At 62.8% G+C, this 55,967-nt stretch carries 52 protein-coding genes (2 of these 52 cut by a window edge); 21 read left to right on the top strand and 31 right to left on the bottom strand.

Annotated features, from left to right (window positions below):
• Positions 1-440, bottom strand: the start of a protein-coding gene (gene recQ / locus ABOC32_RS10615) for a DNA helicase RecQ (RefSeq protein WP_426810996.1). Its footprint begins 1,708 nt before the window's first position; the window shows 440 of its 2,148 coding nt (coding positions 1-440); its start codon is at positions 438-440; the stop codon falls past the left edge of the window.
• Between the two features lie 245 nt (positions 441-685).
• Between recQ and ABOC32_RS10610 the strand changes: the two genes are divergently transcribed.
• The 3 genes from ABOC32_RS10610 (at position 686) to ABOC32_RS10600 (ending at position 3,316) form a co-directional block, all read left to right on the top strand.
• Positions 686-1,273 (top strand): YecA family protein, encoded by a 588-nt coding sequence (locus ABOC32_RS10610; protein ID WP_010955200.1) that lies wholly within the window; start codon positions 686-688, stop codon positions 1,271-1,273.
• Between the two features lie 7 nt (positions 1,274-1,280).
• A complete protein-coding gene (locus ABOC32_RS10605; protein ID WP_043201640.1) occupies positions 1,281-1,646 on the top strand; it encodes a YbaN family protein in 366 nt (121 codons plus the stop codon).
• Positions 1,647-1,957: 311 nt separating this feature from the next.
• Positions 1,958-3,316: a TolC family outer membrane protein gene (locus ABOC32_RS10600; RefSeq protein ID WP_426810995.1), complete on the top strand. Its 1,359-nt coding sequence runs from the start codon at positions 1,958-1,960 to the stop codon at positions 3,314-3,316.
• A gap of 123 nt (positions 3,317-3,439) precedes the next feature.
• On the opposite strand, the gene ABOC32_RS10595 is transcribed toward ABOC32_RS10600, so the two are convergent.
• The 3 genes from ABOC32_RS10595 to ABOC32_RS10585 all read right to left on the bottom strand — a co-directional run bounded on the left by ABOC32_RS10595 (position 3,440) and on the right by ABOC32_RS10585 (position 6,785).
• On the bottom strand, positions 3,440-4,039 hold the full coding sequence (locus tag ABOC32_RS10595) for a tRNA-uridine aminocarboxypropyltransferase (protein ID WP_426810994.1): 600 nt from the start codon (positions 4,037-4,039) through the stop codon (positions 3,440-3,442).
• Between the two features lie 150 nt (positions 4,040-4,189).
• Complete coding sequence (locus ABOC32_RS10590) at positions 4,190-5,755, bottom strand: methyl-accepting chemotaxis protein (protein WP_426810993.1); 1,566 nt, start codon at positions 5,753-5,755, stop codon at positions 4,190-4,192.
• 136 nt (positions 5,756-5,891) lie between these two features.
• Positions 5,892-6,785: a LysR family transcriptional regulator gene (locus ABOC32_RS10585; protein WP_016498453.1), complete on the bottom strand. Its 894-nt coding sequence runs from the start codon at positions 6,783-6,785 to the stop codon at positions 5,892-5,894.
• 225 nt (positions 6,786-7,010) lie between these two features.
• Between ABOC32_RS10585 and speB the strand changes: the two genes are divergently transcribed.
• Together speB and ABOC32_RS10575 are read left to right on the top strand one after the other, a co-directional pair.
• Positions 7,011-7,961, top strand: a complete 951-nt coding sequence (gene speB, locus ABOC32_RS10580) for an agmatinase (RefSeq protein WP_041166556.1) — start codon at positions 7,011-7,013, stop codon at positions 7,959-7,961.
• Positions 7,962-8,093: 132 nt separating this feature from the next.
• Positions 8,094-9,473 carry a sodium:solute symporter gene (locus tag ABOC32_RS10575; protein WP_086976420.1) on the top strand — a complete coding sequence of 460 codons (1,380 nt, stop codon included), beginning with the start codon at positions 8,094-8,096 and terminating at the stop codon, positions 9,471-9,473.
• A 196-nt stretch (positions 9,474-9,669) separates the two neighbouring features.
• Here ABOC32_RS10575 and ABOC32_RS10570 read toward each other — a convergent pair whose 3' ends face one another.
• Positions 9,670-9,798: a PA1414 family protein gene (locus ABOC32_RS10570; RefSeq protein ID WP_009683677.1), complete on the bottom strand. Its 129-nt coding sequence runs from the start codon at positions 9,796-9,798 to the stop codon at positions 9,670-9,672.
• 124 nt (positions 9,799-9,922) lie between these two features.
• Positions 9,923-10,816, bottom strand: a complete 894-nt coding sequence (gene ptrR, locus ABOC32_RS10565; protein WP_426810992.1) for a putrescine utilization regulator PtrR — start codon at positions 10,814-10,816, stop codon at positions 9,923-9,925.
• Between the two features lie 106 nt (positions 10,817-10,922).
• On the opposite strand from ptrR, the gene ABOC32_RS10560 reads away from it, so the two are divergent.
• Positions 10,923-12,095, top strand: a complete 1,173-nt coding sequence (locus tag ABOC32_RS10560) for an MFS transporter (protein WP_426810991.1) — start codon at positions 10,923-10,925, stop codon at positions 12,093-12,095.
• Positions 12,096-12,221: 126 nt separating this feature from the next.
• Here ABOC32_RS10560 and ABOC32_RS10555 read toward each other — a convergent pair whose 3' ends face one another.
• Both ABOC32_RS10555 and ABOC32_RS10550 read right to left on the bottom strand, forming a co-directional pair.
• Entirely contained in the window at positions 12,222-13,148 is a 927-nt protein-coding gene (locus ABOC32_RS10555; protein WP_426810990.1) for a DMT family transporter, read from the bottom strand.
• 106 nt (positions 13,149-13,254) lie between these two features.
• Positions 13,255-13,650: a hypothetical protein gene (locus ABOC32_RS10550; protein WP_043201654.1), complete on the bottom strand. Its 396-nt coding sequence runs from the start codon at positions 13,648-13,650 to the stop codon at positions 13,255-13,257.
• 219 nt (positions 13,651-13,869) lie between these two features.
• On the opposite strand from ABOC32_RS10550, the gene ABOC32_RS10545 reads away from it, so the two are divergent.
• On the top strand, positions 13,870-14,142 hold the full coding sequence (locus ABOC32_RS10545) for a hypothetical protein (RefSeq protein ID WP_043201658.1): 273 nt from the start codon (positions 13,870-13,872) through the stop codon (positions 14,140-14,142).
• 120 nt (positions 14,143-14,262) lie between these two features.
• On the opposite strand, the gene ABOC32_RS10540 is transcribed toward ABOC32_RS10545, so the two are convergent.
• Entirely contained in the window at positions 14,263-15,624 is a 1,362-nt protein-coding gene (locus ABOC32_RS10540; protein ID WP_426810989.1) for a DEAD/DEAH box helicase, read from the bottom strand.
• A 103-nt stretch (positions 15,625-15,727) separates the two neighbouring features.
• Between ABOC32_RS10540 and ABOC32_RS10535 the strand changes: the two genes are divergently transcribed.
• A complete protein-coding gene (locus ABOC32_RS10535) occupies positions 15,728-17,029 on the top strand; it encodes a mechanosensitive ion channel family protein (RefSeq protein WP_426810988.1) in 1,302 nt (433 codons plus the stop codon).
• Positions 17,030-17,143: 114 nt separating this feature from the next.
• Here the strand turns inward: ABOC32_RS10535 and ABOC32_RS10530 are convergent, their stop codons facing one another.
• The 4 genes from ABOC32_RS10530 to ABOC32_RS10515 form a co-directional block, all read right to left on the bottom strand.
• Positions 17,144-18,079 carry an AEC family transporter gene (locus tag ABOC32_RS10530; RefSeq protein WP_426810987.1) on the bottom strand — a complete coding sequence of 312 codons (936 nt, stop codon included), beginning with the start codon at positions 18,077-18,079 and terminating at the stop codon, positions 17,144-17,146.
• A 1-nt stretch (position 18,080) separates the two neighbouring features.
• Positions 18,081-18,956 (bottom strand): carboxylate/amino acid/amine transporter, encoded by an 876-nt coding sequence (locus ABOC32_RS10525; protein ID WP_264360339.1) that lies wholly within the window; start codon positions 18,954-18,956, stop codon positions 18,081-18,083.
• A gap of 283 nt (positions 18,957-19,239) precedes the next feature.
• Positions 19,240-19,839 carry an FMN-dependent NADH-azoreductase gene (locus tag ABOC32_RS10520; protein WP_426810986.1) on the bottom strand — a complete coding sequence of 200 codons (600 nt, stop codon included), beginning with the start codon at positions 19,837-19,839 and terminating at the stop codon, positions 19,240-19,242.
• A 110-nt stretch (positions 19,840-19,949) separates the two neighbouring features.
• On the bottom strand, positions 19,950-20,264 hold the full coding sequence (locus ABOC32_RS10515) for a 3-phosphoglycerate kinase (RefSeq protein WP_426810985.1): 315 nt from the start codon (positions 20,262-20,264) through the stop codon (positions 19,950-19,952).
• 48 nt (positions 20,265-20,312) lie between these two features.
• Here ABOC32_RS10515 and ABOC32_RS10510 point away from each other — a divergent pair, with 48 nt between their 5' ends.
• The 4 genes from ABOC32_RS10510 (at position 20,313) to ABOC32_RS10495 (ending at position 24,509) form a co-directional block, all read left to right on the top strand.
• Positions 20,313-21,236 carry a LysR family transcriptional regulator gene (locus ABOC32_RS10510; RefSeq protein ID WP_086976409.1) on the top strand — a complete coding sequence of 308 codons (924 nt, stop codon included), beginning with the start codon at positions 20,313-20,315 and terminating at the stop codon, positions 21,234-21,236.
• A 13-nt stretch (positions 21,237-21,249) separates the two neighbouring features.
• Positions 21,250-22,062 carry an alpha/beta fold hydrolase gene (locus ABOC32_RS10505; protein ID WP_426810984.1) on the top strand — a complete coding sequence of 271 codons (813 nt, stop codon included), beginning with the start codon at positions 21,250-21,252 and terminating at the stop codon, positions 22,060-22,062.
• A complete protein-coding gene (locus tag ABOC32_RS10500) occupies positions 22,056-22,613 on the top strand; it encodes a peptidylprolyl isomerase (protein WP_043201669.1) in 558 nt (185 codons plus the stop codon). Before ABOC32_RS10505 ends, ABOC32_RS10500 begins: the two co-directional genes overlap by 7 nt.
• 63 nt (positions 22,614-22,676) lie before the next feature.
• Positions 22,677-24,509, top strand: coding sequence for an ABC transporter ATP-binding protein (locus ABOC32_RS10495; RefSeq protein ID WP_426810983.1), 1,833 nt, complete (start codon positions 22,677-22,679; stop codon positions 24,507-24,509).
• A 124-nt stretch (positions 24,510-24,633) separates the two neighbouring features.
• Here ABOC32_RS10495 and ABOC32_RS10490 read toward each other — a convergent pair whose 3' ends face one another.
• The gene (locus tag ABOC32_RS10490) at positions 24,634-25,761 is read right to left on the bottom strand and encodes a GNAT family N-acetyltransferase (RefSeq protein WP_426810982.1); all 1,128 of its coding nucleotides are present in this window, start codon (positions 25,759-25,761) and stop codon (positions 24,634-24,636) included.
• A 262-nt stretch (positions 25,762-26,023) separates the two neighbouring features.
• Between ABOC32_RS10490 and ABOC32_RS10485 the strand changes: the two genes are divergently transcribed.
• The gene (locus ABOC32_RS10485) at positions 26,024-27,268 is read left to right on the top strand and encodes a putative porin (protein ID WP_264360345.1); all 1,245 of its coding nucleotides are present in this window, start codon (positions 26,024-26,026) and stop codon (positions 27,266-27,268) included.
• 214 nt (positions 27,269-27,482) lie between these two features.
• Here ABOC32_RS10485 and ABOC32_RS10480 read toward each other — a convergent pair whose 3' ends face one another.
• Both ABOC32_RS10480 and hrpA read right to left on the bottom strand, forming a co-directional pair.
• Complete coding sequence (locus ABOC32_RS10480; protein ID WP_426810981.1) at positions 27,483-28,604, bottom strand: beta-ketoacyl-ACP synthase III; 1,122 nt, start codon at positions 28,602-28,604, stop codon at positions 27,483-27,485.
• A 179-nt stretch (positions 28,605-28,783) separates the two neighbouring features.
• Entirely contained in the window at positions 28,784-32,689 is a 3,906-nt protein-coding gene (hrpA, locus tag ABOC32_RS10475) for an ATP-dependent RNA helicase HrpA (protein ID WP_426810980.1), read from the bottom strand.
• A gap of 550 nt (positions 32,690-33,239) precedes the next feature.
• Between hrpA and ABOC32_RS10470 the strand changes: the two genes are divergently transcribed.
• Positions 33,240-34,604, top strand: a complete 1,365-nt coding sequence (locus ABOC32_RS10470; protein ID WP_426810979.1) for a glutamine synthetase family protein — start codon at positions 33,240-33,242, stop codon at positions 34,602-34,604.
• 24 nt (positions 34,605-34,628) lie between these two features.
• Complete coding sequence (locus ABOC32_RS10465) at positions 34,629-35,936, top strand: NAD(P)/FAD-dependent oxidoreductase (RefSeq protein WP_426810978.1); 1,308 nt, start codon at positions 34,629-34,631, stop codon at positions 35,934-35,936.
• A gap of 153 nt (positions 35,937-36,089) precedes the next feature.
• On the opposite strand, the gene fadD1 is transcribed toward ABOC32_RS10465, so the two are convergent.
• Together fadD1 and fadD2 are read right to left on the bottom strand one after the other, a co-directional pair.
• The gene (gene fadD1, locus ABOC32_RS10460; RefSeq protein ID WP_426810977.1) at positions 36,090-37,787 is read right to left on the bottom strand and encodes a long-chain-fatty-acid--CoA ligase FadD1; all 1,698 of its coding nucleotides are present in this window, start codon (positions 37,785-37,787) and stop codon (positions 36,090-36,092) included.
• A 503-nt stretch (positions 37,788-38,290) separates the two neighbouring features.
• Positions 38,291-39,979, bottom strand: coding sequence for a long-chain-fatty-acid--CoA ligase FadD2 (fadD2, locus tag ABOC32_RS10455; RefSeq protein ID WP_426810976.1), 1,689 nt, complete (start codon positions 39,977-39,979; stop codon positions 38,291-38,293).
• 218 nt (positions 39,980-40,197) lie between these two features.
• On the opposite strand from fadD2, the gene ABOC32_RS10450 reads away from it, so the two are divergent.
• Both ABOC32_RS10450 and ABOC32_RS10445 read left to right on the top strand, forming a co-directional pair.
• On the top strand, positions 40,198-41,142 hold the full coding sequence (locus tag ABOC32_RS10450) for an alpha/beta hydrolase (RefSeq protein WP_426810975.1): 945 nt from the start codon (positions 40,198-40,200) through the stop codon (positions 41,140-41,142).
• A 34-nt stretch (positions 41,143-41,176) separates the two neighbouring features.
• Positions 41,177-41,647 carry a MaoC family dehydratase gene (locus ABOC32_RS10445; RefSeq protein ID WP_016488563.1) on the top strand — a complete coding sequence of 157 codons (471 nt, stop codon included), beginning with the start codon at positions 41,177-41,179 and terminating at the stop codon, positions 41,645-41,647.
• A gap of 126 nt (positions 41,648-41,773) precedes the next feature.
• On the opposite strand, the gene ABOC32_RS10440 is transcribed toward ABOC32_RS10445, so the two are convergent.
• The 5 genes from ABOC32_RS10440 to ABOC32_RS10420 form a co-directional block, all read right to left on the bottom strand.
• Positions 41,774-43,012: an RNA polymerase sigma factor gene (locus ABOC32_RS10440; RefSeq protein ID WP_426810974.1), complete on the bottom strand. Its 1,239-nt coding sequence runs from the start codon at positions 43,010-43,012 to the stop codon at positions 41,774-41,776.
• The gene (locus tag ABOC32_RS10435; protein WP_426810973.1) at positions 43,012-43,497 is read right to left on the bottom strand and encodes an SRPBCC family protein; all 486 of its coding nucleotides are present in this window, start codon (positions 43,495-43,497) and stop codon (positions 43,012-43,014) included. Before ABOC32_RS10435 ends, ABOC32_RS10440 begins: the two co-directional genes overlap by 1 nt.
• A 20-nt stretch (positions 43,498-43,517) precedes the next feature.
• The gene (locus ABOC32_RS10430) at positions 43,518-43,862 is read right to left on the bottom strand and encodes a YciI family protein (RefSeq protein ID WP_043201688.1); all 345 of its coding nucleotides are present in this window, start codon (positions 43,860-43,862) and stop codon (positions 43,518-43,520) included.
• A 44-nt stretch (positions 43,863-43,906) separates the two neighbouring features.
• Positions 43,907-44,332: a YybH family protein gene (locus ABOC32_RS10425; protein ID WP_426810972.1), complete on the bottom strand. Its 426-nt coding sequence runs from the start codon at positions 44,330-44,332 to the stop codon at positions 43,907-43,909.
• A gap of 216 nt (positions 44,333-44,548) precedes the next feature.
• Positions 44,549-44,806, bottom strand: a complete 258-nt coding sequence (locus ABOC32_RS10420) for a DUF2790 domain-containing protein (protein ID WP_063427321.1) — start codon at positions 44,804-44,806, stop codon at positions 44,549-44,551.
• A gap of 357 nt (positions 44,807-45,163) precedes the next feature.
• Between ABOC32_RS10420 and ABOC32_RS10415 the strand changes: the two genes are divergently transcribed.
• The gene (locus ABOC32_RS10415; RefSeq protein WP_426810971.1) at positions 45,164-45,532 is read left to right on the top strand and encodes a GNAT family N-acetyltransferase; all 369 of its coding nucleotides are present in this window, start codon (positions 45,164-45,166) and stop codon (positions 45,530-45,532) included.
• On the opposite strand, the gene def is transcribed toward ABOC32_RS10415, so the two are convergent.
• The 3 genes from def to ABOC32_RS10400 form a co-directional block, all read right to left on the bottom strand.
• The gene (def, locus tag ABOC32_RS10410) at positions 45,487-46,023 is read right to left on the bottom strand and encodes a peptide deformylase (RefSeq protein ID WP_426810970.1); all 537 of its coding nucleotides are present in this window, start codon (positions 46,021-46,023) and stop codon (positions 45,487-45,489) included. The two genes, ABOC32_RS10415 and def, sit on opposite strands and share 46 nt — an antisense overlap.
• Positions 46,020-46,979 (bottom strand): YihY/virulence factor BrkB family protein, encoded by a 960-nt coding sequence (locus ABOC32_RS10405; protein WP_234228719.1) that lies wholly within the window; start codon positions 46,977-46,979, stop codon positions 46,020-46,022. Before ABOC32_RS10405 ends, def begins: the two co-directional genes overlap by 4 nt.
• A gap of 218 nt (positions 46,980-47,197) precedes the next feature.
• Positions 47,198-47,377, bottom strand: a complete 180-nt coding sequence (locus ABOC32_RS10400) for a CsbD family protein (protein ID WP_003254639.1) — start codon at positions 47,375-47,377, stop codon at positions 47,198-47,200.
• A 243-nt stretch (positions 47,378-47,620) separates the two neighbouring features.
• Between ABOC32_RS10400 and ABOC32_RS10395 the strand changes: the two genes are divergently transcribed.
• Both ABOC32_RS10395 and ABOC32_RS10390 read left to right on the top strand, forming a co-directional pair.
• Positions 47,621-49,093, top strand: a complete 1,473-nt coding sequence (locus ABOC32_RS10395; protein ID WP_426810969.1) for a right-handed parallel beta-helix repeat-containing protein — start codon at positions 47,621-47,623, stop codon at positions 49,091-49,093.
• Positions 49,094-49,282: 189 nt separating this feature from the next.
• Positions 49,283-49,663 (top strand): hypothetical protein, encoded by a 381-nt coding sequence (locus tag ABOC32_RS10390; protein WP_019471036.1) that lies wholly within the window; start codon positions 49,283-49,285, stop codon positions 49,661-49,663.
• 5 nt (positions 49,664-49,668) lie between these two features.
• Here the strand turns inward: ABOC32_RS10390 and ABOC32_RS10385 are convergent, their stop codons facing one another.
• From ABOC32_RS10385 to ABOC32_RS10370, 4 genes are all read right to left on the bottom strand, one after another.
• Positions 49,669-50,505: a CvfB family protein gene (locus ABOC32_RS10385; RefSeq protein ID WP_426810968.1), complete on the bottom strand. Its 837-nt coding sequence runs from the start codon at positions 50,503-50,505 to the stop codon at positions 49,669-49,671.
• A gap of 94 nt (positions 50,506-50,599) precedes the next feature.
• On the bottom strand, positions 50,600-53,047 hold the full coding sequence (locus ABOC32_RS10380) for a TonB-dependent siderophore receptor (protein WP_426810967.1): 2,448 nt from the start codon (positions 53,045-53,047) through the stop codon (positions 50,600-50,602).
• A gap of 231 nt (positions 53,048-53,278) precedes the next feature.
• Positions 53,279-54,220 carry a FecR domain-containing protein gene (locus tag ABOC32_RS10375; RefSeq protein ID WP_426810966.1) on the bottom strand — a complete coding sequence of 314 codons (942 nt, stop codon included), beginning with the start codon at positions 54,218-54,220 and terminating at the stop codon, positions 53,279-53,281.
• A complete protein-coding gene (locus ABOC32_RS10370) occupies positions 54,217-54,735 on the bottom strand; it encodes a sigma-70 family RNA polymerase sigma factor (protein ID WP_270094680.1) in 519 nt (172 codons plus the stop codon). Before ABOC32_RS10370 ends, ABOC32_RS10375 begins: the two co-directional genes overlap by 4 nt.
• Positions 54,736-54,882: 147 nt before the next feature.
• Here ABOC32_RS10370 and ABOC32_RS10365 point away from each other — a divergent pair, with 147 nt between their 5' ends.
• A complete protein-coding gene (locus ABOC32_RS10365) occupies positions 54,883-55,743 on the top strand; it encodes a DUF6279 family lipoprotein (RefSeq protein ID WP_426810965.1) in 861 nt (286 codons plus the stop codon).
• Positions 55,744-55,872: 129 nt separating this feature from the next.
• On the opposite strand, the gene aceK is transcribed toward ABOC32_RS10365, so the two are convergent.
• A protein-coding gene (aceK, locus tag ABOC32_RS10360; RefSeq protein ID WP_426810964.1) for a bifunctional isocitrate dehydrogenase kinase/phosphatase crosses the window boundary here: on the bottom strand, positions 55,873-55,967 show its 3' end. 1,615 nt of this gene lie beyond the right edge of the window; the window shows 95 of its 1,710 coding nt (coding positions 1,616-1,710); the start codon falls outside the window, past its right edge; its stop codon occupies positions 55,873-55,875.

The raw sequence follows: 55,967 nt of genomic DNA, 5'->3' as shown, positions 1-55,967 counted from the left end.
CCCCATTGCGACACGCAGTGCGCCTCGTCGATGGCAAACAGCGAGATGTCCAGCTCGCGCAGGAAGTCGAGCATGCGCGGCTGCACCAGGCGCTCCGGCGCCAGGTACAGCATCTTCACTTCGCCACGGCGCAGGCGCCCGGCCAGTTCACGCTGCTGCTCCGCCGTCAGGGTGGAATTCAGCGCGGCGGCCGACACACCCAGTTCGTCCAGCGTGGCGACCTGGTCGTCCATCAGCGCAATCAGCGGCGAGACCACTACCGTCAGGCCCGGGCGCAGCAGCCCCGGCACCTGGAAACACAGCGACTTGCCGCCACCGGTGGGCATCAGCACCAGGGCATCGCCGCCATTGGCCACGCATTCGATGATTGCTGCCTGGCGCCCACGGAAACTGTCGTAGCCGAAAATGTCCTTGAGAACGCGCTGAGCCTGTTCGAGCATGTGCAACTCCACAAATCGCCGTACCATCCTGGATACAGGCTGGACGAAAAACCCGCTCCGCACACGCCAAATGCGTAAGCGGTTTTTGCCAGGCGCCGAGAAATTCTGCCCCTGGATGAAAAATCGCGGAGTATACCGCAGCACTGCACCGCACAGGGCACCACGGCGATAGACGTTCCCTTTACCCCGCTGCGCTTGCAAGGTGCTAGAATTCGGTATCGTTTATTCCCCAAGGTAGCCCTGTAATGTCCTTCGCCGAGCAACTGACCCGCCTGCAAGCCTTCCTCGACGCCGACGAACTGCACGAAGAGGCGCTGGACTACGTCGCCGCCCACGGCTACCTCACCGCCCTGTCGATCAACGCCGAAGATGTGCCCGAGCGCGAATGGATCGATGCCCTGTTCGCCGAAGAGCCGCACTACGCCAGCGAGGCCCAGCGCACCGAGATCGAGGCCACCCTGGTGGCGTTGAAAGCGCACATTGCCCGCCAGCTGGCCAGCGACGAAGAATTCGACCTGCCATGCGACCTCGACCTGACCGACGAGCCGGACGATTCCGACCTGCGCGGCTGGTGCATCGGCTTCATGGAAGGCGTGTTCCTGCGTGAAGAGGCCTGGTTCGAGAACGCCGAAGAAGAAGTCAGCGAGATGCTGCTGCCGATCATGGTGGGCTCGGGCCTGTTCGACGAACAGCCAGAGTTCGCCGACATCGCCAGCAACGCCAACCTGCAGGACGACATGATCGTACAGATCCCCGAGGCACTGAGCGCACTGTTCCTGCTGCTGCACGCGCCTGACGAAAAACCAGCGCTGCTCAAGCCACGCCACCACTAAGTCGCCTGTGCGCTACCTGCTGCTGGCCATCGGCTGGCTCAGCGTTGCGTTGGGGGTGTTGGGGATTTTCCTCCCGGTATTGCCCACCACCCCGTTCCTGCTATTGGCGGCAGCCTGCTTTGCCCGCAGCTCGCCGCGCTTTCACCACTGGCTGGTCCATCACCCGAAGCTCGGGCCGTGGATCCGCGACTACCTCAGTGGTGAAGGCATCCCCCTCAAGGGCAAGGTCTACGCCATCGGCCTGATGTGGGCCAGCATCGGCCTGTCGTGCTACCTGGTGCCCCTGTTCTGGGCGCGCGCCTTCATGTTGACCAGCGCCGTGCTGGTAAGCCTGTATATCGTCAGACAGAAAACCCTGCACAAGCCGAAGTGACATTTTTTTGTCGCCAAATATCACTTTCGCCTAACTGACGTTTTCTTTATCCGAAATGGTTCTGGAACCGCACAAAAGCCTTGTATTCATTGGCTTTCGTGGCTTGACGCACGCTTGTCAGCAACCAAATCCGCCACCTTTATTAGACAATATATGTCTTACATGGCAATTTGATATGAATAAATCTTCTTATCTATCACGTTGAATGTACTTAGCTGTGTTGTTAAAAACCTGCAACACTATACGCGATAATTTATCGTCATTTTTTTGGCGAGCAGCAGGATCAATTCCAGGATCAGGGAGATGTACCCATGCGCGTTTTGAACCCCATCACCAGTGCATTACTGTTGGCCCTGGCGAGTGCCAACGTACAGGCGATGTCGATCACCGAGGCCGTCCAGAGCGCCGTGGACTACCACCCCCAGGTCAGCTCCAACCGCAACAGCAAGCTGGCGGCCGATGAAGACGTCAAGTTTGCGCGTGGTGGCTACTACCCTTCCGTGGATTTGGTCGCTGGCTATGGTCGCCAGCGTTCGGACAACGCTACCACCCGTGCCGAGGGTAACCACAACAAGGAAACCCTCAACTACACCCAGTCCGAGCTGCGCCTGCGGCAGATGATTTTCGACGGTTTCAACACCTCGAACGAAGTGGGCCGCACCGAAGCGGTGTCCACCTCCCGCGCCTACTACACCCAGGCCGTTGCCCAGGATGTTGCCCTGCGTGCGACCGAGGTGTACCTGGAAGTGCTCAAGCGCCGCGAGCTGGTGACCCTGGCCAAGAACAACCTGCAAGCCCACCTGCGCGTGAACGATCAGATCGGCCTGCGTAACGAGCGCGGCGTGGGTAGCACCGCCGACCTTGACCAGTCCCGCGCACGTCGCGCCCTGGCGGAAAACAACCTGGACACCGCCGAAGTCGACCTGGCCGATGCCGAGGCCAACTTCTTCAGCGTGGTCGGTCGTGCCCCGGACGAGCTGGAAAGCCCGGCGACCATCAAGGGCGAGGTGCCTGAGACCCTCGACGGCGCGCGCGACAGCATGCGCCAGAACAACCCTTACATCAAATCTGCCCAGGCTGACGTCAACGCCGCCGAGCAGCAGTACGAAGTCGGCAAGTCGACCTTCTACCCACGCTTCGACGCCATTCTGGCAACCGGTGCCAACAACAACACCGGCGGCGAACAAGGCCACAACAACAACGACTGGCAGGCCGGTGTAGAGATGAACTACAACCTGTTCCGTGGCGGCAGCGACAAGGCCCGCCTGCAGTCTGACGCGCACAAGATCAACCAGGCCCTGGACATCCGCAACAACGCCCTGCGTGAGCTGACCGAAAACCTGAGCCTGGCGTGGAACGCCATGAACAACGCCAGCAAGCAGCTGCCGACTGCGCGTGAATACGCCGAGACCACCAAGCGCGTGCGTGCCGCCTACCAGGATCAATTCGGTCTGGGCCAGCGTACCCTGCTGGACGTGCTGGACAGTGAGAACGAGCTGTACAACGCCGACCGTCGCTACACCGAAGTGCGTTATACCGAGGAGTTCTCGCGCTACCGCGTACTGGCGACCATGGGTGAGCTGCTGAGCAAACAGCGGATTTCGCTGCCGCCAGAGGCGCTGGCTACCACTGAAGTGCGCACCGAGGCGCGTTTGCCTGAGATGCGTTGATCGGCTTTAGATTTTGGGGCCGCTTTGCGGCCCATCGCGACACAAGGCCGCTCCTACACGGGTACGCGATCCCTGTAGGAGCAGCCTTGTGCTGCGAATGGGCTGCAAAGCAGCCCCATGCCCTCACTCAATACCATGGTTACGCTGAAACGTCTCAACCCCCATCGCCTTGATTTGCCCCTCGATCAACGCCTCGAACGGCGCCAGCAGTGCATCGAAGCAGGCAGGTTGTTCCAACGCATTCAACGCCCCCACCACCGCCTCGATCGTCGACAGCGCGCCCGCCTCCGGCGCCTTGCGCAGCCGATAACGCGAAGGTGCGACTGCCCCCAGCGTCACCCGCGGCAACCCCTCCAGTAGCGGGTTCATGTACAGCAGCTTGCGCGCCTTGCGCCAGGTGCCGTCGGGCACAATCAGCAACAACGGCGTGTCATCGACCTTGCCATAGGCCGTCAGCACCTGAGCGTCATCGCCCGGGAACAGCAGGGCCGGCCGGTAACCGGGCGTTGCCAGCCATTCAGCCAGGTCATCGAATACCTCGCCCACCCGCAGCTCGGCATTGTTCAGGCCAAGGGCAGCAAGGCGCGCGGTGTTCAGGGCATGGGTGGTTTCACTGGGGTGCTGCAGCAGGATGACGCGGGTACGGCTGTCGAGCGCGGGAATCAGTGGGCAGAGGCAATGGTCGAGCGGGCGCAGGCAGCGCTCGCAGCGGGGTCTGGGCATGGGGTTCTCCTTGGCGGGAACAGTTTGCCACAGAACCGGGGCCCGCCTTGCGGGCCATTCGCAGCACAAGGCTGCTCCTACAGGAGATCGCGATGCCTGTGTAGGAGCAGCCTTGTGCTGCGAATGGGCCGCAAGGCGGCCCCAGCGATCTCACCGGTTGAAACGCTCCGCCAGGCTGTGCAGGTACTCCGCCATGCGCTCCAGGTCCTGGCTGATTTCTGCTCCCTGCCTTGCCTGCCCGGCACTCTGGTCACACAGCTGGGCAATCCTCACGATCTGCTGGTTGATGTCCTCGGCCACATGGCTCTGCTGCTCCGACGCCGTCGCCATCTGCTGGCTCATGCCGGTGATGCGGCTGACCGCCTGGGCAATCCCGCTCAAGGCTGCCTGCACTGCCTCGACGCTGTGCACGCTGTCCCGCGAGATCTGTTCACCTCGGTTGGCGGTGCTCACCGCCCGCTCTGCCCCCGCGCGCAACGACGCAATGATGTGGTGAATCTCGTCAGTGGATGCACGTGTACGCTGGGCCAGCGAACGCACTTCATCGGCCACCACGGCAAACCCCCGCCCCTGCTCACCTGCGCGCGCCGCCTCGATGGCAGCGTTGAGCGCAAGCAGGTTGGTCTGCTCGGCAATCGAGGTAATCACATCGACCACGCTGCCGATAGACTGGGTCTGCTCGGCCAGCGCATTGACCGCCTGCCCGATGTCGTTGACGGCATCACTCATGCTGCCCATGGCTTCAAGGCTTTGCAGCGCCAGCTCGCTGCCCTGCTGGGCCAGCTGGTCGGCATCGCCCGCCGCATGTGCCGTGCTCTGCACGTTGTGGGTGACTTCCTGGATGGTCGCCGCCATCTGCGCAATGGCCGTGGCCGACTGGTCGGTCTCGCTGCGCTGGCGGTCGAGCATCTGCGCCTGGGCATCGGACAGATCGGACGACTGCGCCGCCCGCGACTTCACCCCGACCCCGGCGTCCACCAGGCGGGTCAGCGCCGTTTGCAGGCGCGCTTCCTCGCTGATGATGGCCAGGTCGAGCTGGCCCAGAAGGCCCGTGTTGTCGCTGTAGGTCAGCGCCACCAGCGGGCTGGTGAAGGCCTTGGGGTGCTCGGCCAACGTGCGGCGGATAGCCTGGTTCTGCCGGTGCTCGACCAGGTACCAGGCCAACAGCAGGCTGGCCATCAGCACCCCAAGCGCTGCATAGGCCGGCAACCACAGGTAACCGGCCGCCGACAGCAGGCCCGCGCCGATCAGCGGCCAGCCATGGCCCAACCCATGCACCAGCCGCGCGGCCCACGGCACCGCAGCACGGTCGCTACGCAGGCGCGCATACAGCGCCTCGGCGCGGCGGATCTGCTCGCGCGTAGGCACCGAGCGCACCGACTCATAGCCATTGATGCGGCCCTGCTCGTAAATCGGGGTGACATAGGCGCTGACCCAGTAGTAGTCGCCGTTCTTCGCCCGGTTCTTCACCACACCCATCCACGGCTTGCCCTGCTTGATCGTCTCCCACATATGCCCGAACACCGATGGCGGCATGTCCGGGTGGCGCACCAGGTTGTGGGTTTGACCGACCAGTTCGTCGTAGGTAAACCCGCTGATCGCCACGAAGGCTTCGTTGCAATAAGTGATGCGGCTGTTGAGGTCAGTCGTGGAAATCAGGCGTTGATCGCTGGAGAAGGTTCTTTCGTGCTCAGTGACGGGCAAATTCATGCGCATCTGGGCGATCCTTGCAGGATGAAATAAGGGAAAAATCATCAGCGCAAGTTGATATGTAGCAGAGCGCTATCAGGTTAGCGGTCAGCTTTTGCCGGATTTTAACGCCGCCCGACGGAATGCATGAATGTGTCGCGCCTCAGCCCACGTTCAGCTGGCTTTTGAGCAGGTCGCGGAAGGTCTGGATCAAGGGTTCACGGCTACGCCCACGGCGAATGATCAGCGAGAACGGTGCCTGGTAGCCAAAGGTCGACGGCGACAGCACGCGCAAGTCGCCCTTGTCGACCCAGGCCTGGGCGTAGTGCTCGGGCAGGTAGCCGATGTAGGCCCCGGAAAGGATCAGGATCAACTGCGCTTCCATACTCTCCACCGTCGCCGCGCTGTGCTTGAAGCCATGCCGGGCCAGCTCGGCCTGGCTCCAGTAGCCACGCCCGACCATGCGCTGCTGGGTCACCACCTGCTCGGGGATGCGCCGCTCGTTATACAGCGGGTGGCGGCTGCTGCAGTACAGCCAGTGCTGTTCACGGTACAACGGCTGGTAAAGCAGGCCGCTCATGCGCGAGGAGAACGCACCAATGGCCAGGTCCAGGCGGTTGTCCTGCACACCCAGTTGCAGCTCGTAAGGGCTGGACACCGACAGGTGCAGGTGCACCGCCGGGTGCTCCTGGCTGTAGGCGCCGATGGCTTCGGCCAGCGGCAAGGCCCGGTCACCGACCGTGGAGTCGATGACCCCGAGGTTGAGGGTGCCACGCAACTCGCCCTTGAGGGCAGCGGCATACTGCTCGAAGCCATCGAGTTCGGCCAGCAGCCGCAGGGTTTCCTGGTGGAACAGCTCGCCCTTGCTGGTCAGGCTGAAACCACCACGGCCGCGGTGGCACAGCACGATCCCCAGCGCGCCTTCCAACTGGCTCATGTAGGTGCTGATGGCCGAGGTCGACAGGTTCAGCTCGCGCTGCGCATTGGCGAAGCCCTGGTGGCGCGCCACGCTGATGAAGATGCGCAGCAGTTTCAGGTCGGGCAATGTCGAGGCCATGGTGCAACGGTTCCGCAAGGGTATTTACGCGCAGTCTAACCGCTCTGCCGGCCTTTAGTTCAGAAATTCCTGAACTAAGTATTTGTCGGTAGCGATTCTTCCGCGGCACTACCTTGAGCAGACTTGGCCGAAATGTCCCTGCCCGCCGGCAAAACCACACTTGAAAGGCGCGCGGCGGCACAGGTTCGAACAAACAAAACAATCGACCGACTGATGAGGCCCACCGTGGACAAGACTCTCCACCAACCACTGGGCGGCAACGAAATGCCGCGTTTCGGCGGCATCGCCACCATGCTCCGTCTCCCCCACCTGCAAAGCGCCAAAGGCCTGGATGCCGCCTTTATCGGCGTGCCCCTGGACATCGGTACCTCGCTGCGCTCCGGCACCCGCTTCGGCCCACGGCAGATCCGCGCCGAATCGGTAATGATCCGCCCGTACAACATGGCAACCGGTGCCGCCCCGTTCGACTCGCTGTCGGTGGCCGACATCGGTGACGTGGCGATCAACACCTTCAACCTGCTGGACGCCGTGCGCATCATCGAAGAAGCGTATGACGAGATCGTCGAGCACAACGTCATCCCGATGACCCTGGGCGGCGACCACACCATCACCCTGCCGATCCTGCGTGCACTGCACAAGAAGCACGGCAAGATCGGCCTGGTGCACATCGATGCCCACGCCGACGTCAACGACCACATGTTCGGCGAGAAGATCGCCCACGGCACCACCTTCCGCCGCGCCGTGGAAGAAGGCCTGCTCGATTGCGACCGCGTGGTACAGATCGGCCTGCGCGCCCAGGGCTACACAGCCGATGACTTCAACTGGAGCCGCCGCCAGGGCTTCCGCGTGGTCCAGGCCGAAGAGTGCTGGCACAAATCGCTGGAACCACTGATGGCCGAAGTGCGGGAAAAGGTCGGCGGCGGCCCTGTTTACCTGTCGTTCGACATCGACGGCATCGACCCGGCCTGGGCGCCTGGTACCGGCACTCCGGAAATCGGCGGCTTGACCACGATCCAGGCGATGGAGATCATTCGCGGCTGCCACGGCCTGGACCTGATCGGCTGTGACCTCGTCGAAGTCTCCCCGCCTTACGACACCACCGGCAACACGTCGCTGCTCGGCGCCAACCTGCTGTTCGAGATGCTCTGCGTGCTACCAGGCGTCGTGCGCCGTTAATACCGCTACACCCCGGCAGGAGCCATGAGGGAGGGCCACAGAGGCCCGCCAACAACACGACAAGACCGCCGGGCGCCGTAAGCCGCCCGCGTGGTCGATCTCGCCATAATAAAGATAATCGGGAGACCCCCAATGGCCTTGGACATCATTGTTGTAATGATCTATACCGCCGGCATGCTCGGGCTTGGCTGGTATGGCATGCGGCGCGCAAAAACCCATGAAGACTACCTGGTAGCCGGGCGCAACCTCGGCCCGGTGCTGTACATGGGCACCATGGCCACCACCGTGCTCGGTGGCGCTTCCACCGTCGGCACCGTGCGCCTGGGCTACGTCCACGGCATCTCCGGCTTCTGGCTGTGCGCAGCCCTGGGCCTGGGCATCATCGCCATCAACCTGTTCCTGGCCAAACCGTTGCTGCGCCTGCGCATCTTCACCGTGACCCAGGTGCTTGAGCAACGCTACAACCCCACCGCACGCCAGGCCAGCGCCGTGATCATGCTGGCTTACGCGCTGATGATCGGCGTTACCTCGACACTGGCCATGGCCACCGTATTGCAGGTGCTGCTGGACCTGCCGTTCTGGGCTTCGCTGCTGCTCGGCGGCGGCGTGGTGGTGCTGTACTCCACCATTGGCGGCATGTGGTCGCTGACCCTCACCGACATCGTCCAGTTCGTGATCAAGACCGTCGGCCTGATGTTCATCCTGCTGCCGGTGTGCCTTTACAAGGCCGGTGGCTGGGACACCCTGGTGGCCAAATTGCCAGCGGCCAGCTTCCAGCTGACCACCATTGGCTGGGACACCATCATCACCTACTTCCTGATCTACTTCTTCGGCATCCTCATCGGCCAGGATATCTGGCAACGGGTGTTCACCGCCCGTGATGAAAAGGTCTGCCAGCGTGCCGGTACCGTCGCCGGTGTGTACTGTGTGGTTTACGGTCTGGCCTGCGCCGCCATCGGTATGGCCGCGCATGTGCTGATGCCCGACCTGGCCAACCCGAACAACGCCTTTGCCGAGATGATCAAGAGCACCCTGCCCGATGGCATCCGTGGCCTGCTGATGGCCGCCGCCCTGGCAGCCATGATGTCCACCGCCAGTGCCGGCCTGCTGGCTGCTTCGACCACCGTGACCGAAGACCTGCTGCCCAAGCTGCGTGGCGGCAAGCAGTCGAGCCTGGGCATGAGCCGGCTGTTCACCCTGCTCACCGGCCTGGTGGTGCTGGGCATCGCGCTGATGGTTAACGATGTGATCAACGCACTGACCCTGGCCTACAACCTGCTGGTCGGCGGCATGCTGATCCCGCTGATCGGGGCGATCTTCTGGAAGCGTGCGACCACCGCTGGCGCGATTGCCAGCATGTCGCTGGGCTTTGCCACCGCGCTGCTGTTCATGTTCAAGGACGGGCTGGAAGCCAACACGCCGATCTACTACAGCCTGGCGATCGGCTTGGTGAGCTTTGTAGTGGTTAGCCTCATGTCCCGCAAACCAGTCGGTGCGGTGAACCTGGCCTGACCGTTAGCCTGAAGCGGCCCTATCGCCGGCAAGCCAGCTCCCACAGGTACTGCACAAGCCTCGGGTCCTGTGCACTCTTTGTGGGAGCTGGCTTGCCGGCGATAGGGCCGGTAGAGATGACAACAAATTCCCAGATACAAAAAGGCCGCAGCACCCACCCAGGTGCTGCGGCCTTTGTTTTGCTCTTCATTAAGGATCAGCGACGACGCGGTTGGCGTTTGCGCTGCTCTTCATCAGTCGGGATCGGCACCGGCTGCAGGGGTGGTGGAATCAGCCCCAAGGCGACCGCCAGGTCATGGAGCCAGTTGGACAGTGGTTTATTCATAATGCCCCCTTGACGGGTCAGCCTCACGGCGAATCAATCCTGGGATGTTTCATACAGATCATAGCCTGATGTCCTGTATTACGCATGCCTATGCTCTTACAGATAAGGGCCATTTTGACGCGGATCAAGCCGTAGCGGCGCATTCCGACGACTGGTTAATCGTTTCGCTTTGTTGCAGGTCGATCCATGCCTGCAAATTCGCCCCACGCATACCCTGACGCCACATCAGCCAGGTGACCGCCTGATCGAACGGCGCCTGCAGCCGGTGCACCCTTACCTGGTTGCGCCCAGGCAGGCTGTCGAGCATCGACTGGGCCATCATCGCCACGCCGGCGCCGGCGATCACGCAGGCCAGCATGCTCTGGTACGACTCGATCTCCATCACCCGGCCCATGGGCGTGTGGGCATGGGCATACCACGCCTCCAGGCGCATGCGGTACGAGCAGCCCTGGCGGAAGGTGAACACCGCCTTGCCCGCCACATCCCTGGCGGTGTGCACCGCCGGGTGCTCGGGACTGGTGATCAGCACCAACTGCTCATCGCACAGCGGCACGCCATCCAGGCCGGCCAGGCTTGGTGGGCCATCCACCAGGGCAGCATCCAGCGTGTGGCCAAGCAGGCCTTCGAGCAATTCGCCGCTGGGCGCTGCACGCACCTGCAGGTTCACCGCCGGGTAGGCCTGGTGATAACGCGCCAGCAATGGCGGCAAATGGGTTGCCGCCGTGCTGTACATGGTCCCCAGTACAAAGTCTCCAGCTGGCTGGCCGCCGCGCACGGCAGCCAGCGCCTCGTCGCGCAAGGCCGACAGGCGGTTGGCGTATTCGAGCAGCACCTTGCCGGCCGGCGACAGCTGCAAGCGCTGGCGCTCGCGCAGGAACAGCTCGACACCCAGTTGCTCCTCAAGCTGGCGCAGGCGCGTCGACAAGTTCGACGGTACTCGATGCAGGCGCTCTGCAGCACGGGTGACCGAGCCTTCCTCGGCCACGGCCTGAAAGATACGCAGCTGGCTGAATTCCACGGCATTCTCCAAAACAGAACAACTTGATCATCATTATTCAATTTTATTGAAAATGAAACCATCCTAACCTGCCAGTCATCGCTTACATCCGTGCAGGAGACCTGTCATGCCGCCACTTATTCAACTGCTGGCCAGCGCCGTGGCGCTGATGATGGCCATGGGCATCGGCCGTTTCGCCCTCACCCCGCAACTGCCGCAACTGATTGCCGAAGGCCAGTTCGACCTGACGGTCGCCGGGCTGGTGGCGGCCGCCAACTACCTGGGCTACTTCATTGGTGCGGTGGACGCCATGTTCGCCCGCTCACCCGGTCAGGTGCGCCTGCGCCTGCACGGCGGGTTGTGGCTGTGCGTGCTGCTGACACTGGCCTCATGGGCCGCCGACGGTTTCTGGGGCCACCTGCTGCTGCGCTTTGGCACCGGGGTGGCCAGTGCCTGGGTGCTGGTGATGATCACCAGCCTCAGCCAGCAGGTGGCCAACGCGCACAACCGGCAACGGCTGGGTGCCCTGGTGTTTGCAGGGCCCGGCCTGGGCATCGCCCTGACCGGCCTGTTGGCACTGGTGGCGCACTTGGCTGGGCTGGGCTCGGCAGCACTGTGGCTGATCTATGCGGTGGCCGCGCTGGTGATGCTGCTGGCCGTGCGGCCTTGGCTGCCACGGGCGCTGCAAGCTGCCCCCACCTCGTCGCCAGCGCACCCGGGCCCTACCCGCAGCGTCGGCATTGGCCGTCTGGGGCTGGTGTACGCGCTGTACGGCGTGGGCTACATCCTGCCGGCCACCTTCCTCTCGCAGATGGCCAACCAGCAGTTTCGCGGGCACTGGATGGCCGACCTGTTCTGGCCGGCGTTTGGCCTGTCGGCAGCGCTGGGGGTGATGCTGGTGGGCCTGCGCCGTGGTGGCCGCACCTCGACCTGGCTCACCGGCACCCTGTGGTTGCAGGGGCTTGGCGTGCTGGCCTGCCTGATGGGCGGGGGTATCGGGTTGGCGCTGGGTGTGGTGCTGTGTGGCGGGCCGTTCCTGGCCTGCATGCAACTGGTGATGCAGCGCTCGCGGGAGCTGGCACCGCATGCTACGCAGCGCAATGCCGGGCTGCTGACCGCATGCTTTGCCCTGGGGCAGTTGAGCGGGCCGTTGCTGGCTGCGGTCAGCAGCCATTACAGCGGCGGGCTGCAGCCGGCGTTGATGCTGGCGGCGGGTGGGTTGGTGGTGGCTGGGGGGCTGGTGCAGTTGTCTGGCCGCATGCAGGCCGACTGCGCCTGCCATGCCAATGTTACATCCTGAGTTGTGGTTGCCTATGCCGGCCTCTTCGCGGGTAAACCCGCTCCCACAGGGATATCACTGCCCTGACGGCGATACGATACCTGTGGGAGCGGGTTCACCCGCGAAGAGGCCGGCATAGGCAAAGCATCAGCCTACATACCGCCGCAATTGCTGCTTCACCCAAGGCTCGGCACTCACCAGAACCACGCCCAGCAACACCAACAGCGCGCCGATCACAAAATTGACGCTTAGCGGCTCGTCCAGCAGCAGTACCCCGAAGGTCACCCCAAACAGCGGGGTAATGAACGAAAACACCGCCAGGTTGGACGCCAGGTATTTGCGCAGCAACCAGAACCAGGTCAGGTAACTGATGAACGACACCACAATCCCCTGGAACAGCACACTGCCCATCGCCAGGGGCGTCAGCGACACAGCGCCGATCTGCCCGCTGAGCAAGGCAATCAGCAACAGGCCGGCAAAACCCACCGCCAGCTGATAGAACAAGGTCAAGGTGGCCGGTGCTTCCGACAGCCGCGAGCAGCGCACCACGACTGTGGTCGCACCCCAGGCCAGCCCGGCGATCACGCCAAAGGCGTCACCCAGCAGCATGCGGCCATCCATTTCCTCGAACGACATGCCGCCTGCAAACGCCATGGCAATGCCACCGAAGGCCAACAGAATCCCCAGCCACTGCAACAACCGCAGGCGCTCGCTGGGCAGCCGGAAATGCAGGCCCAACGCGGTGAACACCGGTGCGGTATAGAGGAACACCGACATGTGCGCCGCCGATGTCAGCTTGAGGCCCTCGGCGATGAACAGGAACTCCACGCCAAACAGACCGCCCGCGAGCAAACCGGCGCGCCAGGTAATGCCAACCTGTTCCCAGCCACCGCGCCAGCACAGCATCAGCGCCACCAGCACGGCGGCGATGCCATTGCGCAGCGCTGCCTGCATCACGGGCGCGATGTCGACAGCGGCGGTCTTGATCAGTACCTGCTGGCAACCCCAGATCAGGCACAGCCCCAGCATCACCTGAAAGGCAAAGGCGTCAGGGTTCTTGCGGACCGCACTCATAGGCGGCCCCCTGGGGCGATCGAAGGCATGGGCATCGGCTCGGCAGTATTCAGAAGCTACCGATTATCGGGTTTCCATACCCGCTCTTGCCAGCCTCAAAACGACCTCAAGCAATTTGCGCCTTCGAAGACACCTGCTCGAAGGTGGCTTCATCCAGCGCATCCGCCTGTTCGTCCAGCACCTGGCGCGGGTGCTCGAAGCCCGGGATGCTGCTGTCGATCAGGCTCATCAGGCGTAACCCGCGCTCGGTCAGCACAAAGTTTTCGCCATTGCCGCCCTCTTCTTCAGGCCGGCTTTCGATGAAACCACGCTCGAACAGCAGCTTCTCGTACTCGCAGGCATGGGTTTTCAGGTGGTCCAGGTCGCCCACCGGCTCACCTTTGGCGGCCTGGGCCGCGGCGTGCTGTTCGGCATAGGGGCGTGGCGTAAAGCTGTGACCGGCGCCGTTCTGCACCTCGTGCAGCAAGCGTTCGATCAGGTCCCAGTCGTAGGCAATGCTCATGGTGATGGGCTCCAGCTGTGGACGGAAGGGGTACACAGGTTGGGACATGCCGCAGAGGGAGGTGTTCACAAAGATGAAGGCTGGGTGGAATGGACCGGGCTGTCACGAGAGCAGCTTTACAGGTCTTTCAGCGAGCATGTCTTCCATCGGTCGTAGCCTCTGAACTTCTCGGCGCCTGCACCTCTCCACTGCGCATAACCACCGCTTGAGGTAGAAAGGATGAAACCGCTGCTGCCCATTACTTGCGCTATTGCCCTTTCCTGCGCCCTGCCCGCCTGGGCCTGCACACCGGAAGAAGCCACGCAGAAGCGTGAAGAGCTGGCCGGGTTGGTGACCCAGTTGACCGAGCAGAACCCGCAGAAGGCCAAGGAGATCAATGAGGAGCTTCAGGGGATGGACCTGGAGACGGCGAGCAAGGACTTGCCCGACAAGTGTCAGCTGATAGACCAGCGGATCAAGGAGCTGAAAACGGCGGAGAAGAAGGCTGAGTGATGGGTTATCAGCAATGGCCCTATCGCCGGCAAGCCAGCTCCCACAGGTATACCGCTGAATTCAGCGTCTGTGGAAACCCTGTGGGAGCTGGCTTGCCGGCGATAGGCCCTTGATAGCTACTTATTCAGCAGCGGGCTTGCGCTTTTTCAGCGGTGCCAGGCCGTCAGCGCTGGCCAGCGGTGCGTTGGGACGCGGTTTGGCGGTTGGCTTGCGCTTGGCGGCAGCTTTCTTGTCGCCGGTCTTCTTATCAACTTTCTTTTTCTTCGCGCCAACAGCCTTGCCCGAAGCCTTGACCTTCTTCGGCCCGCTGTAGGTGCCTTTCACTTCCTTGATGACACGGCGCTCGAACTGCTGCTTGAGGTAGCGTTCGATGCTCGACATCAGGTTCCAGTCGTTGTGGGTGATCAGCGAGATCGCCAGGCCTTGGCCACCGGCACGGCCGGTACGGCCCACGCGGTGTACGTACTCGTCACCGCTGCGAGGCATGTCGAAGTTGATCACCAGGTCCAGGCCGTCGATGTCCAGGCCGCGAGCCGCCACGTCGGTAGCCACCAGCACCTTGGAGCTGCCTTGCTTGAAGCGCTCGATGGCCAGTTTGCGGTCCTTCTGGTCCTTCTCGCCGTGCAACACGAAAGCCTTCACGTCCTTGGCCACCAGGTGACCGTAGATGCGGTCGGCCATGGCGCGGGTGTTGGTGAAGATGATCGCCTTGTCGAAGGTTTCATTGGCCAGCAGCCACTGCACGATGTGCTCTTTGTGCTGGTCGTGGTCGGCGGTGATGATCTGCTGGCGAGTGCCTTCGGCCAGCTGCGAGACGCTGTTGAGCATCAGGTGCTCAGGGTCTTTCAGCACCTTGCCGATGATGTCGCGCAGGGCAGCGCCACCGGTGGTGGCGGAGAACAGCAGGGTCTGCTCGCGGTTCTCGCACTCCTTGCACAGGCGCTCCATGTCTTCGGCAAAGCCCATGTCGAGCATGCGGTCGGCTTCGTCGAGGATCAGCACCTGCACGTGGGACAGGTCGAGGTTGCCGGCGTTGAGCTGCTCAAGCAGGCGGCCCGGGGTGCCGATCAGCACGTCCGGCACCTTGCGCAGCATGGCGGCCTGTTCCTTGAAGTCTTCGCCGCCGGTAACCAGGCCGGCCTTGATATAGGTGAACTGCGAGAACAGCTCCACCTGCTTCAAGGTTTGCTGGGCCAGCTCGCGGGTCGGCAGCAGGATCAGCGCACGGATCTCGACGCGCCCGCCTTTCAGGTCAACCAGGCGGTTGAGCAGCGGCAGCACGAAGGCCGCCGTCTTGCCACTGCCGGTCTGCGCGGTCACACGCAGGTCGCGCCCTTGCAGGGCCAGGGGGATGGCCGCGGCCTGCACCGGGGTCGGCTCGACAAATTTAAGCTCGGCCACGGCTTTAAGCAGGCGTTCATGCAGGGCGAATTGGGAGAACACGGAGGTAACCTCAGGCAAGTGCGGGAAATTCAGTTGCATAGGGTAACGTTTTCTGCCGCCTTAGCCGAATTTCTTTTGGCAACTTTGTCGCCATCCGCGCTCTAATGGCACCTCGTTTCGCAACAAGACTGTACCCAAGCCCATGGATATACAACGAATCTGGCGTGACTCCCTCGACCTGTGGGGCACCCTCGACCAACACCCGATGCTGCACGCCGCCATTGGCCTGGCGGTGCTGCTGCTGATTTCCCTGGTACTCGGCCGCCTGGCGCGCTTCCTGATGCTGCATGGCGCCCGCCTGCTGGCCCGCCAGCCTGCCCTGAAGTGGCTGGACGACCTGCGCCACAACAAGGTGTTCCACCGCCTGGCGCAAACCACGCCCTCACTGGTGCTGCAGTTCGGCCTGAAGCTGGTGCCGGAGCTGTCCGACACTGCCCAGCACTTCCTTGGCAACGTCGCCCTGGCCTTTACCCTGCTGTTCATGACCATGGCGCTGTCGTGCCTGCTGGATGCCCTGCTCGACATCTACGCCCGCACCGAACACGCCCGCACCCGCTCCATCAAGGGCTATGTGCAGCTGGCCAAGATGATGCTGTGGATCTTCGCCTCCATCGTCATCGTCGCCACCCTGATCGACCGCTCGCCGTTGTTGCTGTTGTCGGGCCTGGGTGCCATGTCGGCGGTGCTGCTGTTGGTGTACAAGGACACCCTGCTGTCGTTCGTCGCCAGTGTGCAACTCACCAGCAACGACATGCTGCATGTGGGTGACTGGATCGAAATGCCCCAGGTAGGTGCCGATGGCGACGTGGTGGACATCACCCTGCACACGGTGAAGGTGCAGAATTTCGACAAGACGATTGTTTCCATCCCCACCTGGCGCCTGATGAGCGAGTCGTTCCGCAACTACCGCGGCATGCAGCAGTCCGGTGGCCGGCGCATCAAGCGCAGCCTGTTCATCGATGCGGCCGGGGTGCGTTTCCTCACCCGCGAAGAGGAGCAGCGCCTGAGCCAGGTGCAACTGCTGGGCGACTACCTGGCCGGCAAGCGCCAGGAGCTGCAGAACTGGAACGAGGCGCTGGGGCCGGTAGCCGAGCTTTCGGCCAACCGCCGCAAGCTGACCAACATCGGCACCTTCCGCGCGTTTGCCCTGGCCTACCTGAAGAACCACCCCAACGTGCACCCGAACATGACCTGCATGGTGCGGCAGATGCAGACCACGGCCGAAGGTGTGCCGCTGGAGATCTACTGCTTCACCACCACCACGGTGTGGGCGGACTACGAGCGGATTCAGGGGGACATTTTCGACTATCTGCTGGCGGTGTTGCCGGAATTTGGGTTGAGCCTGTATCAGCAGCCGAGTGGCAATGATATGCGGGTGGGGTTGAATGGGCGTGCGGCGCAAGAGCCTGTGTCGCGTCGGCTGGAAGATATGTGCGAGGCTTGAGATGGCCGGGGCTGCCTTGCAGCCCATTCGCAGCACAAGGCTGCTCCTACAGGAGGTACGCGTTCCCTGTAGGAGCAGCCTTGTGCTGCGAATGGGGCGCAAAGCGCCCCCGAATCACCCCGCGTAACCCAGCAGGTACAACAACCCGGTCAAGGTCACCAACGAAGCCATGGTCGAGAACAGGATCGTCCGCGAAATCAGCCCCGCCTCACGGTTGTAGTACTCCGCCAGCATGAACGGCCCGGTGCCGGTCGGCAGCGCTGCCAACAGCACCGCCGAAGCCGCCCACATGCTCGGCAGGCTGAACACCTTGTACGCCAGCACCCAGGTCAGCGCCGGCTGCCCCACCAGTTTCAAGGCCACCAAGGGCCACGGGCTGGCTTGCGCACCCGCGCGCTTTTCTGCCAGGAATGCACCCAGCGATATCAAGGCGCACGGCGTGGTGGCCAACGCCAGCATGTCGAGAAAATGCACCACCGGCTCGGCCAACCCCAACCCGCTCATGGCCCACCCCGCCCCCGCCAGCGGTGAAATCACCAGCGGGTTCTTCGCCAGCGCCTTGCTCACCACCCGCATCGCCCGGCCGACCTGCCGCTCTTCCTGCAGCCCGACCTCGATGAAGGTCAGCGATATGGCGAACACCAGGCACACCACGATCAACGACGAGATCAGCGCCGGCTGCAAGCCCGCCTGGCCGAACAGCAGCAGGCACAGCGGGATGCCGATGTAGCCGGTGTTGGCATACCCCGCACTGAGCCCGTCGATGCTCGCCGCCACCAGGCCATGGCCGCTGTACAGCCGCCACGCCAGCGTGACCACGAACATGGCCAGGGCGCCCGCGCCAAAGGCCACGATGAAGCCGGGGTGCCAGATCTCGCTCCAGGTGGCAGTTGCCGTTACCTTGAACAGCAACGCCGGCAGGCACAGCCACACCACCATCTTGTTGATTTCGGCGGCAGCCTTGTCGCCCAGCTTGTTGGTCTTGCGGCACAGGTAGCCGACCAGGATCAGGGCGAAGATCGGCGCCACGATGACGAAGATCGTGTGCATGTCAGGCCTTGTTGGCCAGCGGTGCCTGCGCGCGCGCCCCCAACCGGCTCAGCCACACCGACGCCAGGATGATCCCGCCGCCGATGAACAACCGCCCCAGCGGCTCGTGCTGGTTCCAGATCAGCAGGTTCAACAGCAACCCCACGGGCACATGCAGGTTGTTCATGACCGCCAGCGTGCCGCCCGAAACCAGGCAGGCGCCCTTGTTCCACCAGTACAGGCCCAGCGCCGTCGGGCACAGGCCCAGGAACAACAGCACCAGCCATTGCACATCGGTACTCGGCAGGTGCTGGGCATTGCCGAACAGCAGGAACGCCGGCAGCACCACCAGCAAGGCGCCCAGGTAGAAGTAGCCAAAGCGGGCGTAATGCGGCAGGTCGCTGGGGTGGCGTGCAACCAGGTGGCGGTACAGCACCTGGCCGGCGGCGTAGGTGAAGTTGGCCAACTGCAGCAGCAGGAAGCCGATAAAGAACTCACCGCTGATGCTGTCGAAGCGGATCACCGCAGCACCGGCCACGGCCACCAGCGCAGCCAGCAGCGCCCAAGGGTTGAAGCGCCGGTTCATGGCGTCTTCGATCAGCGTCACGTGCAGCGGCGTGAGGATGGTGAACAGCAGCACCTCCGGCACGGTGAGTACGCGAAAGCTCAGGTACAGGCAGACGTAGGTGATGCCGTATTGCAGGGCACCGATCAACAGCATCGAACGCATGAAGCGCGGTTCGACCTGGCGCCAGCGGGTCAATGGCAGGAACACCAGGCCTGCCAGCAGCACCCGTGCGAGCACGGCGAAGTAGCTGTCGACGTGCCCGGCCAGGTACTCGCCGATCAGGCTGAAGGAAAACGCCTGGATCAGCGCGACGATTATCAGGTAGCCCATGGTTGCCTCTCATGAATCAAGGCCGCGACCTTAGCGGGTTGCGGCGAATGAGTTCAACCATGAGGAATGTAGGGGCTGTACCGGCCTCTTCGCGGGTAAACCCGCTCCCACAGGGATATCAGAGCACCTTAGACCTGTGTTGTCCCTGTGGGAGCGGGTTTACCCGCGAAGAGGCCGGTACAGGCAACTTCATGGTCGCAGGCATAAAAAAGCCCGGCCATTGGCCGGGCAGGTACACCCAAAGGAGCAAAAACAGGTGTCAGGGTTGGGAATTCAGTAAGCCTCAGGCCACCGCCGCCAGTTTGGCCTTGGCCTGGTTGACGCCTTTCTCGTGGAACTCGCCGCTCATGTTCAGGCCTTCGGCATGGATGAAGTCCACATCGTGAATGCCGATGAAGGCCATCACCTGGCGCAGGTACGGTTCCTGATGGTCGCTGGTGGCGCCGGCATGGATACCGCCGCGGGCAGTCAGCACGACGGCGCGCTTGCCGGTCAGCAGGCCCTGCGGGCCGGTCGGGGTGTATTTGAAGGTGATGCCGGCACGCAGCACGTGGTCCAGCCAGGCCTTGAGGGTGCTGGGGATGGTGAAGTTGTACATGGGCGCGGCCATCACCAGCACGTCGGCAGCCAGCAATTCATCAGTCAATTCGTTGGAACGGGCCAGGGCCTCCAGTTCGGCGCCGCTGCGCTGTTCTTCCGGCTTCATCCAGCCACCCAGCAGGTTGGCGTCCAGGTGCGGCACCGGGTTTACGGCCAGGTCACGCACAGTTATCTGATCGGCCGGGTGAGCGGCCTGCCATTGCTGGATGAAATCACGGGTCAGCTGACGGGAAACGGAATCCTGCTGGCGGGCGCTGCTTTCGATGATCAGTACGCGGGACATGGGGTGCCTCCATCGGCATAAAAGGGTGCGATTCGATGGAGGTGAGATTAAGGCTTGACCTATCGATAAAAAAGCGTAAAAAGTGGGTTCAATCAATCGATTAATCAGTTTTATTCCGCACTGCAGTTCAAGGCAATCCGCAGTTTGATGATCTGCCGATTGAATTTTGCAGTGACATCGACGCTTTTGCCGGCCGGAACGTTCACCCGGCGTATCCGCGGTGCTTCGGGGCCGTTGCGGAAGGTTACCTTGCACGCCGCCGGTACTTGCCCATAGTTGTTCAGGGTAATGGCGCCCATGTCGTAGGCCGTGTCATAGGCGGTGTAGTCGAGCTTGACCCCGGTCAGTTCCTTCTCCACATCGATGGGATAGGCCATGGCCCCGAGGGGCAGGCACATCAGTATTGCCGCACAACATTTCTTCATGGGCCGCTCTCCTTGAAAGAGCGCAGCTTAGGACAACAGGAGCGAAAGATGAAAGCGCCGCGCGTAACCCTTGACCAGTGGCGGACCCTGCAAGCAGTGGTCGATCACGGCGGGTTTGCCCAGGCCGCCGAGGCACTGCACCGTTCGCAGTCCTCGGTCAGCTACACCGTGGCCCGCATGCAGGAACAACTGGGCGTGCCACTGCTGCGCATCGACGGCCGCAAGGCGGTGCTCACCGAGGCGGGCAACGTGCTGCTGCGCCGCTCGCGCCACCTGGTCAAGCAGGCCAGCCAGCTCGAAGACCTCGCCCACCACATGGAACAAGGCTGGGAGGCCGAGGTACGCCTGGTGGTCGATGCCGCCTACCCCAGTGCCCGCCTGGTACGTGCCCTGGCCGCGTTCATGCCGCAAAGCCGCGGCTGCCGGGTGCGTCTGCGTGAAGAGGTGCTGTCTGGCGTAGAAGAAGTGATGCACGAAGGCATCGCCGACCTGGCCATCAGCAGCTACAGCATTGGCGGCTACCTAGGCGCCGAACTGAGCGCGGTGGAGTTCGTCGCCGTCGCCCACCCTGAACACAGCCTGCACCGCCTGGGCCGGGAACTCACCTTCCAGGACCTGGAAAGCCAGTTGCAGGTGGTCATCCGCGACTCCGGCCGCGCGCAGCCACGCGACGTCGGCTGGCTGGGCGCCGAACAGCGCTGGACCGTCGGCAGCCTGGGCACCGCCGCCACCTTTGTCAGCAGTGGCCTGGGCTTTGCCTGGCTGCCCCGGCACATGATCGAGCGCGAGCTGAGTGAAGGCGTGCTCAAACCGCTGCTGCTGGATCAGGGTGGCAGCCGCCACCCACTGTTCTACCTTTATTCCAGCAAAGAGAAGACCCTGGGCCCGGCCACGCAGATTCTCATCGACCTGCTGCGCAACTTCGACACCGCGCCACTGGACGTGCCCTTCGCAGCCCCCCCACAAGCCTGAGAGGACCGCGCCCATGGCCTATTTCGAACACGAAGGATGCGCACTGCATTACGAGGAATATGGCCAGGGCGAACCCTTGGTGTTGCTGCACGGCCTGGGCTCCAGCTGCCAGGACTGGGAGTTGCAGGTGCCGGTGCTCAGCCGTCATTACCGGGTGATCGTCATGGACATCCGCGGCCACGGCCGCTCCGACAAGCCCCGCGACGGCTACCAGATCGCCACCTTCAGTGCCGACCTGCTGGCCCTGCTCGAACACCTGCACACAGGCCCGGTGCACTTCGTCGGCCTGTCCATGGGCGGCATGGTGGGTTTTCAGTTCGCGGTCGATCACCCGCAGTGGCTGCGCAGCCTGTGCATCGTCAACAGCGCCCCCGAGGTCAAGCGCCGTACCCGCAGTGACTGGGCCTGGTGGCTCAAGCGCTGGGGCCTGGCGCGCCTGCTCAGTGTCGAAACCGTCGGCAAGGGCCTGGCCGAGCGCCTGTTCCCCAAGCCCCATCAAGCAGACCTGCGGCAAAAGATGGCCCAGCGCTGGGCACGCAACGACAAGCGCGCCTACCTCAAGAGCTTCGACGCCATCGTCGACTGGGGCGTGCAGGAACGCATCGGGCAGATCCACTGTCCTACCCTGGTGATCGCCGCCGACCGCGATTACACCCCGATACAACTGAAAGAGCGTTACGTGGCCCTGATGCCCAACGCCAGGCTGGTCGTTGTCGACGATTCCCGGCACGCTACGCCCCTCGATCAACCCGAGGTCTTCAACCAGACCCTGCTGCAGTTCCTTGCAGCCGCTTCCACCTCTCAAGGATCTTTGAGCCCATGCTGAAAAAACTCCTGCTCACCGCCTGCTCGGTCGCCTTCGCCACCAGCGTCATGGCCTCCGACAAGACCCCGCACGTATTGCTGGACACCAGCTTCGGCCAGGTCGAAATCGAGCTGAATGCCGAGAAGGCACCGATCAGTACCAAGAACTTCCTCGAGTACGTCGACAGCGGTTTCTACAACAACACCATCTTCCACCGGGTGATTCCGGGCTTCATGGTCCAGGGCGGCGGTTTTACTGACCAGATGGCGCAGAAGAACACCAAAGACCCGATCAAGAACGAGGCCAGTAATGGCCTGCTGAACACCCGCGGCACCTTGTCGATGGCACGTACCTCCGACCCGAACTCCGCCACCAGCCAGTTCTTCATCAACGTGGCCGACAACGACTTCCTCAACCCGGGGCGTGACCGTGGCTACGCCGTGTTCGGCAAGGTGACCAAGGGCATGGAAGTGGTCGACCAGATCGTCAACTCGCCAACCACCATCAAAAAAGGCATGCGCGATGTACCGGCCGACCCGGTCTACATCAAGTCGGCCAAACGCATCGACTGACCGCAGGCTTCACAGGGACGTGAAACCGCCTGAGGGTCGGGTTGAACAGGAGTGTTGTCACCCATGCTGTACCGCCGTTTCGAACAACTGATCGATATTTTTCGCGAAGCGCCCAGCGAGTCCCCGCCGTCCACGGTGTGGCCGTTCTACCTGTACTACCTGCGCCAGGTGTGGCCAAGCTTCCTCGCCCTGCTGGTGGTCGGCCTGTTCGCCTCGCTGATCGAGGTGGCGATGTTCAGCTACCTCAGCCGCATCATCGACCTGGCCCAGGGCACGCCAAATGCAAACTTCTTCAGCGAGCACAGCGGTGAGCTGATCTGGATGCTGGTGGTGATCCTGCTGCTGCGGCCGTTGTTTTTCGGCCTGCACGACCTGCTGGTGCACCAGACCATCAACCCCGGCATGACCAGCCTGATCCGCTGGCAAAACCACACCTATGTGCTCAAGCAGAGCCTGAATTTCTTCCAGAGCGACTTCGCCGGGCGCATTGCCCAGCGCATCATGCAGACCGGCAACTCGCTGCGTGATTCGGCCGTGCAGGCGGTGGACGCGCTGTGGCACGTGCTGATCTACGCCATCACTTCGCTGGTGCTGTTCGCCGAGGCCGACTGGCGCCTGATGCTGCCGCTGCTGGTCTGGATCGCCGGCTATATCGCCGCGCTGTTCTACTTCGTGCCACGGGTCAAGGAACGCTCGGTGATCTCGTCCGACGCGCGCTCCAAGCTGATGGGGCGTATCGTCGATGGCTACACCAACATCGCCACGCTAAAGCTGTTTGCCCACACCGACTACGAGCAGCAGTACGCACGTGAAGCGATCCGCGAGCAAACCGAGAAGACCCAGCTGGCCTCGCGGGTGATCACCAGCATGGATGTGGTCATCACCACCCTCAACGGGCTGCTGGTTGTTACCACCACGGGCCTTGCGCTGTGGCTGTGGAGCCAGTCGCTGATCACCGTTGGCGCCATCGCCCTGGCCACCGGCCTGGTGATTCGCATCGTCAACATGTCGGGCTGGATCATGTGGGTGGTCAACGGCATCTTCGAGAACATCGGCATGGTCCAGGATGGCCTGCAGACCATCGCCCAACCGGTTACCGTCACCGACCCGCCCAACGCACCGGCGCTCAAGGTCAGCCGCGGCGCGGTGCATTTCGATGATGTCGACTTCCACTATGGCAAGGCTGCCAATGTGATCGAAGGGCTCGACCTGAACATCCGCCCGGGGGAAAAAATCGGCCTGATCGGCCCGTCCGGCGCGGGCAAGTCGACTTTGGTCAACCTGCTGCTGCGCCTGTATGACGTACAGGGCGGGCGCATCCTCATCGATGGCCAGAACATTGCCGAAGTCAGCCAGGCCAGCCTGCGCGCACAGATCGGCATGATCACCCAGGACACCTCGTTGCTGCACCGCTCGATCCGCGACAACCTGCTGTATGGCCGCCCCGACGCCACCGAGGCAGAGTTGCACGAGGCGGTTCGTCGTGCCCGCGCCGACGAGTTCATCCCGCAGTTGTCGGACGCCCAGGGGCGCACCGGCTTCGATGCCCATGTGGGTGAGCGCGGGGTCAAGTTGTCGGGCGGCCAGCGCCAGCGCATCGCCATTGCCCGGGTGCTGTTGAAGAATGCGCCGATCCTGATCATGGACGAAGCCACTTCGGCGCTGGACTCGGAGGTAGAGGCGGCCATCCAGGAAAGCCTGGAGACGCTGATGCAGGGCAAGACCGTGATTGCCATTGCCCACCGGCTGTCGACCATTGCGCGGATGGACCGGCTGGTGGTGCTGGACAAGGGGCGGATTGTCGAGAGCGGCAGCCATGCCGAGTTGCTGGAACAGCAAGGGTTGTATGCCCGGTTGTGGCATCACCAGACCGGGGGCTTTGTCGGGGTAGACTGAAACCTGCACCGGCCTCTTCGCGGGCTCGCCCGCTCCCACAGGGCTGCACAAACGTTGAGATCTGTGCGGTCCCTGTGGGAGCGGGTTTACCCGCGAAGAGGCCAGCACAGGCAATACAAATCCATCAGTCCCGACGATAGGGCAACATCCCCCGCGCCTCCTCGGCATACCCCTTGACCCCTTCCCGCTCCTGCGCCAGAAAATCCTCCACCGCCCGCCGCAACCCCGGGTGCAGCAGGTAATGCCAAGACCGCGTCAACACCGGCTCAAACCCGCGTATCAGCTTGTGCTCGCCCTGCGCCCCGGCATCGAAACGCTGGTAACCCTCGGCAATGGCAAAGTCCATGCCCTGGTAGAAACACGTTTCGAAATGCAGCCGGTCGAACTCATCCAGGCACCCCCAGTAACGGCCAAACAGGCTATCGTCCCCCACCAGGCTCAAGGCCATCGCCACATCACGCCCACCCTGACGGGCCATCACCACACGCAGCGCCTCGGGCATACGCTCGGCCAGCAGGCTGAAAAACTCGCGGGTCAGGTAAGGCGCGCGTCGGCGCACCGCATAGGTGTTGGCATAACACTGAAAGACGAAATCCCACTGTGCCTCGTCCAGTTCATCGCCGCGGTACCAACGGAATTCGATGCCCTGCCCCGCCACCTGCTCGCGCTCCTTGCGCATCTGCTTGCGCTTGCGCGAGCTCAGGCTGTCGAGAAAATCCTGGAAGTCACGATAGCCCCGGTTTTGCCAGTGAAACTGGCAACCCAGGCGCTCCATCCACCCGGGCAGGCCGGCCAACTGTGCGTCCAGCGCCGGGTCGGTGAAGTTGATGTGGGCACTGGAGAGCCCGCCCTTGCCCAGGTACTCCGGCAGGGCCTGCAGCATCAACAAACCGTCAGCCGGATCGGCCGCCAGCAGGCGTGGGCCGCTGACCGGGCTGAACGGCACAGCGCCGAGCAGCTTGGGATAGTAGGGGATGCCGGCCCGTTCACACGCATCGGCCCAGCCGTGATCGAACACATACTCGCCAAACGAGTGCCACTTGCGGTACGCCGGCAACAGCGCCCGCACCTGCCCGTCGCGCTCCAGCACCAGGTGCTCGGCGGCCCAGCCGGTGTTGCGCTGCACACTGCCGCTGTCCTCCATGGCACTGAGAAAAGCATGGCGCAGAAACGGTTGGCCCGCCGGCACCAGGGCATCCCAGGTGGCCGCCGGAAGATCACGCAAATGGGCAAGGCTATACAGGCTGGTCACGGTTTCGGCTCGCTGTCTGAAGGCGTTCAGTATCCCCAAGGAACGCCCCGCACTCAAATGACGAACGCCGGGCTGATCCTTTTATTCTCAATTACTTAACAACAGTGCCACTAATTAGACATTAATCTGTCATTGGCCCCCGCAATACTTGCGCCTGTTTTCCGGAACCCCAGAACCTGTCTATTCAGGCCCTTTCCGAAGACATGCCAACGCAGGGGCAGGCGCTTGAGCCTCCCCCATTTTTTTCAGTAGGGAGAACCTTATGCGTCTTGTTTCTACACTTACCGGAGTGAGCCTCACCGGCATGATGCTGGCTCTGAGCGCCCCGGCCAGTGCTGCTGTCGACGCCAAGCTGCTCGAAATGCTCCGCGCCAACGGCTCGATCAACCAGGCGCAGTACAACGAACTGCAGGGCGACCTGGCAAAAGAAACCAAGGAAAAGGCCGACCAGAAAGCTCAGTCCGAACGTATGAGCTCCTTTGAACAAAAAGTGGCATGGGCCGCCAAGACCCAGATCAAGGGTGACGTGCGCCTGCGTTACGAAGACGTCAACGTCGACAACCCGATCTCCCGCAGTGGCAACCAGGACCGTGAGCGCGTGCGTGCCCGTGTCGGCTTCTACAGCGAGATCAACCCGCAGGTCGACGCCGGTGTGCGTGTGGCCACCGGTAGCAGCGCCGATGCCCGCTCGACCAACCAGAGCCTGGACAACTACTTCGAGAAGAAATCGCTGTGGGTCGACCTGGCCTACCTCGACTGGCACCCGACTGCCGTGCCAAACCTGCACCTGATCGGCGGCAAGATGATGCAGCCATGGGTGAGCATGGGCGACATCATCTGGGACAGCGACATCAACCCGGAAGGTGTGGCGGCCACCTACAAGACCAACCTCGGCCCGGCCGAGGTGTTCGGCAGCATCGGCCACTACAACCTGAAGGACAACGTCGACGGCGACGGCGTGCAGTTCAAGCACGACGCACAGCTGTATGCGGCCCAGTTGGGCACCAAGTTCAACGCGGCTGACACCGTCAAGGTTACCGTTGGCGGTAGCGTCTACGGCTATGACAACGACAAGGCCTCGGCAGCCCTGCGCTCGCTGGGCAACACCACCGACGAGTTCAACCTGGTTGAAGGCTTCGGTCAGGTCGATTTCACCGGCTTCGCCATCCCGCTGTCGGCCTACGGCCAGTTCGTCAAGAACACCGAAAGCACCGACGGCAAGGACAAGGCCTGGCTGGCTGGCTTGAAGAGCAAGATCGGCGCCTGGAGCCTGGACTACAACTACCGCGACGTACAGCGTAACGGTGTAGTCAGCCTGTTCACCGACTCCGACTTCGGTAACGGCTTCACCGGTTCCCGTGGCCACAAGTTCAAGGTGGGTTACGAAATCGACAAGAACTTCGCCCTGGGCGCGGCCTACATGATGGCCAAGACCGACTACTCCAACCTGCCGAACAGCGATGCTGACGTAGACACCCTGCAGGTGGACCTGGAAGCCAAGTTCTAAGCGACACCCTCCTCTGCTTCACGCTGAAGCGGGAAATGCCGACCCCATCCGGCGTTTCCCGCTTTTTTTGCCTGTGAAATTGTAAGGGGCTGCTTTGCAGCCCATTCGCAGCACAAGGCTGCTCCTACAGGGGGACGCGATCCCTTGTAGGAGCAGCCTTGTGCTGCGAATGGGCCGCAAAGCGGCCCCGGCTATCTCGGATCAGATCAGGCAATCAGCGCTTGCGCAGAATCACGCTGCCAATCGAATACCCCGCACCAAACGAGCTCAACACGCCCAGCGAGCCCTTGGCCAGGTCATCCTGGTACAGGTGGAAGGCAATCACCGACCCCGCCGAACTGGTGTTGGCATAACGGTCGAGAATCACCGGTGCATCTTCCTCGGCCACTTCACGCCCCAGCAGCTTCTTGACGATCAGGTGGTTCATGCTGAGGTTGGCCTGGTGCAGCCAGAAGCGCTTCACATCGCTCGGTTGCAGGCCGTTTTCCTGCAAGTGCTCACCGATCAGCTCGGCCACTTTCGGGCACACCTCGCGGAACACCTTGCGGCCTTCCTGGATGAACAACTTGTCTGCCGCACCTTCACCTTCTTCCGCCGCACGGTTGAGGAAGCCGAAGTTGTTGCGGATGTTGTTGGAGAACTCGGTCCACAGCTTGCTGCTGACGATCTCGAACTGGTGCGCCGAGGTGGCCTGGTCGGCACGCTCGATCAGCACCGCGGTGGCGGCATCACCGAAAATGAAGTGGCTGTCACGGTCACGGAAGTTCAGGTGGCCGGTGCACACCTCCGGGTTGACCATCAGCACCGCACGCGCCTGGCCCAGAGCCACGCTGTTGGCGGCGGTCTGGATGCCGAAGGTGGCCGACGAGCAGGCTACGTTCATGTCAAAGGCAAAGCCCTGGATGCCCAGCGCCTGTTGTACTTCGATGGCAATGGCCGGGTATGGGCGCTGCAGGTTGGAGCAGGCGACGATCACCCCGTCGACATCGGCCGCCGTGCGGCCGGCGCGCTCCAGGGCCTGGCGAGCGGCGGCCACGGCCATTTCGCAGAGCACCGACGGTTCGTCGTTGGACCGCTCTGGCAGGCGTGGCTTCATGCGCTGCGGGTCGAGGATGCCGGCCTTGTCCATGACGAAGCGGCTCTTGATGCCCGAGGCCTTTTCGATGAATGCCGCGTCGGACACCGGCGCCGCTTCGACTTCACCCCGCTCGATGGCGGCGGCGTTGTCCTGGTTGAACTGCTGCGACCAGGCGTTGAAAGAGGCCACCAGTTCTTCGTTGGAAATGCTCTGGGCCGGGGTGTACAGGCCGGTGCCGCTGATCACGACGTTATGCACGGTCGTTCCTCTGGTCAAAGGCCATCGCCACGGGGCGCTGGCTGGGAATATGACAGGATAATGGCACTTTAGTGCCAATTTAAGGGCAAGGGCTGCGCCCTCGTTCGCGGGTAAACCCGCTCCCACAGGGGCCGCAGCACGGCCCCAAATTGCATCAATATTGCCACAAATGAAGCAGTTTAGCCTTCCACCTGGCTCCACTGCTTGCTCAATCTTTTGTCGGAAATCGGCACCTTGGTCCCCAGCTGCTGGGCAAACAACGACACCCGATATTCCTCCAGCCACCAACGGTACAAAGCCAGTTGCTCATCACGCTTGCCCTCCTGGGCATGCTTGTCGGCACGGGCCTTGTACTGCGCCCACAGGTTGGCCAGTTCACCGGACCAGACACGGTCCTTCTGTACTTGCGAACCCAGCTTCTCCAGGCGCAGTTCCACCGCCTTGAGGTAACGCGGCAGCTCCTTGAACCAGGCCCCGGGGGTTTCGCGCACAAAGCCCGGGTACACCAGGTTGCCTAGCTGCTGCTTGATGTCGTTCAGCGCCACCGCCTGGCTCAGGTCGATCTTGCCCTTGAAGCGCTTCTGCAGGCCATGCCAGAGCTTCAGCACTTCCAACGTCAGGCGCGCCAGGCGCTCGGCATGCTCGGCCCAGCTGCCGCGCTTGCGTTCAGCCAGCCCCGCCAATGCCGCGCCATCACGCGGCAGTGGTTGTTCGCCTTCGAGGATGCAGCTGTCCAGGCTGGCCAGCAGAATGTCTTCGACCAGCGCCTCGACCCGGCCCATGTCACGGTACAGCAGGCCCAGTTCGGTCAGCCCCGGCAGCTTGCCGCGCAGGAACTTGGCCGGCTCGGCCAGTTGCTGCAGCAACAGCCGTTGCAACGCACGGCGGTGCTGGAACTCGGCTTCGGCCTGGGTCGAGAAGCGCCCTTCGCGCACGGCGCCGTTGTCTTCAACCAGCGCCGGGTACACGGTCATCGACAGGCCGGCTATCTTCTGCTGGGCGGTCTGTTTCACTTCGCTGAAGGCCTTGGCCTGCACCGGCTGTTCGCTTTTGGCATCACGCGGCACAGCCAGCGCTGCCTGGCTGGCAGCGGCAAAGCGTGCAGTCAGCTGGGCCAGGTCGCGGCCTTCGCCAAGGAACTTGCCCTGGCCATCGACCACTTCGATGTTCATCCGCAGGTGGCCTTCGACCAGCTTGACCGATTCGTCCCAGGCCTCATCGGACACCCGCGCACCGGTCATGCGCAGCAGCTCCTGGCCCAGGGCCTGCGGCAGCGCGCCTTGGCCGAAGGTCATGCGCGCCAGCGAGGCCTTGACGAAGTCCGGCACCGGCACGAAGTTCTTGCGCAGGGCCTTGGGCAGGTTGCGCACCAGCGCCACGCACTTGGCTTCCAGCAGGCCTGGCACCAGCCATTCCAGACGCTCGCCTGGCAGGCTTGGCAGCAGCGGCGCCGGCACCCGCACCGTCACGCCGTCACGTGGGTGGCCGGGCTCGAAGTGGTAGCTCAGCGGCAGGCGCAGCTCGCCCACCTGCATACTGTCGGGGTACTGCGCTGCGGTCACTTCGCTGGCCTCGCGGGCCAGCACGTCTTCTTCGCGCATGATCAGCAGGTTGGCGTCTTTCTGGCTGCCCATGCGATACCAGCTGTCGAAGGTCGCGGTCTGGTGGATTTCCGCCGGCAGGCGCGCTTCGTAGAAGGCGTACAGCGTTTCTTCGTCAGCCAGAATGTCGCGCCGGCGGGCCTTGGCCTCCAGCTCGTCGAGTTCTTCGAGCAAGCGCTTGTTGGCCGTCAGGCACTTGGCCCGCGACTGAATTTCGCCACCCACCAGGCCTTCGCGGATGAACAGCTCGCGCGAGGTGACCGGGTCGATCGGGCCGAAGTGCACCGGGCGGCGGCCGACCAGGATCAAGCCGTACAGGGTGATCTGTTCGTAGGCCACCACCTGCCCGCGCTTTTTCTCCCAGTGCGGTTCGAAGTGGTTCTTCTTGATCAGGTGGCCAGCCAGCGGTTCGATCCAGTCCGGTTCAATCTTGGCCACCATGCGTGCGTACAGCTTGGTGGTTTCGACCAGTTCGGCGGCCATCACCCACTGCGGGCGCTTGCGCCCCAGGCCCGAAGACGGGTGCACCCAGAAGCGCCGTTGGCGGGCACCCTGATAGTCGCCCTCCTCGGTCTTCTGGCCGATCTGGCTGAGCAGCCCGCTGAGGATTGCCTTGTGCATCTTCTGGTAGTCAGAAGGTTCCTTGTTTACCGTCAGCTGCAGGTCACGGCAAATCAGTGCCAGCTGGCGGTGGGCATCGCGCCATTCACGCAGGCGCAAGTAATTCAGGAAGTTCTTGCGGCACCAGTTGCGCAGCGGGTTGGCCGTCAGCGCCTGGCGCTGCTCTTCAAAACCGCGCCACAGGTTGACCAGCGCGGCGAAGTCGGAGTCCACGTCCTTCCACTGTGCGTGGGCCTGGTCCGCGGCCTGCTGGCGCTCTGGCGGGCGTTCACGCGGGTCCTGCACCGACAGCGCACTGGTGACGATCAGCACTTCCTGCAGGCTGCCCAGGCGCGCGCCTTCGAGCAGCATGCGGCCCAGCCGCGGGTCGACCGGCAGGCGCGCCAGTTGGCGGCCGATCGGGGTCAGCTGGTTTTCGCGGTTGACCGCCGACAGCTCTTGCAACAGGTTGAAGCCATCGCTGATGGCCTTGCCATCCGGCGGCTCGATGAACGGGAAGGCATCGATCGCGCCCAGGCGCAGGTGCAGCATCTGCAGGATCACCGCCGCCAGGTTGGTGCGCAGGATCTCCGGGTCGGTGAAAGCCGGCCGGCTGTTGAAGTCCTCTTCGCTGTACAGGCGCACGCAGATGCCGGGCTCGACCCGGCCGCAGCGGCCTTTACGCTGGTTGGCACTGGCTTGCGACACCGCCTCGATGGGCAGACGCTGCACCTTGGCGCGGTAGCTGTAGCGGCTGATGCGCGCGGTACCGGTGTCGATCACGTAGCGGATGCCAGGCACGGTCAGCGAGGTTTCGGCAACGTTGGTGGCCAGCACCACGCGGCGCCCGGTGTGCGGTTGGAAGATGCGCTGCTGCTCGGCCGGCGACAGGCGCGCGTACAGCGGTAAAATCTCGGTGTGGCGCAGTTGCGCCTTGCGCAGGATCTCGGCGGCATCGCGGATTTCCCGCTCGCCCGGCAAAAAGATCAGCACATCGCCCGGGCCCTTGCCCTCACTGCGCTCATGGTGCGCCAGCTCATCCAGGGTGGCGAGGATGGCCTGGTCGACGGTGAGGTCGTCCTCGATCTGGTTGCCTTCCTCGTCCTGCTCGCTGGTCAGCGGGCGGTACCAGGTGTCCACCGGGAAGGTGCGCCCGGACACCTCGATGATTGGCGCGTCATCGAAGTGCTTGGAGAAGCGCTCCAGGTCGATGGTCGCCGAGGTGATGATCAGTTTCAGGTCCGGCCGGCGATGCAGCAGGGTCTTCAGGTAGCCGAGCAGGAAGTCGATGTTCAGGCTGCGTTCGTGGGCTTCGTCGACAATGATTGTGTCGTAGCGCTCCAGCAGGCGGTCGTGCTGGGTTTCGGCCAGCAGGATGCCGTCGGTCATCAGCTTGACCAGGGTATTGGAATCGCTCTGGTCTTCGAAACGCACCTGGTAGCCGACCAGCCCGCCCAGGGGCGTGCCCAGCTCTTCGGCAACCCGCGCCGCCACGCTGCGTGCGGCGATCCGGCGTGGCTGGGTGTGGGCGATCAGGCCATGGCTGCCACGGCCCAGCTCCAAACAGATTTTCGGCAGCTGGGTGGTCTTGCCCGAACCGGTTTCGCCGGCGATCACCAGCACCTGGTTTTCGGCCAGGGCTTTCTTGATTTCATCACGCTTGGCGGCGATCGGCAGGTTGTCGTCGTAGCGCACGGTCGGCACGCTCTGCTGGCGCGCGGTGACCTGGGCGCAGGAGGCCTGGACCTTCTCCACCCACTGCGCCAGCTTCGCCTCGTCGGGGCGCTTGCGCAGTTCGTGCAGTTGCCGGCGCAGACGATGGCGGTCGGCGATCATGGCGTGGTCGAGGTTTTGCAGCAGTTTGTCGATGGCGTGGTCAGTCATGGGGCTTTTTAGTGATGCAGGTGAGCCTGCTTTTTCATGATCGGCATTCGGAAAGTCGGGCGATTGTCGCAGATTTGCAGATTCTCTGCTGCCTGTGCCGGCCTCTTCGCGGGTAAACCCGCTCCCACAGGGACCGCACCGGATTCAGCCCTGATGCAATCCTGTGGGAGCGGGTTCATCGAGGCGTCGAACCGCCGCGAAGAGGTCATCTGCAGCGGCGCAAATGTTTAGCCAGGTGCGATGTAAAGGTTGCCATTCACTGCTTTAATCAACCTTACGCCGCATGTGAGTATCAAAGGCATGACTCCCGTCCAGCCCATCGCCCCACCGTCGTCCCGCCCTTCGCTACCGAAGGCCCGGAGCCGTGCCGGGGAAAATCCGCTGGTGCACATCATCCTCGCCTTCTGGGCCCTGTGGCACTGCCGCCACGCGCGCCCACCAGACACCTCGCTCACGCCATTGTGACCAAACCCGGCCTTCGTCTGGCCGTTTGACTCAACTGGGCCGCCTGCTTGTGCGGTGGCCCTGTGCGCCCGTGAGCGAATCAATCATGCACTTTGCACCCGTAGAGCAGGCTACCCGTTTCCTGGCCGACAACCCTGATATCGAGCTGTTCGAACTGTTCATCCTCGACGCCAACGGCGTGCCACGCGGCAAGCTGCTGCACCGTGATGAACTGCTGGCCGTTTACCAGACCGGCCGGCCGCTGCCCAGCACCATCCTTGGCCTGACCCTGAACGGCGACGACGTGGAAAACTCGGGCCTGGTGTGGGACGTGGGCGACATCGACTGCCGCGCCTACCCGCTTGAAGGCAGCCTGGTGCGCTTGCCCTGGCGCCGGGTGCCCACCGCTGCCGTGCAGGTCAGCATGCACCCGAGCGAGGGCATGCCGGCCAGCATCGCCGACCCACGGCATGTGCTGCTGCGCACCATCGAAGCGTTGAAAGCCGACGGCTACCACCCGGTGATGGCCTGCGAGCTGGAATTCTTCCTGCTCGACCAGCAACGCGATGCCCAGGGCCGCCCGCAACCGGCGCTGGACAACGACGGTGGCCGCCCGCGCTCCACTCAGGTTTATGGCCTGCGTGAGCTGGAGCAGATCGAACCGTTCCTTGCCGACCTGTACGCCGCCTGCAAGGCCCAGGGCATTCCGGCGCGTACCGCCATTTCGGAATACGCCCCCGGCCAGGTGGAAATCACCCTGGAGCATGGCGATGCGCTGCAGGCGATGGACCAGGCCGTTCGCTACAAGCGCCTGGTGAAAGGCGTGGCCCATGCCCACGGCATGCAGGCCTGTTTCATGGCCAAGCCGTTTGCCAACCTGGCCGGTACCGGCATGCACATGCACTTGAGCCTGGCCGACAGCGTGGGCAACAACCTGTTCGCCAGTGAAGACAAAGCCGGCACCCCGCTGCTGCGCCAGGCTGTGGCCGGCATGCTGCGCCACCTGCGCGACTCGCTGCTGCTGTTCTGCCCCAACGCCAACTCGTTCCGCCGCTTCCAGGCCAACAGCTATGCACCGCTGGCGCCGACCTGGGGCGTGGACAACCGCACCGTGAGCCTGCGCGTGCCAGGTGGCCCGGCCAACAGCCGGCATGTGGAGCATCGCATTTGCGGTGCCGATGCCAACCCCTACCTGGCGGCCGCGGCGATCCTCGCCGCCAGCCACTGGGGCATACGCGAACAGCTGGACCCGGGCGCACCGGTGGAAGGCAATGGCTATGCCCAGGCCACCGAACACCTGCCCACCGACTGGCTGACCGCCCTCGATGCCCTGCAACATTCCCATTGGGCCCGCGAAGCATTGGGCGAAGACTTCCTCGGCGTGTACCTGAAGGTCAAACGCGCCGAGTACCGCCAGTTCATGGCCGAAGTCAGCGAGCAGGACTGGCGCTGGTACCTGCACCAGGCCTGAGCCCCTACATAACAAGGAACACCCATGAACGCAGCATTGAACAAAGGCGCGGCGCAACGTGCGCCGTCCTACTACAGCGCCACCCTCAACGACCACACCGAGTACCCGCAACTCAAGGGCACGGTGAAGGTGGACGTGGCCATCATCGGTGGCGGCTTCACCGGCGTCGCCACGGCGGTGGAGCTGGCCGAGCGTGGCCTGAAGGTGGCCATTGTCGAAACCAACCGCATCGGCTGGGGCGCCAGCGGGCGCAATGGCGGCCAGGTCACCGGCAGCCTGTCGGGCGACGAGGCCATGCGCACGCAGATGCGTAGCCACCTGGGCGCCGAAGTGGACGATTTCATCTGGCACCTGCGCTGGCGCGGCCACCAGGTGATCGAACAGCGCGTGGCGCGCTATGGCATCGACTGCGACCTCAAGCACGGCCACCTGCATGCAGCAATGAAGCCCTCGCACATGAACGAGCTGCGCGCATTCGAGGCCGAGGCTCAGCGCCGGGGCATGGGCGAGCAAGTGCAATTGCTCGACCGCGCTGCAGTGGCCGAGCACCTGCAAAGCCCGCTGTACCTGGGCGCGTTGAAGAACCTGCGAAACCTGCACCTGCACCCGCTCAACCTGTGCCTGGGTGAGGCCCGCGCGGCCCACAGCCTGGGTGCACTGATCTTCGAAAACTCCGAGGTGCTGGACATCGTCCACGGCCCGCGCCCGGCGGTGGTTACCGCCCACGGGCGGATCGAGGCACGCCAGGTGATGCTGGCCGGCGATGTGTACCACAAACTGGAAAAGCGCCAGCTCAAGGGCAAGATCTTCCCGGCCATGGGCGGCATCGTCACCACCGCGCCGCTGGGTGAGCTGGCCGAGCAGATCAACCCGCAGGACCTGGCGGTGTACGACTGCCGCTTCGTGCTCGACTATTACCGCCTGACCGCCGACAAGCGCCTGCTGTTCGGCGGCGGCGCCAACTACTCGGGCAAGGATTCACGCGACATCGAAGGCGAACTGCGCCCGTGCATCGAGCGCACCTTCCCGGCGTTGAAGGGGGTGCCCATCGAGTTCCAGTGGAGCTGCGCCATGGGCATCGTGGTCAACCGCATCCCGCAGCTGGGCAAGCTGTCGGACAACGTGTGGTACTGCCAGGGTTATTCGGGGCACGGCATTGCCACCAGCCACATCATGGGCGAGATCATGGCCGAGGCCTTGACCGGGACGCTGGAGAAGTTCGACACCTTTGCCCAGTGCAAGCATGTGCGGGTGCCGATGGGGGATTTGCTGGGGAATCCGCTGCTGGCGGCAGGGATGTGGTACTACCAGATGCTTGAGAAACTGCGCTGAAGCATTCGCGCAGCCCTCTGGTTCGGTGCAATACCTGTAGGAGCAGCCTTGTGCTGCGAAGAGGCCAGTAAGGCAAAAGATCTTCTTCGCCAGTAATGGCCTCTTCGCAGCACAAGGCTGCTCCTACAAGTCCTGCGCATGCCTGGAGGTCGATCAGGCGATCTTCTTCAGGCCTTGCTTCTTCAGTTCTTCATCGCGCAATTCGCGGCGCAGGATCTTGCCCACGTTGGTGGTCGGCAGCGCGTCACGGAACTCGATCATGCGCGGCACCTTGTAGCCGGTAACGTTGGCACGCATGTGCTCCATCACCTGCTCCTTGGTCACGGTCATGCCCGGCTTGACCACGATGAACACCTTGATCACTTCACCCGACTTCTCGTCCGGCACACCAATGGCTGCGCACTGCAGCACGCCTGGCAGGGCCGCCAGCACGTCTTCCAGCTCGTTGGGGTACACGTTGAAGCCCGAGACCAGGATCATGTCCTTCTTGCGGTCGACGATGCGCATGTAACCGTCGGCCTGGATCAGGGCGATATCGCCGGTCTTCAACCAGCCTTCGCTGTCGAGGATCTCGGCGGTGGCGTCTTCGCGCTGCCAGTAGCCCTTCATCACCTGTGGGCCCTTGACGCACAGCTCGCCCACTTCGCCAAGCGGTAGCTCGTTGCCGGCGTCGTCGATGATCTTGCACAGGGTCGATGGCACCGGAATGCCAATGGTACCCACCTGGTTGGCTTCTGCCGGGTTCACCGCTGCCACGGGGCTGGTTTCGGTCATGCCGTAGCCTTCGCAGATGGCGCAGCCGGTAACGGCCTTCCAGCGCTCGGCCACGCTCAGTTGCAGGGCCATACCGCCCGACAGGGTGATTTTCAGCGACGAGAAGTCCAGGGCACGGAACGCCTCGTTGTTGCACAGGGCAACGAACAGGGTGTTGAGGCCGACAAAGCCGCTGAACTTCCACTTGCCCAGTTCCTTGACCATGGCCGGCAGGTCACGCGGGTTGCTGATCAGCACGTTGTGGTTGCCGATCAGCATCATCGCCATGCAATGGAAGGTAAAGGCGTAGATGTGGTACAGCGGCAGCGGGGTGATAAGGATTTCGCAGCCTTCATGCAGGTTCGAGCCCATCAGCGCCCGGCACTGCAGCATGTTGGCCACCAGGTTGCGGTGGGTCAGCATGGCGCCCTTGGCCACGCCGGTGGTGCCACCGGTGTACTGCAGCACGGCCACGTCGTTGGCCTGCGGGTTGGCCTCGGTCACCGGCTGGCCCTTGCCCAGCGCCAGGGCGTCGTTGAAGCGCACGGCCTGCGGCAGGTTGTAGGCCGGCACCATCTTCTTCACGTACTTGATCACGCTGTTGATCAGCAGGCGCTTGAGCGGCGGCAGCAGGTCGGCCACTTCGGTGACGATGACGTGTTTGACCTGGGTCTTGGGCACCACCTTCTCGGCCAGGTGGGCCATGTTGGCCAGGCACACCAGGGCCTTGGCACCGGAATCGTTGAACTGGTGTTCCATCTCCCGCGCGGTATACAGCGGGTTGGTGTTGACCACGATCAGCCCGGCGCGCATGGCACCGAAGACCGCGACCGGGTATTGCATGACATTGGGCAGTTGCACGGCAATGCGGTCACCGGGCTTGAGGTCGGTATGCTGCTGCAGCCAGGCGGCAAACGCCCCCGACAGCGCATACAGCTCGCCATAAGTGATAGTCTTGCCCAGGTTGCTAAAGGCCGGTTTGTCGGCAAAGCGTTGGCAGGATTGCTTGAGTACTGCCTGGATATTGGGGAATTCGTCAGGATTGATTTCCGCCGTAATCCCGGCTGGGTACTTATCCTTCCAAAAATTTTCGATCATGGAAGCCCACTCCTTCAGCAACAGCGAAGTTCGATTGGCGCGTCGATGCGCTTATTATTGATATGAGACGGCGGTTCGTTGCAAACCGGATCGTCTGAAAGCGGGCCGAGAGTAACAGCTTTGCCTGGGGTCGCCTAGAGGCCAAAACAGGCCTTACAGTCACAAAAATGACTCAATGAACAATACAGGTCATTTTTAGAGTTTTTAACCAAAATGTCGCAGATGGCTTGTGATTTGTAGGGTTGCGGAGATCGAGCGCCGCCCGCGCGGCGCATCGCGAGCTGCGCTCGCTCCTACGTTTGTTTCGGGCCAGTAATGCCTTTGATAGACGCGCGCGAGCGCCTTGTTCGTACAACACGATATCGCGTCATGCGCCAAGCGTTCGCGCACAAATCTCCCAGGAATAATTGGCCCGAAACAAACGTAGGAGCGAGCGCAGCTCGCGATGCGCCGCGCGGGCGGCGCTCGATCTCAGCAACTCCACTAAGCCAAAGCCGTACCCATCAAGCTATGTCACGCAACTCCCGCCGCAGAATTTTGCCCACGGGCGTCATCGGCAACGACTCACGCAGCACGATGTGCTTGGGTACCTTGTAGCCGGTGAAGTTGGCCTTGCAGTAGGCCTTGAGCTCATCCACGCTAACCCCGCCCTCACGCGGCACCACGAACAGCTTCACCGCCTCGCCGGAGCGCTCGTCCGGCACGCCGATGGCTGCACAGTTGGCGACCTTGGGGTGGCCCATGATCACATCCTCAATCTCGTTGGGGTACACGTTGAAGCCCGAGACGATGATCATGTCCTTCTTGCGGTCGACGATGCGGGTGAAGCCGTCCGGGTCGATCACCGCGATATCGCCGGTCTTGAACCAGCCGTCCGCATCCAGGGCCTGGGCCGTGGCCTCTGGCTGCTGCCAGTAGCCCTTCATTACTTGCGGGCCCTTGATGCACAACTCGCCCCGCTCGCCCAGCGGCATCTCGTTACCGTCATCGTCGATTACCTTGAACGCGGTACCCGCCACCGGGATGCCCACCGTACCCAGGCGCGCCAGCTGGCCATAGGGGTTGGTGCTGGCCACCGGCGAGGTTTCTGTCAGGCCGTAGCCTTCGACAATGCGGCACCCGGTCAGCGCCTCCCAGCGTTCGGCGGTGGCCTTGACCAGCGCCGTGCCGCCGGAGTTGGTGACCTTCAGCGCCGAGAAATCCAGCTGACGGAAACCGGGATGGTCCATCAGCGCGACAAACAGGGTGTTCAGCCCCAACAGCGCGGAGAAACGCCACTTGCCCAGCTCCTTGATGAAGCCGGAGATGTCCCGTGGGTTGGTGATCAGGACGTTGTGGTTGCCGGTGACCATCATGCACATGCAGTTCGCGGTAAAGGCATAGATGTGGTACAGCGGCAGCGGCGCGATCATCACCTCCTGGCCGTCCTTGAGCAGCTTCTGCCCGTCGGGGCCGTGCTGCGAGAAGCAGGCCAGCACCTGCAACATGTTGGCCACCAGGTTGCCGTGGGTGAGCATGGCGCCCTTGGCCAGGCCAGTGGTACCGCCGGTGTACTGCAGCACGGCAATGTCGTCCAGGCTCAACGGCACCGGTTTGGGCGACTGCTCGCGGCCCTGGCGCAGCACCTGCTTGAACGCTATCGCCTGGGGCAGCTGGTAGGCCGGTACCATCTTCTTCAGCTTGTCGACCACCGTGTTGATCAGCCAGCCCTTGGCGGCGGGCAACAGGTCGCCCATCTTCGCCTCGATCAGGTACTCGATGCCGGTATCGGGCAGCACCTCCTGCACACGCTTGCCGAACATGTTCAGGTACACCAGCGCCCGTGCGCCACTGTCCTTGAACTGGTGGCGCATTTCGCGCTCGGTGTACAGCGGGTTGGTGTTGACCACGATCAGGCCGGCGCGCATGGCACCAAATACGGCAATCGGGTATTGCAGCACGTTGGGCATCTGCACCGCGATGCGGTCGCCCGGCTTGAGGTCGGTGTGCTGTTGCAACCAGGCGGCGAAGGCGGCCGAGTGGCGCTCCAGCTCCGCGTAGGTCAGGGTCACGCCCAGGTTGCTGAACGCCGGGCGGTCGGCAAAGCGCTTGCAGGAGCGTTCGAACACCTCGACGACCGAGGCGTAGGCATTGATGTCGATGGTGGAAGGCACGCCCGCCGGGCGCTTGTCATTCCAGAAGTCGGCTTGCATTTATTATTGTTCCTCTGCCTGGACCTGCACTGCGTCCTTTAGTCCTTTACCTGATCGCCTGCTGGCGAAAAGGCGTTGATCCGACGTTAGCAGGTAAGCCCAAGACGGCATATACGCCAAGTGCCGCCATTAACATTGTGAATCTTATTTGTGCCCTTCCTGCAATCCGGCCGGTTGTGCATACACTGTTCGGGTACCCGCGCGCACAAGGACCCGCCATGCCCCACGACGCCTTCTGGCTACCCGCCAGCGAGCACTGCAGCCTGCACGTGCACCAATGGCTGCCGGCCAAACCGGTAAAGGCCGTGGTGCTGCTGGCCCATGGCATGGCCGAGCATGCCGGGCGCTACCAGCGCCTGGGGCATGCCCTGAGCGAGGCCGGCTTTGCCCTGTTCGCTGCCGACCTGCGCGGCCACGGGCGCACCGCCGAGCTGGGCAGCCTCGGCCTGTTCGCCCGCCATCATGGCTGGAATGCCGTCGTCAACGACCTTGGGCTGCTGGCCCAGCACATCGGCCAGCAGTACCCGGGCACACCGTTGTTTCTGTTCGGCCACAGCATGGGCAGCTACATCGCCCAGGCTTACCTGCTGCACCACAGCGCCAGCCTGCACGGGGCGATTCTCAGCGGCTCCAACTACCAACCGGCGGCGCTGTACCGCGTGGCGCGGCTGATTGCCCGGCTGGAGGCCTGGCGCCAGGGGCCGCAGGGCAAGAGTGCGCTGATCGAATGGTTGTCGTTCGGTTCGTTCAACAAAGCCTTCAAGCCCAACCGCACGGCGTTCGACTGGCTCAGCCGCGACCCGGCCGAGGTCGACCTGTACGTCAACGACCCGTTATGCGGCTTTCGCTGCAGCAACCAGCTGTGGCTCGACCTGCTGCAAGGCTTGGCGCAAATCAGCCAGCCGAGTAACCTCGCGCAGATCGATCCGAACCTGCCCATGCTGGTAATCGGTGGTGAATGTGATCCGGTCAGTGCCGGCAAGCGTCTCACCCATCTGGCCGACGCTCTGCGCGCGACCGGCAATCGACATGTACAGCTGCGCGTCTATCCTGAGGCGCGGCACGAATTACTCAACGAAACCAACCGTGACGAGGTCACCGCCGATATTCTCGGCTGGCTTGAACAGGCGCTGGCCCTTGGCCGCCCCGTGCGCAGTGAATGATAGCCGCCCTCGCCCAACGCTTAAGGAAGCACCGATGTCCCAGGTCACCAACACGCCTTACGAAGCCCTCGAAGTTGGCCAGACGGCCGAGTACAAGAAGTCCGTTGAAGAACGCGACATCCAGCTGTTTGCTGCGATGTCCGGTGACCACAACCCGGTTCACCTGGATGCCGAGTTTGCCGCCAAGAGCATGTTCCGCGAGCGTATTGCCCATGGCATGTTCAGCGGCGCGCTGATCAGTGCTGCAGTGGCCTGCACCCTGCCTGGCCCCGGCACCATCTACCTGGGCCAGCAGATGAGCTTCCAGAAGCCGGTGAAAATTGGCGACACCCTGACCGTGCGCCTGGAAATCCTCGAGAAGCTGCCCAAATTCAAGGTGCGCATCGCCACCAATGTGTACAACCAGAACGATGAGCTGGTGGTGCAGGGTGAGGCCGAGATCCTGGCGCCGCGCAAGCAGCAGACAGTCGAGCTGGTGTCGCCGCCGAATTTCGTGGCTAGCTGAAGATTGATGTAGACCGCACTGGCCTCTTCGCGGGAAAACCCGCTCCCACAGGATCACCACAGATTTGAACACTGTGCGGTACCTGTGGGAGCGGGTTTACCCGCGAAGAGGCCGGTACAGCCACCATTATTCAAGAGCCTGTAACCGCCGCTCGATATGCCTGCGCTCCGGCGCCTGCCGGGTCAGCGCCAGCGCCTGCCGCCACGCCGCACGCGCTTCCTCCACCTGCCCCAGCTGATAATGCAGCTCGGCCCGCGCCGCATGCGCCAGGTGATAGTCCAGCAGTTCACCCCGCGCCAGAACCCCTTCAATCTCCCGCAGGCCAACTTCCGGCCCGTCCCGCTTCGCCAGCGCCACCGCCCGGTTCAGCTCCACCACGGCTGACGGCCAATGCCGCTGCAACACGTCATACAGCCCGACAATCTCCGCCCAGTCAGTCTCTTCTGCCGTGGCCGCTTCAGCATGCACCGCAGCAATCGCCGCCTGCACGCTATACGCCCCAAACGCTCGGCTTTGCAGGGCCTGGCGCACCAGCTCGCAGCCCTCGTCAATGCGTTGCCGGTCCCACAAGCTGCGGTCCTGCTGTTCCAGCACCACCAGGTTGCCCTGGGCGTCGGTTCGCGCCTGCTGCCGGGATGCCTGCAACAGCATCAAGGCCAGCAGGCCGATCGCCTCCGCATCAGGCAACAATTGCACCAGCAGCCGCGCGAGGCGAATGGCTTCATCGCTCAGTTCCTGCTGCAGCAGTGTTTCGCCCGAGGACGCCGAGTAGCCCTCGTTGAACACCAGGTAGATCACCCGCAACACGCTCTCCAGGCGCTCGGGAAGCTCGTTCAGTTCCGGCACCTGGTACGGGATGCCGGCATCGCGGATCTTGGCTTTGGCGCGGACAATGCGCTGGGCGATGGTGGCCGGGGTTTGCAGGAAAGCGCGGGCGATCTGCTCGGTGGTCAGGTCGCAGACTTCGCGCAGGGTCAGCGGCACCTGGGCATCGGCTGACAGTGCCGGGTGGCAGCAGGTGAAGATCAGCCGCAAGCGGTCGTCCGCCAGCAGCTCTTCTTCGCTGGGGTCCTGTGCCTGGCCGTCGAGCAGCATGCTCAGGTCTGCCTGGGAGCGGTCGAAACGGGCGCGTCGGCGCAGCGCATCAATGGCCTTGAAGCGCCCGGTGGACACCAGCCACGCCCGTGGGTTATCGGGGATGCCATCGCGTTGCCAGCGTTCGACGGCGATGAAGAAGGCATCATGCATGGCCTCCTCGGCCAGGTCGAAATCACCCAGCAGGCGGATCAACGTCGCCAGGATGCGTCGCGACTCCCGCCGGTACACCGCCTCGACTTCGGCGCTCACCTGCGCCAGTGCCGTCATCAGTCGGGCATCCGCTGGGTCACCACCTCCACCAGGCGGTCCAGGCTTTCTCCCCAGCCCTGGTAGAAGCCCATTTCCTCATGGGCCCGGCAGTCAGCGGCATTCCAGTGCCAGGCACGGGCGGTATAGCGGGTTTTGCCCTGCTCTTCGTCAAAGCTGATCACGGCGGTCATGAAGGCCTTGTTCGAGGGCACCCAGCCAGGTCCGAAGGCATCGGTGAAGACCAACCGCCGTGGCGCGGCGATTTCCAGGAAAACGCCCTGATTCGGGTATTCGCTGCCATCCGGCGCCCGCATCAGGGTGCGGAACAGGCCGCCGGCCCACAGCTGCATTTCGCACTCCGGAGTAGTCATGCCGTGCGGCCCCCACCACTGCATCAACCATTGGGGCTCGGTCCAGGCACGAAACACTTTGGCCGGTGGTGCGTCGATCAGGCGGCTGATGGTCAATTCGTGTTGCGCTTGTGCAGGGGGTGCCAGGCTCATGTTGTTGTTCTCCGTAGCGGTCAGGGTTGCAGTTCGCGCACCGGTCGCACCTCGACACTGCCGACCCGTGCCGCCGGGATGCCCTTGGCGATGTTCAGTGCTTCGTTCAGGTCTCGGGCCTCCACCAGGTAAAAGCCGGCAAGTTGCTCCTTGGTTTCGGCGAACGGGCCGTCGGTCAGGCTCATGTGCCCGTTACGCACGCGCACCGTGGTGGCGGTCTGCACGGGCTTGAGCGCCTCGGCCGCCAACATTCGCCCCGAGCCCTGTATGGCTTCGGCATAGGCCATGCATTCGGCGTCTTCCGGGCTGTCGGGCAGGCTGTGCAGCAGCCCCTCGTCACAATAGACCAGGCACAGGTATTTCATGGTCGCCTCCAGGGCAGCGGCAAAGTGCGTTTGGCGATAACGGCTCAGGGCTTGAGATCGAACAGGGCTTTTTGCGTTTCCATGTCGAAGGGCGCCGACCAGTGCTCGTGGATCACCTGCCACTGGCCCCCTTGACGACGATAGCCCACGGTGGCCCGCATGAAGCCGCACTGGCTTTCGTCGTCGCCCGGGCCGCAGCGGTTCAGCCAGTGGGCCAGGGCCAGGTCGTCAGCGGCATGTACGGTAAGTTCGGCCAGTTCGAAGACCATGGGGCCGGTGCACATGCCCATGCACATTTCCCAGTGCGCCGTGTAGGCGGCCTTGCCTTTGAATTGCAGGGCCTGGATGGCATCGAAGGCGACGATGTCATCGGCATAGGGGGCGGTGATGTTGGGGATGTCGCGATCGCGCACGGCCTGCATCCAGCGCTCGATCAGTTGGCGGATCTCGGTTTCGGCTGCGGTGCTCATCGGGGGTTCCTCCGACAGGTCATGGGGGCACGGTGGTGCCTTCACCTATGGTCGAACGGAGAGCGGAGAAATCGACAAGGCTCGATATTTTTTTGAATGCTGATGGCCCTATCGCCGGCAAGCCAGCTCCCACAAGGCCTGCACAGGCATCAAATGCAGCGCAATCCTGTGGGAGCTGGCTTGCCGGCGATAGGGCCATCAGCGACAACGCTATGATCAGCCCTGCTGACAACCCTCACCCATGGCCCGGTACTGGATGGTGTGCACCTGGCCCTGGTGGTCTTCGTAGGTCATGGTCGCAGGCACCACTTCGCAGACATTGGGGATGGTCGAGAGGTTGATCACCCGTTTGATGTCCAGGTTCATGGTGTAGTCGTACTGCTGGGCCACAGGCTGGCTGGAGACAGGTTGGGCCTCGTCGGCAAGGGCGAACGAGGACATACCGACCAATGCAAGAATCAGTAATGGTTTCATGTGGGTTTGCCTTTTGAGCATTCAAGCTGATCGATTGACTTCTAATGCCGTCAATGGCGCGGAGAAGTTGCCATCTACGGTGAAGATGGCACGAAGTACCGATCCCGCTTCGTACTGCCAGGGGGGATGAGTAAAATTCTACTCCCGGTCGGCAATAGTTGAACCCTGAAGTTGGATATTCACCCTTGCCGTATTTGCAACAATCTGCGTCAAATTGGCCGAAAAACCTCACGCCAGAGCCTTTGGCCAGCTTTCAGGGCAGGACCCGCCATCTCATTAAAAAATCTTCACTGCTCGACACTTTCGGCCACAGAACGCCGGCTACTGGACCACTTTTACCGCCAGCACGGCTCGCGCATGCGTGCTGCGGGCGACGCTGAACTATGGGTGGCAAGGGCCCCGGGCATCGTTGCAGGCTTGAGCCTGAGTGCGGTGGGTGAAGGCTTATGGTTGACGGGACTGTTCGTCGAGCCGCAACAGCGCGGCCAAGGGGTGGCCGGGCAATTGATCGAGGCGGCACTGGAACAGGCAAAGGGACCGACCTGGCTGTTCTGCCACCCGGACCTGGTGCCGTTCTATGAGCGCCTGGGTTTCCACATGGCCGGGCAACTGCCCGAAACCCTGGCCAGCCGCCTGCAGCGCTACCAGCGCAGCAAACGCCTGGTAGCCCTGCAGCGGGGTCAGTCGTCGCTGACCTCGAGCCCGGGGAACAGCACCTCGGTGTAGCCGAACTTGGCAAAGTCCTGGATACGCGACGGGTACAGCCGGCCGATCAGGTGGTCGCACTCGTGCTGCACCACCCGCGCATGGAAGCCGTCGGCAAAGCGGTTGATTGGGTTACCCCGGGGGTCGACCCCTTCGTAGCAGATATGCTTGAAGCGTGGCACCACACCCCGCAGGCCGGGCACCGACAGGCAACCTTCCCAGCCGTCCTCCACTTCAGTAGACGTCGGCGTGATGACCGGGTTGATCAAAATGGTCTGCGGCACCGCCTCGGCATCCGGGTAGCGCTCGCTGCGCTCGAAACCGAAAATCACCAACTGCAGGTCGATGCCAATCTGAGGCGCGGCCAGGCCTACGCCACCCACATGGCGCATGGTTTCGAACATGTCGTCGATCAGTTGCTGCAGTTCGGCAGTGCCGAGCATGTGCTCGGGCACTGGCGGGGCGATGCGCAGCAGGCGCTCGTCGCCCATCTTCAGAATGTCACGGATCATCTGGGGTTCGGCTCGGAAGGTTGGTGCTGGCTCGGTTGTGGGTGTTCATGGCCCAGCACGGTGATGGTTTCCGGGGCCTTGTGCCCTTCGAAATCCTTCTCGCCAGGGTTCTTGCCCTCGCTCGACATGTGCTCGATCACCGCATTCATCTCCGCGCCCAGCAGCAACACGGCAGCGGAAATATAGAAATACAGCAACAGCACGATGATTGCACCAATGCTGCCGTACATGGCGTTGTAGTCGGCAAAGGTTTTCACGTAGTAGGCAAAACCCAGTGACGCCACGATCCACACCACCACCGCCAGCACCGAACCTGGGGTGATGAAGCGAAACTTCTGCTTCACGTCAGGCATCACGTAGTAGATCAGGGCCACCGCCACCATCAGCAGCATGATGATCACCGGCCAGCGCAGGATGGTCCACAGTGTGACGATGAACTCCTGCATGCCGATCTGGGCGGCGATCCATTCCATCACCTGGGGGCCCAGCACCATCAGTGCCGCGGCTGCCAGCAGCATGCCGGCCAACCCGACGGTGTAGAAAATGGACAGCGGAATGCGCTTCCATACCGGGCGGCCTTCCGGCACGTCGTAAGCGGCGTTCATTGCGCTCATCATCAGGCGCACGCCGGCCGACGCGGTCCACAAGGCAATCACGATACCCACCGACAACAGCCCGCCCTTGGACTGCTGCAACTGGTCGATCACCGGGTTCACCTGCTCCAGCGCCTGGGGTGGCAACACCAGTTCCGATTGCAGACGCAGCCAGGAGAAGAAGTCCGGCAGATGCAGGAAACCAATCAGGGCAATGAGGAACAGCAGGAATGGGAACAGCGAGAACAACGCCTGGTAAGCCAGCGCGGAGGCATAGGTAGACATCTCGTCATCAAGAAATTCCTTGATGGTGCGCACCAGCACGCGGTGCAAGGGCAGGCCCTGCAGGGCGGGAAAAATCATAGCGTCTCCTTTCGCCGCTCGATCGATTCAACAGACAAGTCTAATAGACCATACCGTTGCTGTGCTGCTCCCGGCCAATGCATCAAAAATTGTGTATGCCTGTAATGGCCCCTTCGCGGGCAAGCCCGCTCCCACAGGGACCGCACCAATCGGAAGATTGGAGAGAAAACTGTGGGAGCGGGTTCACCCGCGAAGAGGCCAGAACAGGCGAGCTCAAATCAAGGCTTCTTCACGGCATCCTTCACATTACCCTTGATCTGCTGCGCCTCGCCCTTCAGCTCTTGCGCCTTGCCTTCGGCCCGCAGTTTGTCGTTGTCGGTCACCTTGCCAACACCCTGTTTCACGTTGCCGATTGCTTCGTTGGCCAGACCTTTCGCTTTGTCTTTAGTACCGCTCATGGCAAAACTCCTGCAAATGGAGACACGTGAACCGTGTCGACAGAAAGTGGACCCACCACCCTCGCCGGGAGTTTCAACGGATTTTCCAGCCACAAGCCGAGCGGTAAAACTGCGGGCGAATACCGCACCAAATCACCCCGGCGCACCTACGCAGCTGGCACAGCTGCCCTAGAATCCCCGCAAACGTCCGCCCAGAGCAGGCTGACACTCGATAAAAACAATGTTTTCCGGATACCCGCACCCATGCGTCTGATGCCTGCGCTGGTGGCCTTGCTGCCACTGCTCCCCCTGCCCGCCCTGGCCGCCGCACCGGCCAACCCCGAAACCCTGCGTGTCGAGCGTTACGCCGATGACGACCAGCCCGGCTCGCTGCGCTGGGCCATCGAAACCAGCAACCAGAACCCCGGCCACTACAGCATCGACATTGCCGCCGTCGGCAAGCCGCCCTACGTCATCCGCCCCAGCCGTGCGCTGCCGGAAATCAAAGGCCCGGTGCGCATCACCGGCCTGCCTTGGGCCCGCGATGGCCAATACATCGCCATCGACGGTTCGGCCTACATCAAGGACCAGGGCGTACGCACCTGCCCCGGCGCCCTGCCCGGCCAGTTCGGCACCAACGTGCGCACCACCACCAACCCCGGGCTGGTGCTACGCGACACCCAGGGCGTGCACCTTAGCGGCCTTGAGGTGCGCAACTTCTGCATTGGCATCCTGGTCAACCGCGCCAGTGGCAACGTGATCGAAGACAACCGCATCGTCGCCAACAAAGGCGGCGCGGGCATCATGCTGACCGGTGACGACGGCGCGGGTAACCCCACCGCCACCACCACGAACAACAACAAGGTGCTGCGCAACCAGCTGATCGACAATGGCGACGGCCTGGAGCTGACCCGCGGCGCGGCATTCAACCTGGTGGCCGACAACCTGTTCCGCTCTACTGCAGCCAACCCCGAACCCTCGCAGGGTATCGAGATTCTGCTGGGCAACGACAACAGCGTGGTGCGCAACCGCTTCGAAAACTACTCCGACGGCTTGCAGATCAACTGGGGCAAGCGCAACTACCTGGCGGCCAACACCTTCAGCGGCAATTCGATCGGCGTCAGCGTCACCGGCGAGGGCAATATCCTTGACGGCAACCTGATCCACGGCAACCGCATCGGCGTTGCGCTGCGCCCGGAACCGGATGCTACCGCTACCCGCCTGAGCGGCAACCGCATCTGGGGTAACAGCCAGGATATCCGCCGCTGCGAAGCGGGCGGTTCGTGCGTGCCTGACCAACGCACCGGCGCCATCGTGTTTGGCGTACCGGCGCAGGCCCATGCGCTGTATGTGGGTTCGCGCGGGGTGGGGGCCGACTTGCCGAAGAAAGACCAGGCGATCATCTGCGACGCCAAAGGCGAGCCCAAGCCTTGCCAGCCGCTGCCCAACCATAACCAGCAGGCGCCACGGCTGATTGCGCTGCAAGGCAATGTGTTGCGCGGTGACGTGCAGGGGCCGGCGTCGAGCCTGTTGCGGGTGGAGTTCTTTGGCAATGCCGAGGCGGATGGCACCGAGGCGCAGCAGTACCTTGGAGAAGTGCTGGTGAACAGCGACAAGCAGGGGCAGGCGCGGTTTGCGCAGGTGCTGGAGAACATCGGCGGATTGCGTAGCTTTACTGCGACGGTGACCACTGCCGATGGGGCAACCTCCGAGTTGAGCCTGCCGGTTCGGCGGTAAGGCTACCGGCCTCTTCGCGGGCTTGCCCGCTCCCACAGGGACCGCACGGTTACAAACCTGTGGTAAACCTGTGGGAGCGGGCAAGCCCGCGAAGAGGCCGGCACAGGCTACGCAAGTTACAAACCTTGCCCCGCCCGGTGCCACCCCTCACAATGCAGGCCTTCATAGCGTCAACCCGCAGGAACCTGCATGAAACTCGACAAACCCGCCGCCATCGCCCGGCGCAACGAAGCATTGGCCAAGCCGGTGCTGAACAGCAGCAACACCCTGTTCGCCATCCTGGACAACAAACGCAACCTGTGGTGGTTCGAAGTGCCCGTGAAGCTGCTGGGCAAGGGCCAGGCCGACTGGGTCAACCTGCTGCTGCACACGCCGGAAAGCGATGAGCTGCAGCACCTGAAGGTGCCCACCAACTTCCTCAAGGCTCACCTGGAGCAAATGGAAGTGCGCAAGCCCGGCAAGCGCCGCTCCACCATCAGCCTGGCCCTCAGCGCCGATCGCGACTCGCTGCTGCGCGACACCCGTCCGGGTGGCGAGCAGCTGGACTTCCGCAACTTCGTACAGGCGTAAGGCTGTCAGGCCTTTTCGATACGATCGTCATGGATGACGATCAGGCCCTGCTTGAACAACGCGCCGATGGCCTTCTTGAAGTTGCCCTTGCTGACGTTGAACAGCTTGCTGATCAGCGCCGGGTCGCTCTTGTCGCACACGCCCAACACCCCACCTTCCGCCTCCAGGCGGGCCATGATCTGCTCTTGCAGGCTGTCGGCCAGGGCCGCACCCACCGGTTGCAGGCTCAGGGCGATCTTGCCGTCGTGGCGCACTTCCTTGATGAAGCCCTTCTCATGCATGCCCGAACGCAGGAACTTGAACACCTCGTTCTTGTGGATCAGGCCCCAGTGGCGGTTGTTGATGATGGCCTTGAAGCCCATCGGCGTTTCGCCGGCCACCAGCAGCTCGACCGGTTGCCCGACTTTGTAGTTGGCCGGGGTGACGTCGAGGTAACGGTCCAGGCGTGACGTGGCGGTGATGCGACGGGTGCGTTTGTCGAGGTAGACGTGCACCACGCAGTAATCGCCGATCTTCAGCTGCCGGGCCTCTTCCGAGTACGGCATCAGCAGGTCCTTGGGCAGGCCCCAGTCCAGGAAGATACCGGCACCGTTGATGTCCTTGACCTTGAGGCTGGCGAACTCACCCACCTGCACCTTGGGCTTCTCGGTGGTGGCGATCAGCTGGTCTTCGCTGTCCAGGTAGATGAACACGTTCAGCCAGTCATCCACCTCGGTTTCGGCGTTTTTCGGGATGTAGCGCCCCGGCAGCAGGATCTCGCCATCGGCGCCACCGTCCAGGTACAGACCGAAGTCCACGTGCTTCACGATTTGCAAACTGTTGTAACGCCCAAGCAGAGCCATTTCCGATGATCCTCAAGACAAGGGGGCTATTTTCCAGACAGAGACGGGGTGGTGTCAAAGCTTCCGGACGGTTGCCCCCTCGCTATGCGGCGCCTCAGAAGTCGTATCGCAGGTTCAGCATGGTATTACGCGGCGCACCATAGTGGCCATAACTGCCGGCCATGCCCGCGTAATACTTCTCATCGAACAGGTTGTTCACGTTCACCGTGGCCGTCAGGTTGTCGTTGATCTGGTAGCGAGCCATCAGGCTGGCAACGGTGTAGTCGTCTTGCGTTACGCGAGTCCCCAGGCGGGCGTAGTTGAGGGACGAACTGGAGTTCCAGTTTGCACCACCGCCGATGGTCAACTTGTTCCAGTCGCCTTGGAAACGGTAAGTGGTCCAGAGGCGGAAGGTGTCCATTGGCAACTGAGTGGTCAGGCGGTTGCCATCGGAGTCCTCGGTTCGCGAGTGGCTGTAACCGGTCTGGATGTTCCAGCCTGGCAGCACTTCGCCGGACAGCTCCAGGTCGATACCTTTGGTTTCTGCACCGTCAACAGCGCGATAGGCCTGGGCGCCACCCGGTGTCGTGTTGGTGCCGTCTTCCTCCGCAAGGTTGTCGCGCTCGATCTTGTAAATGGCAACGTTGGCATTCAGGCGGCCCTCGTAGAACTCGCCTTTCCAGCCCAGCTCATAGTTTTTCCCGGTTACCGGTTCCAGCGTCTTGCCGGTAACATCTACCGAGGATTGCGGCCTGAAGATGTCCGTGTAGCTCGCGTATACCGACTGCTCTGCCGTCAGGTCATAAACGATACCGGCATAAGGTGTGACAACGCCGTTTTCACGCATCTTGCTGGTTGGGGCGCGGGCTGGCAGGACGCTGAGGTTGTAGTCGTAGCTGTACTTCGAGACCCGCGCGCCCAGAATGAAATGCAGGTCGTCAGTGACATTGAAACGCCCGGCCACGTAGTAACCGCTTTGGCGAGAAGAGACGTTGTAGTCCAGGAACGGCACGTAGCTGCTGTCCGCCGGCCTGGCCATTTCGTTGTTCCAGTTGTAGTAGTCGATCGTGGTGGACGGCGCGTCGGATTCGTCGTGCTGGTTTTCATATTCCTGGAAGTTGTAGCCAACGATCAGTTCATGGCTTTGTCCCAGCAGCTCGAACGGGCCCTGAAGCGTGACATCGACACCTGTTTGCATCTGGGTCGCCTTGGCTTTTGCGGGGATGATGGGTACTGCACCGGTAGCCTGGTTGATGTACGCCACGTTGGTGGTGGTACGCAGGTAGGCGGAGTCGGTATCGCGGTCAACGTCCATGTAGTTGGCGGCGATCTTGAGTTGCCAGTCGTTGGCGAGTTGCTGCTCAAGGCCAAAGGTATAGTTGGTGGTCTCGATTTCATCGTACATCCAGCGCGCGCCGGAACTCTTCGAGCGCGAGAAATCGGCGGGTTGACCGTTGCTGAACAAGATGGGGACACCTGGGGCGCCATCGGCCCGGTATTTCTGGTGGTCGATGCTGAATCGGCCCACGGTGGTGTCGGTCAGGTCTGCTTCAAGCACCCCGTAGATTAGGTCGCGCTTCTGGCTGTACCAGTCCATGAACGTGTCGTTGTCTTGTTTTGCGGCAACGAATCGGCCGCGGACATTGCCGTTTTCGGTCAGTGGCCCCGAGACATCAGCTTCGGCGCGGTAGTAATCCCACGAGCCTACGCCTGCCTGGATGTGAGACTTGAACTCACGGGTGGGGCGCTTGCGTATCAGGTTGACCACGCCGCTTGGGTCACCAGCACCGGTCATCAGACCGGTTGCACCGCGGATAATCTCGACGCGGTCGTAAAGGGCCATGTCCAGCAGTGTGCTGGGCATGTTACGGGTCTGGTTTTCCTGCGTGGTGGTCACGCCATCGATCTGGTAGGTGTTGATCGCACTGCCACGCGAATAAATATTGAAGCGCTCACCACCGTCCTGGGACATGGTGATGCCCGGGGTCTGGTTGAGTACATCGGTCATGCTCGCCAGGTGCTGGTCATCCATGCGTTGGCGGGTAATGACGGTGATGGTCTGCGGCGTTTCCCGAATCGACAAATTCATCTTCGTCGCCGTACTGGTCGACCCGGTCGTATAAGACCCGGTCCCTTCCGTCGTAGCCCCCAAACCTGATGCATTGATGCTGGTCGCACCCAGCTCAAGCGCACCATCCTTCGAGCGAGGCAGCAGCACGTAGTTGCCATTGCTCGCAGCCATCACTTGCAGGTCACTGCCCGCCAGCAACCGGGCAAAACCTTGTTCAACGCTGTACGTCCCCTGCAACCCCGGACTGCGCTTGCCCTGGGTCAGTTCGGCGTCGAACGACAACACCACCCCGGCATCACTGGCAAAGCGGCTGAGCACTGCACCCAGTGGCCCTGCGGCGATGGCATAGCTGCGAGCGGCTTCGGCGGCACTGGCCTGCCCGGCGCTGGTCAGTGGATGAACTACCCCAGCCTGCAGCAGCAAGGCGGCACTGAACATGGCAACGACAAGGGGTTTTCTGGGGTAGCTGTGGCGGGTCACACGGGGGTGCATGGGGGGCTCCTTCAAATGCCTGTGGTGGCGGTTTGCAGGAGGGGTCGTGTGAAACCGGAAAACCGACAATGCAAACGAGAAATATTTTAAAAAATCATCTGCTGCCATTTGGGGCGCTTTGCGCCCCTTCGCGGGCTTGCCCGCTCCCACAGGGATTATGCTTGTCACGAGGCTGGCGCAAGACCTGTGGGAGCGGGCAAGCCCGCGAAGGGCTGCGCAGCAGCCCCAATTTCAGGTCAGAGGCCTCACCCTTACCCAGAACCGCGTACGGGTCTCGATGCGCACCGGCAGCGCCTGGGCAATCGCATCCAGCGCCCGCGCCGTATCATCCAGCGGGAAGGCGCCGGAAAGGCGCAGGTGCGCAACCTCCTTCGAACACTCGATATAGCCCGGGCGATAGCGCTGCAATTCATCCAGCACCCGGCTCAGCGGCCAGTTGTCGATCACCAGCCGGCCATTCACCCATTCGTCCCGATTGGGGTCGAGCGCCTGTGGCGCGGGCAATGGCCCGGCCCCGAAGCGCAGGCTCATGCCCGCCTCCACCCGCAACGGCTCGGCGTCTGCCCGGTTGCGCACGGCAACGGCGTGTTCCAGCACATCCAGTTCGGTCTGCCCGTCCAGTTGACGCACGACAAAACGCGTACCCAACGCACGCATCTCGCCCTGCTGGCTGCGCACGCTGAGTGGCCGTGCATCCTTGGCTGTGGTCACCATGATTTCCCCGGCGCGCAGGATGATCAGGCGCTGCTGGTGGTCGTAGCGGATGTCCACGGCACTGGCCGTGTTCAGCGTGAGCTGGGTGCCATCTTCCAGGCGCAGCTGACGCCGCTCACCCGTGACAGTGCGCACATCGGCCAGCCACAGCGGCGTCTGCCGGTAGCCGGTCCAAGCCAGGCCCGACACGCCAAGGCCCAGCACCATGCCCTTGAGCACTGTACGCCTGCCTGCCAGTGGTTGTTCCATCGCCAATGTGCGCTGCGCCACGGTCGCCGGCAGGCTGCCCAGCTCGGCGTGGAATGCCTCCAGCCGCTGCCAGGCCCACTGATGAACAGGGTCGCCCTGGTGCCACGCCTGCCAACGCAGGTACAGGGCCTGGTAGTCCGCCCCGGCACTCAAGCGGGCATGCCACTGCGCCGCATCACGCAGCGCCTGGCGTTGCTGCGCCGGACTCACAGTTCGGCATCCAGCGCGAACAGCAGGCACTGCTCGGTGGCCTTGGCAATGTATTTGGTTACCGAACTCACAGACACACCCAGGCGCTCGGCGATTTCGGCATAGCTCAAGCCTTCGAGGTGCGACAGAAACAGCGCCTGACGCACCTTGTGGTTCAGGCCGTCCAGCATGGCATCGAGTTGCAGCAAGGTTTCCAGCAGAACTACCCGATGTTCCGGTGACGCTTCCACCAGCTCCGGCTCCAATGCCATGGCTTCCAGATAGGCCTGCTCCAATGACCGCCTGCGCAGGTGATCAACCATCACCCGCTTGGCCACCGTCGCCAGAAAATTGCGCGGCTCGCGCAACGGGTGGGCCACCGTGCTGGCGATCAGGCGTACGAAGGTGTCCTGGGCCAGGTCTGCCGCCCGCTCCCGGTCGCCCAGGCGCCGGCGCAGCCAGCCTTGCAGCCAGCCGCTGTGGTCGCGGTACAGGCAGTGCATGTCATCGTGCGGGGCAGGCGGGACCTTGTACACGCAATCATCCTTGTAACGATGCGGATAAGAATTAGTCGCAATAATAGTGAGATTGCCGATGGAAGGAAACTGCCATTGCCGCGATGCAATGGAACCCTGCGGCTACCCTTACCTCTACCGATTGGCCGCCATTGCAAGGAACAGCACATGCTTGTACGCCTGTCCAAAGCCCTGCTCATCGCCATCGGCTTCGCTGCGGCACTGACCGCTTGCAGCCGTATCGACCTGGCCTACCGCAACCTTGACCGGCTGGTGCCGTGGTCGCTGGGTGATTACCTGGACATGAACCGCGAGCAAAAGGCCTTGCTCGACGACCGCTTGCGCGAGCACCTGGCCTGGCATTGCAAGACCCAACTGCCCGGCTACCTCGACTGGCTGGACCGGGTACGCGGCATGGTCGCCGATGGGCAGGTGACCGACCAGGCCCTGCAGCAACGTACCCGCGAGGCCCGTGAGGCGATTGGCCGGGTGGCGGAGGAAATCACCCCGTCGGCCACCGAACTGCTGCGCGGCATGAGCGACAGCCAGGTGGCGGAAATGCGCGATGCCTTCCGCGAGGACATCAGCGAACGGCAAAAGCAGTATGTGGATACGCCGCTGCCCAAACAGATCACCCGCCGTACCGAACGCATGGAAAAGCGCCTGACGCCCTGGCTGGGCGAGCTGACAGCGGAGCAGAAGCAGCGGGTGCAGGCGTGGTCACAGGCGCTGGGTGACCAGAACCGCGAATGGATCAACAACCGTGCCCACTGGCAGCAGCAATTGTTGCTGGCGATGAACCAGCGCAACGACGCCAGCTTCGGACCGCGCCTGGCGACACTGTTGCAGCGCAAGGAAAGCTTGTGGACGCCTGAATACCGCTCAGCGTTTCAAAATACCGAACAACAGGCGCGTAGTTTGCTGGTGGACCTGGTGCAGCAGAGTACCCCGCAGCAGCGGCGGTTCTTGCAAGAAAAGCTGGGCAAGGTGCGCACCGACTTCAGTGAGTTGAAGTGTTTGAAGGGGTAGTTGTGCACAGCAGGATTGGCCTCTTCGCGGGTAAACCCGCTCCCACAATGACCCCACTGGTTTCGAATCCTGTGCTGTTCCTGTGGGAGCGGGTTCACCCGCGAAGAGGCCGGGCCTGGTAAAGCACGATTACCGAGCCTTGCGCCGGTACGGAAACACATCAATCACCTTCCCCTCGCGAATCGCCGCTTGCAGCCCCTTCCAGTAATCCGCGTCATACAACT

The organism is Pseudomonas sp. WOUb67, from assembly GCF_050058005.1.
Taxonomy (GTDB): Bacteria; Pseudomonadota; Gammaproteobacteria; order Pseudomonadales; family Pseudomonadaceae; genus Aquipseudomonas; species Aquipseudomonas putida_R.
The sequence above is the reverse complement of the archived record's forward strand: the minus strand, read 5'-3'. Positions and strand labels throughout refer to the sequence as shown.

What these genes read in the sequence shown, in the direction of transcription:
- ABOC32_RS10435 (WP_426810973.1), bottom strand. Translation starts at nt 43,497, where the DNA reads ATGAGCCTGGCACCCCCTGCACAAGCGCAACACGAATTGACCATCAGC.
- ABOC32_RS10515 (WP_426810985.1), bottom strand. Translation starts at nt 20,264, where the DNA reads ATGAAGAAATGTTGTGCGGCAATACTGATGTGCCTGCCCCTCGGGGCC.
- ABOC32_RS10545 (WP_043201658.1), top strand. Translation starts at nt 13,870, where the DNA reads ATGAAACCGCTGCTGCCCATTACTTGCGCTATTGCCCTTTCCTGCGCC.
- ABOC32_RS10520 (WP_426810986.1), bottom strand. Translation starts at nt 19,839, where the DNA reads ATGTCCCGCGTACTGATCATCGAAAGCAGCGCCCGCCAGCAGGATTCC.
- ABOC32_RS10540 (WP_426810989.1), bottom strand. Translation starts at nt 15,624, where the DNA reads ATGCAACTGAATTTCCCGCACTTGCCTGAGGTTACCTCCGTGTTCTCC.
- ABOC32_RS10510 (WP_086976409.1), top strand. Translation starts at nt 20,313, where the DNA reads ATGAAAGCGCCGCGCGTAACCCTTGACCAGTGGCGGACCCTGCAAGCA.
- ABOC32_RS10385 (WP_426810968.1), bottom strand. Translation starts at nt 50,505, where the DNA reads ATGGCTCTGCTTGGGCGTTACAACAGTTTGCAAATCGTGAAGCACGTG.
- ABOC32_RS10465 (WP_426810978.1), top strand. Translation starts at nt 34,629, where the DNA reads ATGAACGCAGCATTGAACAAAGGCGCGGCGCAACGTGCGCCGTCCTAC.
- ABOC32_RS10575 (WP_086976420.1), top strand. Translation starts at nt 8,094, where the DNA reads ATGGCCTTGGACATCATTGTTGTAATGATCTATACCGCCGGCATGCTC.
- def (WP_426810970.1), bottom strand. Translation starts at nt 46,023, where the DNA reads ATGATCCGTGACATTCTGAAGATGGGCGACGAGCGCCTGCTGCGCATC.
- ABOC32_RS10485 (WP_264360345.1), top strand. Translation starts at nt 26,024, where the DNA reads ATGCGTCTTGTTTCTACACTTACCGGAGTGAGCCTCACCGGCATGATG.
- ABOC32_RS10470 (WP_426810979.1), top strand. Translation starts at nt 33,240, where the DNA reads ATGCACTTTGCACCCGTAGAGCAGGCTACCCGTTTCCTGGCCGACAAC.
- ABOC32_RS10555 (WP_426810990.1), bottom strand. Translation starts at nt 13,148, where the DNA reads ATGAGTGCGGTCCGCAAGAACCCTGACGCCTTTGCCTTTCAGGTGATG.
- ABOC32_RS10415 (WP_426810971.1), top strand. Translation starts at nt 45,164, where the DNA reads ATGCGTGCTGCGGGCGACGCTGAACTATGGGTGGCAAGGGCCCCGGGC.
- ABOC32_RS10560 (WP_426810991.1), top strand. Translation starts at nt 10,923, where the DNA reads ATGCCGCCACTTATTCAACTGCTGGCCAGCGCCGTGGCGCTGATGATG.
- fadD1 (WP_426810977.1), bottom strand. Translation starts at nt 37,787, where the DNA reads ATGATCGAAAATTTTTGGAAGGATAAGTACCCAGCCGGGATTACGGCG.
- ABOC32_RS10400 (WP_003254639.1), bottom strand. Translation starts at nt 47,377, where the DNA reads ATGAGCGGTACTAAAGACAAAGCGAAAGGTCTGGCCAACGAAGCAATC.
- ABOC32_RS10530 (WP_426810987.1), bottom strand. Translation starts at nt 18,079, where the DNA reads ATGCACACGATCTTCGTCATCGTGGCGCCGATCTTCGCCCTGATCCTG.
- ABOC32_RS10590 (WP_426810993.1), bottom strand. Translation starts at nt 5,755, where the DNA reads ATGCGCATGAATTTGCCCGTCACTGAGCACGAAAGAACCTTCTCCAGC.
- ABOC32_RS10420 (WP_063427321.1), bottom strand. Translation starts at nt 44,806, where the DNA reads ATGAAACCATTACTGATTCTTGCATTGGTCGGTATGTCCTCGTTCGCC.
- ABOC32_RS10595 (WP_426810994.1), bottom strand. Translation starts at nt 4,039, where the DNA reads ATGCCCAGACCCCGCTGCGAGCGCTGCCTGCGCCCGCTCGACCATTGC.
- ABOC32_RS10585 (WP_016498453.1), bottom strand. Translation starts at nt 6,785, where the DNA reads ATGGCCTCGACATTGCCCGACCTGAAACTGCTGCGCATCTTCATCAGC.
- ABOC32_RS10600 (WP_426810995.1), top strand. Translation starts at nt 1,958, where the DNA reads ATGCGCGTTTTGAACCCCATCACCAGTGCATTACTGTTGGCCCTGGCG.
- ABOC32_RS10525 (WP_264360339.1), bottom strand. Translation starts at nt 18,956, where the DNA reads ATGGGCTACCTGATAATCGTCGCGCTGATCCAGGCGTTTTCCTTCAGC.
- ABOC32_RS10535 (WP_426810988.1), top strand. Translation starts at nt 15,728, where the DNA reads ATGGATATACAACGAATCTGGCGTGACTCCCTCGACCTGTGGGGCACC.
- ABOC32_RS10450 (WP_426810975.1), top strand. Translation starts at nt 40,198, where the DNA reads ATGCCCCACGACGCCTTCTGGCTACCCGCCAGCGAGCACTGCAGCCTG.
- ABOC32_RS10365 (WP_426810965.1), top strand. Translation starts at nt 54,883, where the DNA reads ATGCTTGTACGCCTGTCCAAAGCCCTGCTCATCGCCATCGGCTTCGCT.
- ABOC32_RS10500 (WP_043201669.1), top strand. Translation starts at nt 22,056, where the DNA reads ATGCTGAAAAAACTCCTGCTCACCGCCTGCTCGGTCGCCTTCGCCACC.
- ABOC32_RS10425 (WP_426810972.1), bottom strand. Translation starts at nt 44,332, where the DNA reads ATGAGCACCGCAGCCGAAACCGAGATCCGCCAACTGATCGAGCGCTGG.
- ABOC32_RS10610 (WP_010955200.1), top strand. Translation starts at nt 686, where the DNA reads ATGTCCTTCGCCGAGCAACTGACCCGCCTGCAAGCCTTCCTCGACGCC.
- ABOC32_RS10445 (WP_016488563.1), top strand. Translation starts at nt 41,177, where the DNA reads ATGTCCCAGGTCACCAACACGCCTTACGAAGCCCTCGAAGTTGGCCAG.
- ABOC32_RS10430 (WP_043201688.1), bottom strand. Translation starts at nt 43,862, where the DNA reads ATGAAATACCTGTGCCTGGTCTATTGTGACGAGGGGCTGCTGCACAGC.
- ABOC32_RS10505 (WP_426810984.1), top strand. Translation starts at nt 21,250, where the DNA reads ATGGCCTATTTCGAACACGAAGGATGCGCACTGCATTACGAGGAATAT.
- ABOC32_RS10550 (WP_043201654.1), bottom strand. Translation starts at nt 13,650, where the DNA reads ATGAGCATTGCCTACGACTGGGACCTGATCGAACGCTTGCTGCACGAG.
- ABOC32_RS10440 (WP_426810974.1), bottom strand. Translation starts at nt 43,012, where the DNA reads ATGACGGCACTGGCGCAGGTGAGCGCCGAAGTCGAGGCGGTGTACCGG.
- ABOC32_RS10570 (WP_009683677.1), bottom strand. Translation starts at nt 9,798, where the DNA reads ATGAATAAACCACTGTCCAACTGGCTCCATGACCTGGCGGTCGCCTTG.
- hrpA (WP_426810980.1), bottom strand. Translation starts at nt 32,689, where the DNA reads ATGACTGACCACGCCATCGACAAACTGCTGCAAAACCTCGACCACGCC.
- ABOC32_RS10395 (WP_426810969.1), top strand. Translation starts at nt 47,621, where the DNA reads ATGCGTCTGATGCCTGCGCTGGTGGCCTTGCTGCCACTGCTCCCCCTG.
- ABOC32_RS10405 (WP_234228719.1), bottom strand. Translation starts at nt 46,979, where the DNA reads ATGATTTTTCCCGCCCTGCAGGGCCTGCCCTTGCACCGCGTGCTGGTG.
- fadD2 (WP_426810976.1), bottom strand. Translation starts at nt 39,979, where the DNA reads ATGCAAGCCGACTTCTGGAATGACAAGCGCCCGGCGGGCGTGCCTTCC.
- ABOC32_RS10390 (WP_019471036.1), top strand. Translation starts at nt 49,283, where the DNA reads ATGAAACTCGACAAACCCGCCGCCATCGCCCGGCGCAACGAAGCATTG.
- ABOC32_RS10495 (WP_426810983.1), top strand. Translation starts at nt 22,677, where the DNA reads ATGCTGTACCGCCGTTTCGAACAACTGATCGATATTTTTCGCGAAGCG.
- ABOC32_RS10380 (WP_426810967.1), bottom strand. Translation starts at nt 53,047, where the DNA reads ATGCACCCCCGTGTGACCCGCCACAGCTACCCCAGAAAACCCCTTGTC.